We start from the raw sequence: 57671 nt of genomic DNA on the forward strand, positions 1-57671 counted from the left end.
CCCAATTTGCTCATCGGTTCGCTGAACATCATTTCTGAAAATGACGCCAGCCGGGAAGGGGCCCGCGTCGGAGATAAATCCAGTTGTGAACGGGAAATTGGGTGAAAAGCCAGTTTGTACACCATAGCCATCGACAAATTCAGAACCGCGATAGGTGAAATCGTTTCGTTCTTTAAGCTCTAAATCACTGTAAAACGCACCGACGGTCGCACGAACCGCGTGTTCTTCTGAGGTGCTGATTCGTAACTCATGGGTTTGCACGGTCGTTTCAGTAAGGCTGTCGACCAACATGTTCGGTGCCTGACAGGTGCCGCTCGGTGCGGCATCCCCTGGGTACGACACGGAGGAATCACAAATGTAGTAAGGTAGGTATTGACCAACGAACATGTAATCAGCGTAATCGACGACTTGATCTGTGGTTCGATCAGTGTAGGCGCCGGTATAAACAACCTCTAGCTCGGCGATGCGACCCTGCAGTGTCCAACTCGTATTGTCAAAACTGTCCTCAATGCGATCATCTTCGTAGCGTTGAATTTGCAGATCATCCAAATCCGGATCTGCGAAAAAGACACCATCTGAATCAAGGTCCTGTGTCGCATGTGAGACTAACAGACTCCATTCATCATTGAGATCGATCAGGCCACTGAGGCGCCCACCGGTGTAGGTGCTTTCATTGAAATTCTCTTCGACCAGCGCCGAATTATCCGCGTTGATAAAATTGACATTACTCAGGTCAGCGGTTGATTGAAAGCCAGCGCGGGCGCTATTAACGGGTACGCCATTGGCTCGGATCGTACCAACAGGTCTGAATCGCGCGCTTTCAGAAACATTGAGCAAGCCCGGAGTGTTATCGATGTAGCCACCTTGGGTGTCACGATATACCACGCCGCGCAGAGTAAAGTTTTCACTGACAGGGAAGTTCAACATTGCTTCAATGTTGTGGCTGTCATCACCTGACTTGGTGGTGGCATAGCCGGCTTTAATACTCCCATACTGTCCAGTCGGATCCGGCTTGTTGGTGATCAAGCGTACTGTTCCAGCCTGTGAGCTGGCACCAAACAGCGTGCCTTGAGGACCGCTGAGCACTTCCACGCGGCGCATGTCTGCAGTGTAGACATCCAAATTACGGCCCGGTTGCGCAAGTGGTTGTTCATCAAGGTAAAGCGCTACATTCGGAGCCAATCCAGCAACGCCCGCAGTCGTCAGATTGGGCGTGGTCGAGGCGACCCCGCGAATGTAAATCGTGTTTTGACCGGGGCCGCTGCCACCTGCCGTCACGCCGGGCAGTTGCACCAAGTAATCGGAAAAGTTGCTGATGCCTAGCTGCTCTAAAGATTCCTCGCTAACCGCAGACACCGCGATCGGAATATCTTGTGTGCTTGCTGTACGTTTGGTCGCAGTGACCACAACTTCTTCGATAACTTTGCCATTTTGTGCGTTTGCCGTTGCGGCACTCGCCATGGCCACAGCAAGTGCAATTTTCTTTTTATTGAGCATGTAGCGTAAAAACTCCCGGTCTTTTTTAATTCAGCGTCAATTCAATAATATTTTGAATTGAAACTATTATCTAATTGATGTTATGAAACGTAATTTGGCGCGAATGCTAACATTTATTGCGGTTGATCACAAAAAGACACATGGCTTTCCATCATTTTTTGTTGGTTTAGTGCTTTTAATTGAAAGTATCTCGCCGTAGGGGTCTCGCACTTAGGCATTGATCGGTAAATGGGCGTGTTTATCCGCTTTACCCGGAGATACTTTTGAACGTATTCTCCAACTTGGATTCATTGAGATTTTTTGAGAATAGATTGCCGTGAATAAAGCTGAAGAGGTTCTTATTGCTCTGCGCCGCGTGATTAGAGCAACTGACATCCACTCAAGATACCTTGCAAAAACCATAGGTTTGACATCCCCCCAAATACTGCTGCTGCAAACCATTGAAGCGAACAAGGATAAGAAGATCAGCGAGTTGGCACAACAAATGAGCGTAAGTCAGTCGACGGCAACCAATATCTTGGCGCGCTTAGAAAGCCGCGGATTGGTGCGCCGACAACGCTCGACTGACGACAAACGAAAAGTACACGTAAGCCTCACGGAACAGGGGCGACAAATTCTTGCGAGTGCGCCCATTCCGCTACAAGACAAATTCACTGTGCAGTTCGAACAGCTGCAGGAATGGGAGCAATCAATGATAATCTCCGCAATTCAACGCGTGGCCAGCATGATGGATGCGACTGAGATTGACGCGTCGCCATTATTGCATCTGGGGAATATCGAGGACTCCGCGAGCAAAGAAAGTGATAAAAGTGCTTAACGGTCTGAATATTAGTTCGGCAGATACTCTTCAGAATGTAGTTCCACGATTTGCAGTTTGCCATTTTCAATCGCCCAGATCGCGCGGTCTCGGGTATGCATTTTTATCGGGCGTTTGGAACCCGGTTCGATATATTCCGTTACCGAGTTGTAGCTGAGTTCGCCACGCCCGTCGTCCAATAACGCGAAGCCGTCTACTGTTTGATTCACGCGATACTTAGACCTCTCGTTTAAAACCGCAGCCAACCCCATTTTATACAGCCCATATTTAACGGGGATAGGTTTAGGGAAGTCGTCATCTAAAACTGACGTTTGGCCGCACAAGTTCTTAGAGAAATGCTTGAGTGAGCCATCTAAATCAAAGTTTCGCTCACAGACCGAGATATCGTCGAATGCGGCCAATACGTCGTCTTCGTTGATAGATTCTGCTTTGAAGGCCTCTTTTTGGGGATCTTGTGACGCCTTGGAGGATGCCTTGAACATCGAAAATAGTTCGGTGATTGCACTGACCATCTCTTTGACATCTTCTTTGCCTAAGGCCGGTTCAACGCCTTGAGATACCGGATCATCATCGTAGGCTCGGTCGTGCAGCGCATCAACCCAGTCATCATAATCGTCGTCGGATAGTTCGGCTGGTTCCACCTCGCGCGATTCATTTAAAAATCCCACTCTGATCTTGGTCGGCATGTCCTCGTGCCACCAACGATAGACGGTCGCCAATAGACGGGCGTCTTCGTCGTCGTCCTCCCAAGGTTGGTCGTCATACCGAACCACACGACCGTCAAAGATCTTAAACCAGAATTCCCAGGGGTCATCATCGCCCGCGCCCCAACCTTGAACATGGACTTCCGGACACAAATCGTTTACCAACTTGACTGTCAGGCCAGTGATGTAATCGCCGCTACCGCCGTTAATAAAATACACCACACCATAACCGCTGTGTTTGGTAATCGATTCCGGACACAGGTCTGCACCATGATCTTGTGCCAATTTATCAACGAACGAAGCCAGAATGTCGCGACCACCGTCCGGGTTCAGCTTGTTGGCCAATGCGTAGGCATCTTCTAACTCCGCATCAATTAACTTAAACAGTTTGAGTAGTTGTCCTTGTTTACGACTGCTTGGGTGTTTGAAATAAATCGTGGATTGAATTTCCGCCATGCCATGACCTCCTTGTGATAACACATTGATAGAGTAGGTGAGTATTGTGCCATAAGTGGCTGGAAAAGAAGCGTATTTTTTTTCTGGTTATGGACTCTTTTTCGGCTCGATGAATCCGAGATTGCAAGCGGATGACACTATGAGAGTGATTGTCATATAACCATCATCGACACGTCACATCATCGTAATCAGGCAGCCTGAGACTCGGTTTTCCCCCATAACAATCCCCTAATTTATCGACTCATGTTATTCCGAACTAAAGCACTGATGTTGGCGGTCTTAACCGCGACTGCAAGCTCTGCTGCGCAGGCTGATACCAACGAAATTGAAGAAATTGTCGTTGTTACTAAGAAAAAAATATTCGCCAACCAATCAACCACCGGCGTGATGCAGGAACAGCAAAATCCCATCACATCGGTTCTTGCCACGATTGACAATTTACCCGGCGTGAACATCACAGAGGGCGATGCCTTTGGTTTCGATGACTGGTCGACAACCATTAATCTTCGCGGTTTTCAGAACAGCTTGTCAGAGCAACAGGTTGGTATCACTATTGATGGCTTGCCAAATGGAGAGTCGAATTATGGCGGTGGCTCAAAGGCCAATCGATTCATTGACTCCTCGAATCTGCAAGGGGTCAATGTCTCTCAAGGCACGGCGGATATTGGTTCTCGCTCACTCGAGGCATTGGGCGGCACACTGGATTTTCGTACCCGTGACCCGCGCGATCAGGCGACGCCGAGTGTACAGGTGTCGGCTGGGAGTCATGACGCGCTGCGGTATGCGGTAAGTTACGACACCGGTGCGATCTTCAACGACAGCACACATGCCTATATTTCAGCGTCGCATCAGGAGGCTACCGATTGGATTTCTCAGGCGGCTGAAAATGAGCGCGACCATTTAGCGCTAAAATTTGTTTCCCAGTTCGACCGCACGAGTTTAACGGGCTATCTGAGTTACGATGATACGCAGGAAGATAATTATCAGCGAATCACGCTTGGGGAATTCGAAGCCGACCCAAGCACCGACCGATTGATAGCGGACTGGACTGGCATCCCCTATGTTGATCAAGTACATCGCCGAGGCTGGTCGACGTTACGCGAGAATATCTTTGGTTATCTCAAACTTGAAACCACGTTTGACAGCGGCCTTGATGTCACAGCCAGCCTCTATACGCACAAGAACGAAGGCCGAGGCGACTGGGTACCTCCGCAAATTGTGGACGTCATCGATGACCAAGGTGGTCCACAATCTGAAATTACCGGCGGAGTGACCGCATTTGGCGACCCCATTGTTGGTGCTATTTACTTTGTTGACGCACAGGGTAATGCCCTGACAGCTCGTGCGGGTTGTGAATCCAGTATCACGTTTCCGTATGGTGGTGCTGGGGCTGAGTTTGATCCAGCCTGTTATCCCGCTGATGCCATTGCCGTACAATCGTACCGTCATACGCACTATGAGAAAGATCGGCTTGGCCTCACCGCAGACTTTACTTACGCCCTAGATTTGGGCGGCGTTGCCAATGAGCTACGCGGGGGTTTTTGGTATGAAGATCAAGCCCGAAAAGAATGGCGTGACTGGCACAAAATCACAGACACTCGTGTTGGCCCTGAGTTCAATGCTCAACCATATTATGTTCAGTACGATCGCGAGTATCCGCGTGAGGTTCTAAATTACTTTTTGGAAGACAGCATTAACCTTGATTCGGTCACGATCACGCTGGGTGTACGCCAATTCTTCGTGGATGTCGAGCGCCAAGACAATTTCAATGCAGCCAACGAAAGTCGCTTGAATTCAGATTCCGATGTTTTGTTTTCCGGTGGCTTCCGCTGGGATCTGCCAATCGCAGGTGCAGAGCTGTTTGCTGGGTATTCGGAGAACTTCAAAGCACTTAATGACCTGGTGTTGGAGCGTGATGCAGTCGACAGTTCAAACATCGAGCCCGAAACTTCTGAAAATCTTGAGATTGGGGTTCGCTACGACGGCGACGTGTTGCGTGGCAGTTTCGCTTACTTCAACACCACGTTTGATAATCGGCTGGAGTTTTTTGGTGCGCAGGAAGCCGGTAATATTCCTAATTACACGATCGGCACCGATGGTCGCTATGACAACGTAGGTGGCATTGAGACTGACGGCTTTGAGATTTCTGGTACCTATTTAGCCAGTGACACATTGTCGTTGTACAGTGCTTTCACGTACATTGATGCGTCGTATGTCGGCACCGGATTAGGCGCAGCAGCCGATGCCGCGCTAGGGGTATTTCCTGACAATCAAGTCGTCAATACACCCGAGACTTCATGGGTATTCTCCGCGGATTGGGCTAACGAGGATTATCGTGCTGGCATCAGTGCAAAGCGTGTTGATGATCGTTTTATTGATCGCGCCAATACTCAGGTGGCAGAGGCCTACACCACAGCAGATTTATACCTAGGTGCCAAGGGCAGCGCCATCAGTGATGAGTTAAGCGGTTTGGATTTCGGTTTGGTGGTAAACAATCTGTTTGATGAGTCGTATCTTGGCGGTATTTCTGGGTTTGGTGCCTGGTTAGGGGCCGCTCGTACGACAGTCGTCACAGTTTCCGCCGACTTCTGAGCTGTTGGCTGTATGATGAAATTAGACCGCGGGCACAGAAGGCGCGCGGTCAAATAATGCCAGCAATGCACACACTACCAAACACTGACTTATGCATCGACGAACCGTATTAACCGCGATCGCCAGCGCTGTATTGGCAGCTTGCGGACACCGCACACCACATTTGCCTGCCACGAACACAGAGCTAGACGGTATTTCAAACTCAACGATCTTCCAGCACGGCGTTGCCAGTGGCGACCCGGATCAAACCAGTGTGGTTATTTGGACTCGAGTCAAGGTGAATGCGCCCGCATCGGTGCGTTGGGAAGTCTCGTTATCACCAACGTTTGCGCAACTCGTTGCCAGCGGGTCGACTGTCGCCAGTGTGGACACGGACTACACCGTGAAGGCGGTCCCAAAGAAGTTACAACCGGGCCAACGCTATTACTACCGGTTTATGGTGAAGGGTGTAACATCGCCGATCGGACGCACTCGGACGCTGCCGACTGGCAATGTTGAGCAGTATGGCATTGCGCTGGTGTCATGCTCTAACTTTGCCTTTGGCTATTTCAATGCGTACGATGCTATTGCCAATGACGCAAATGTCGATCTGGTTCTCCATACTGGGGATTATATTTACGAATACGGTGCCGATGGCTGGGGCGCTGACATTGCACGTAAACTCGACCGAGTACACAGCCCAGCACATGAAACGGTGTCGTTGAGTGATTACCGTACGCGGCATGCGCAATACAAAACGGATCATGGCAGCCAAGCAATGCATGCTGCACACCCGATGATCTGCTGTTGGGATGACCATGAAAGCGCCAATAACCCCTGGTTAAACGGTGCGCAGAACCACCAAGCAGACAGCGAAGGCGATTGGTCTGATCGTCGCGCCGCAGCGGTGCAGGCATATTATGAATGGATGCCAGTGCGTGACCCAATCGATGCACAGAAACGTCTCGCTTTCTCTCGTCGCTACAATATTGGAAACCTCGCGACCATTGTCACCTTGGAGTCACGTCACACCGCACGCACGCAACAAATTGACTACCTTGACTATGTGAATGACATCCAGTCACAAGCCGATGCGGACGTGTTTAAAGCCAACGTAGTTGCTGATCCTCAACGGGAAATGGTATCGCCAGCAACACAGAAACTGTTAGTCGATGCCTTCGCGCAGTCCCGGCAGCAACACCAGCCATGGCGACTGATTGGCAATGCCAGTCCGATTGCGCGTATGCTGGTTCCGGATGTCGCGGCGAGCGGGATTACCGATAATGAGCCAGCCGCGCAGCTCGAAAGCAACGCCGCCAAAGCGCTATTTTGGAAGGGGAAATATCACCTGCCGTTTTACACTGATACCTGGGACGGGTACCCCGCAGCGCGTGAACGCTTGTACGCGCAATGTCGAGCGCATGGGATCCAAGATATGGTGTTCTTAACCGGAGACAGTCACAGTTTTTGGCTAAACCAACTGGCCGACGAGCGGGGCAATGCGATGGGAATCGAAATTGGTACTGCAGGTGTTTCCTCACCCGGTGATTTTGTCGAAAGTGGTTGGAGTTTGCCGGTAGCGGCGCAACTCGACAGACTGTTTGAGTCTGAATTAGACGAAGTGATCTGGACTGACAATCTGCACCAAGGCTATGTGCGCGTCGACCTGACATCGGAAAAGCTAATTAATCACTACATTGCGGTAAACACGGTATTGTCTGAAACCTACACCGCGAAGACCATTAAACAAGCCACTATTACCACCACGCAAGGGCAGCTTACGGTGGCACACTAATTGAATGTCGGCGTACTGTCGGTCAGGTGTACATTATCTAAGCAAATGGGCTAGACTCCCTAGACCGAAAAACAGTCTACGTGGACCCGAATTTATGATGCTTAAAAAGTTGTTTGTTGCCTTGGTCATCTGCAGTGTGCCAGTCAACGCCGTAATGGCGAAATCCCAGCCGTCAGAGCCTGAGCCCGCTGACCCGCGTAAGTTTACCTCCGATCGTGTGTTTGATTTGGAGTATACGGATTCGCCACGCGTGTCACCGGACGGTCGTACCGTGCTTTACCTACGTAAATCCATGGACAAATTTCAAGACAAAGTGGTCGGCCGCTTGTGGTCGTATGACGTGCGTAGCAAACGACACCGTCCAATGTTCGACGGCGACAGTTCAATATCGTCGGTGCAATGGTCGCCGTCAGGTGATCGCATACTGTATGTCACCAGCTATGAGGGTAAACCCAGCCTGCGAGTTCGCTACATGGATTCGGGCGACAGTTTTCAGATCGCGCAATTTGAGCATGGTCCTCGCAATCCTGTTTGGTCACCCAACGGCAAATTGATTGCGTTTTCCATGTTCGTGCCGAGCGATAAAGCCTCTTTTGCCACGGCACCCAAGGCGCCCAAAGACGCTGAATGGTCTGAACCAGCCAAAGTCATCGACGATCTGGTATTTCGTTTTGACGGCGCAGGAGAGCTTGAGAAGGGCGTCTCGCAGGTTTTTGTGATCAGCGCTGATGGTGGTACCGCACGTCAAATCACCGAGAGCAAAAATGGCTTGTCATCTCCTGCCTGGCTGAGCAATGATGCGCTCGTGGTTGATGGCAATGAGTCGGCTTTCCCAGAATTAGACCCGGTCGAATCGGAGGTCTACCGCGTTAACCTTGATGACCAAAGTATCACTGCATTGACTGAACGCGATGGGCCTGATTATGCGCCAGCCGTCTCACCTAATGGCCGATTAATTGCTTATCGCGGCTACGACGACCAGCTCAAGGCTTATCAACAGACAGATCTTTACGTGATGGATGCCGACGGTAGCAATAAACGCAACCTGACAGCAGATTACGACCGAACCATTGGTGGTGTGCAATGGACGAGTGACAACACACTGTTGGCACAAGTGAACGTCGACGGAGAAACGCACCTGCTGTCAATCAACTTGTCTAGCAAAGTGTCAACCATCGCAACCGATGTCGGTGGCACGTCCATTGGGCGCCCCTACGCCTCCGGCAGCTTTGACTCTGCTAAGGGCCTGATCGCATACACACAAGCAAGTGCGACGCGACCAGCAGAGCTGGCCCTGCATTCAGGTGGTAAATCGAACACCGTGACCGACCTCAACAGCGACGCGCTCGCTCATTTGGATATTGCGCCGATAGAAGAGTTCAAAGTTAAATCCAGTCACGATGAGCGCGAAATTGAAGCTTGGGTAGCACTGCCAAAAGGTTTCAAAGCAGACGGCAGCTTTCCACTGATTCTCGAAATTCACGGTGGCCCATTTGCGATGTACGGTCCATTTTTCGCTGCCGAGATTCAACGGTATGCCGCTGAAGGTTACGTCACAGTGTACGTCAACCCGCGTGGTTCAACGAGCTACGGCGAAGAATTCGCGCAGCTTATCGATAAAGCGTATCCGAGCTTTGATCACGATGATTTGATGTCGGTAGTGGATGACCTAGTAGCGCGCAAATACGCCGACCCTGAGCGTTTGTTTATCACTGGCGGGTCCGGTGGTGGTGTTTTGACCGCCTGGGCAGTGGGCAAAACCGATCGTTTTGCAGCAGCAGCAACCATCAAGCCGGTTATTAACTGGGCAACGATGGCATTGGCGGCAGACATCTCAGCCTATGTTGCACGCCACTGGATGGGCATGATGCCCTGGGAGAATCCTGAATTTTACTGGAAGCAATCACCGATCTCTCTGGTTGGTAATGTCACTACGCCAACCATGGTGATGGTGGGCGAACAGGACTGGCGTACTCCAACTTGGGAAGCAGAACAGTTCTACACCGCACTCAAACTACAAAAAGTCGATAGCGTACTGGTCCGCATACCTGGCGCATCGCACTCCATTGCGTCCCGTCCAAGCCGCTTAATCGCCAAAGTGGACAACATTCTGGGTTGGTTCGCTAAGTATGATCCGGCGAATAAACAAAGCGCTGAATTAGAAGCAAAAGACGAATAGACGTCACGCTATGTTAAGGCACCCAGAGCAGCACAATTTGAGTAGCCGGTGGTTACTGGTGCTCACTTTGTTGACTGCTCTGGTGTACTCGACGAGCGCCACCGCTCGGATGGAGCCCATCTGCTGGTATCAACTCATTGATAAGAGCCAACTGATTGTCAAAGGTCAGGTAACTGCATTAAAACTGGTTAAATCGCGGAGTGGAAGCGCCTTTGTAAAGCACACTGTCTCAGTTTCAGATTTCATTAAACTGACAGCAACGCCAGCCTCAGACATCGAAATAGAATCGGAACTGGCTATTTATAGTGGACGACCAACCAGCGAACTGCGTATTGGTGACACCGCCTACTTTTTTATTAACTCTAATTTCGGTAAATGGTTTCTATCAGATCCCGACGTCGCTGCCTGGCGTTTAACGCATGAAATCAAAATGTGGGCAGACGCTTGGGTGATCTTTGATTTAGGTTCAACCTATGTGCTAACGCCAGAGCGCCCAGATGTATTGCTGGACGTACCTGAAGAGTTAAAAAGGAACAATAACTACATCTTAAGGTCTGAGATCCTTAAAATCGCTGCGCCACACACTGGGGCGTTTTACACGGAAGACGCACTTTTAGCGTATTTCAAGGCAGAAAAATGTGACCTGAGTTTGGCACAGCAGAGACGCGCTAACTCGTTGATCAGTGACTCTATGCAACATAATGATCGGTGCTTTAGCCCGCCTAACAATTTGACCTTCAAGCCAACTCGGCAACTCGGCCAAATGTGTGAATTTGAAGCCGTTTATGAGTACAAAATCGCCGATCATTCCTCGGTTCAAAAGGTGGTCGCTGTAGCAGATATGGACGCTCAGCGTATCGACGGTGCTTTTTGCTTTATACCATACGAAATTATACGGACTCGAGGCCAAGACCACCCAATGTACGTACGCTATGCGCAGGACATGTGGTCACTGGAATAGGGTGTTCACGGGTTACGGAGTGTTTGTGTCAACCCGGTTCGATAGGGCGTGATTTCAAACTCAGGGAAGCGTTGTTTGAATTTGTCAGACACAAAGATATTGTCGTGAGCATAACGCGGTAACAATTCGAGCGTGCCGCGTACCGACTTATTAAACAGACCCATGACGTGTAGTTGCCATGCTTTAAGCACTTTGTGGTCGCAGGGGCGTTGCAGTATGTCAGATGCTAACGCAATGAATTGTTGATACGTCAGCCGTTGATCATCACAAGGAAGATGCCAAGTCTGATTAAAGGCGTGATCTGTATTGCCGAGTAGCGCCATCGCGCGACTCGCATCCGGTGTGTAGATCAAGGTCCGCAGCGTGTTGTCGGCAATAAAGACCCGCGCTGGCTTACCTGCGCGTAATGGCGACAATATGGTCGCGTTGGTGATGCTTTGGGTTTTACCGGGTCCGTAAAATTCTGGCGCGCGACAGATCAGCGCCTCGATATGTCCCGCTTGCATTGCCGCAAGGAGCTGGTTCGCAATCTGCGCCCTAACTCGACCCTTGGCACCGTTGGGCTTAAACCGCGTCTGTTCTGTCTGTGGTTCACTGGTCTGCGCATACATATAGGTATTGTCAAAGAACACCAGTTTCGCACGATGCTCGCGACAGCCTTCAATCACGTGCTGCATGATCAGCGGCCATTGTTTTACCCAACGCGCGGTATCCATTGGCAGTCCTGCCGTGAGGTAGACGACCGTTGAACCTGCAATCGCTGCCGAAGTCTGCGATGGATCCAGTAGGTCTGCACTCATAACTGAGTCAGATTCGTTAATCTTTTGCGGATAACGACTGACCACGCGAATTGCATCAGTGTGATGCGCATTGAGAGCAAGTGCTAGTTCAGTGCCGATCTGGCCGCTTGCACCGAGGATGGTCTGCATAATGTTTGGCTTGTGTATTGTGAGTGCGTCGTTGGATGAAGGCTAATATATTGATCTGAGTCAATTTTTCCGCCGCGGCGGCTGCTATGGTTAATGTGAGCTGACTTCCAACTATGAGGTATATCCTATGTTCACTGCAAATATTAACTCTACTGATCGAATCATCCGTTTGATTCTTGGTCTGGTCCTGATTAGTCTGGCGTTCTTTGGTCCACAAACGCCGTGGGGCTATCTGGGCATTATCTTGGTGGTGACGGCATTTATCAATTTCTGCCCGCTGTATGCCGTATTTGGGTTCAGCACCAAAAAGAAATAACTTTTAACTGAGGAAGTACACCGTGATCAACCTGCATAACGCCCGCGCCTTGTCCGTTGCATTCGCAACTATACTAACGGTATTAACTGGCTGTACCAATCACCAAACCACCACACACGAGTCGCACCCCTCTGAAATCGCGTATCCGGCCTCGATTAAGCACGTTGAAAATGGCATGTACTCGGCATCTCAACCCTCGCAAAGCGACCTGCGTGCGCTCAAAGCGCTAGGGGTTAAAACGGTAATTAGTCTGCGTAACCCAGCGGAAATTGATTGGGATGAGGCAGCGTTGGTGTCTGAACTCGGCATGCAGTTTATAAATCTTCCGGTTGCCGGCGCTGCTGGCGTCAACGAAGAGAATGCGCGTGAGCTTGCTCGCCTCATTGGTCAGCATGATGATGAGCCATTACTTGTTCATTGTGGCAGTGGCAATCGCGTCGGTGCATTGATGGCCACCGCCGCTAACAAGGTTGACCAGCAAGATGCAGAGACGTCAATCGCGATCGGAAAAAAGTGGGGAATGACAACCTTAGAGCCCAAAGTTCGTTGGCTTATCGAGTCTGAGTAATCAGGCTCGAGTTTTGCCGCTATTCGGTTTATTATTGTTGCCTATTGTGTACTCGTAAATAGTCTCGAACCCAACCGCTTCGCATGTTAGCTCACATCACAGATCGAACTCGCAAATCACAGCGCAATAGTCGCTGGATCGCGCAGTGGCTTGTGTTGTTGATGTTGGTCAACACGCTCGCAGCAGCCACACAATCAAGCACACCAACGCAAGTGCTGTTGTGCACCAGTCAGGGTTATCAATGGGTTTCAATTGAAGAGCAGGGCAGCTCTGAATCCAAGCAGAGCGTTTACCATTGTGCATTCTGCTTGTTCAACACGGATGTCGATCTGCCAATCGTCAATAGTGTATCCGACTGGTCTGGCCCGATTCTGGCGCACCAGTTTTTGCGCCAACCGAACGCGCACCATCTACTCTCGACCGATCGCGTCTATCGTCACCCGAACCGCGCACCACCTTATACCTGTTAATTTTTCAGACCTAATTCGTCGCTGTCATGGTTGCTCACACGCAGAATGCGGGTAAGCCTGATCTCGACAACAAAACTGATCGAACACCGTGCTGACAAAACCATGGTGGACAAATTAAGAGGAATCACATTATGCGTCATACTACTGCGCTGATCGGGTTGGCTTGCTTGGGCATGCCACATACATGCTTACACGCTGACGAATCACCGATTGAGGAAGTAATCGTCATTGAAAAATACGCCAAACGCGCGATTTACTTGGAAGACGCGTTGTCAGTCTCACCGGATACCGCGCAATTATTGAAAGAGGTACCGGGTGGCAACGTGAATGGCAACGGCCCACTCACAGGAATACCTCAGTATCGCGGAATGTACGGCCCGCGAATTGGTATAACCGTGAACGGTGCAACGATCGCGCCGGCAGGCCCAAACTGGATGGATCCACCACTATCCTACGCGGCACCATCGCAACTGGTTTCACTTGAGGTGTATCGTGGAATTGCACCGGTCAGTGTGATGCCGGAGTCGATTGGTGGTGCCATCGTGAGCAATACTAAGCTCGGCGATTTCACTCACACGCTTGACTGGCAGAGCACCGGTCGTGTGTCATTTTCGGGCCAAACGGTTAACGACGCATCGCTATTAGGTGGCATGGCAGCATTCGCAAATCAGTCACACCATGTCGCGGTGGCGGCCATGTCTGAGCAGGGGGATGATCAGTCGTTTCCTGGTGGCAAGATTCTACCCAGCGAATTTGATCGTCAGCGCGGCGAAGTCGCTTATGGTTATCGATATGGCGCACACACACTGGAGTTCGGTTACACACGCAATGAGACTGGCAATGCCGGCACGCCGGCTTTACCGATGGATATCGACTATTTTGACGGCGACCTTTACCGCGCAAAATATCAGTACGACGGTGAACGCTGGCAAATCGATGCCCAGCTCAACGCGAGCGAACTCGTACATGGCATGACCAACTACCATCTTCGTCCGGTACCGCAGAATCTTGCCTTGTGGCGACAAAACACCACCGATGTTGATAATTTTGGTTTCGGCCTAAATGCGCGTCGCATGGATTCTCAAGGTCATTGGTTACTTGGTTTGGACTACTTTGACGAACAGCACAATGGGTTGATTGACAACCCCAATAATTCCATGTTCTTTGTCGAGGGTTTCAATAATGCCAGCCGTGAGGTGTTAGGGGCCTTCGTAGAACGGGAACAGCGGTTTACTGACACGCTCGTTGCTGAAATCGGTGTGCGTGTAAATCAGGTTACCGCCGATGCGGATGCGGTAGATGCGACACCGGCACGCATGATGCCGCCAGCCATGATGTTGCGTAACACATTCAATGCTGCTGACCGTAATGCTGACGACACCAATGTCGATGCGGTGGCAAAGTTGTGGTGGTCGCGTAGCGATCAATTGGTGTTGTACGCCGGTTTGGCGCGTAAAACGCGCTCGGCCTCGTTCGTGGAACGTTATTTGTGGTTGCCGTTGCAAGCCACTGGTGGATTAGCGGATGGCTTTACCTACACTGGAAACCTGGATCTCCAACCAGAGCAATCAACTGAAATAGAATTCGGTACCGACTTGACGTTAGGTCGGTTCAGCTTGTCGCCGCGCATATTTGTTCGAGACGTGGATGATTTTATTCAAGGCACACCAAGCACAGACGCCAGCGCGGTAATGATGGTGAGGATGATGAATATGGCTAACGGCACGCAAGTCCCAGACCCGTTGCAGTTCAATAACGTCGATGCGCGTTTCTATGGCTTTGATATGGATTGGCGTGTCAGCATCAACGATGAGTGGTCGGTGACAGGTCTTCTCAATTATGTTCGTGGGGAGCGTCGCGACATCGACGACGATTTATATCGTATCGCGCCGCCTAACGCATCATTCCAACTTAATTATGCAGCACACAAGATTGATGCCAGCCTTGAACTGGTAGCCTATGACGATCAAGCACACGTCAGCCTAACCAATCGTGAAGTGAGGACCGACGGCTACGAGTTACTCAACTTGACGGCGGCTTACCAGTTCAACGACACCTTACGACTCGCAGTTGGCGCAGAAAACCTGCTGGATGAAACCTATCTTGACCACTTGGCAGGCTATAATCGCGTGCAAAACCAAGACATTATGCTGGGGAGCCGTTTACCGGGAACTGGTCGCAATGTCTTTCTGCGTGCCGATATCGCATGGTAATTCGCGAGCGAAGTTAACTTTATCCTGTAGGCCACGATGGTCGATGACCGACAACAACACACCATCGTGGCGCTGCTGCTAATGTGCCGCTGTGTGAATCCGATAGAAATCAGATTTCTCTTGGATATGGATTGGCATTTGTAGCTTAGCTGAAATATCGACCGCGGAGAAAATACCACGGATGAGGTGGTCTTCGCGGTCAATCACCAAACAATGCGGTTTGCCGCTCTGCTTAAGGGTCTCAATCACTTCAGCGATTGTGGCTTTGCAGATCTCATCATAGCCAATAGTGCGCAGTGCGCGTTTTGGAATCATGAAGTCGGTGGCGAGGATTTCACTTCGGCGATGTCCCTCAGAGACTTTCTTGGTGATCTTTCGTTCAATAATATCGTCGGCACTGATAATGCCCAAGAATCGACCAGCATCGTCAAGAATGACTTCAGTGCTAACGTCTGCTGCTTGCATAAGACGTCGTGCTTCCACAGCAGACAAATTAGCTTTGAGTGTTTGCGGTCGTGTTTTTTTGAAATCGACTAGAAAGTGAACTGCCGGTGACGATGTGGTCAAATCGAGTTCTTCATTCGGCCAAGCTAGCTCATCAATATCGATTGTTGGCGTGAGTTTAAGCGTATTCATGGTGTTTACCTTAGAGTTAAAAATACTGTGCGCATCATGTTGCGCAAGGCTAAAAAGTGAACTCTAGGTAAGTGGTGGGGCACGAATCGGGTGTGTGTTGGGGAATGCAACCTGGACAAGGGCCGCGAATTCACCAACGGGTAAATGATAGTTAGGAGCGACAAATCCTAATACGTGATTGCGAGTGTCACCGTCGGCATCATCTGAATCTCGTTCCAGCTCAATTGCTTGATCACACTGCTCACAGATGGGGATACTGACTGTGGTTTTTTCATCCAGCAACAACGTCTCAACGCCACCGGGTAGGCCGGAGGTCAGTAGGAAGACGATGTAGAGAAATAAATTGATCACAGTCAAATCAACAATACGCGATATTTAGCGAATATAGAGCTCGCTGCGGAGAAATCAAATTAATTTGTAATTAATCTTCAGTTTCAGCTGTTGCCTCCAGCATGATCAAACTCAAATTCGAACAGACTCATCTCAGAACACAGTTTACACTCCGGGTGTCAATAACCACATGACTTCAATAATCACCGTGGATTTTTACCAAGAACACCCTGTAAGCGAGACCAGTCAACGATTTGTTAACAAAGTGTGGTCGCTGAATAACCGTGAGGCAGCAGATCCGGTTGGCCCCAAGTACCTCTTGCCCAATGGCTGTTTCAACTTCGCCGTGTTGCAGGGCGGCGACGCTAAGGTAAGTACTGTACATGGATATTATGAGCTTAAACCCGGTCTTTATCTCTGTAGTCAAATGACAGGCAAAGTCGAGCTAACACTGGGCGCGTTTTCACATGCCACGTTAGTTCAGTTGCACGCGTGGTCATTGGCGAGCTTTTTATCTATCGATCTAGGGCAATTCACGGATCAGGTCACGTCCGTCAAGCAAGTCCCAAATCAGCTGGGAGTATCCCCGGACTTAAATAGCGGAATCTCCGCATCCAACTTGGTGCTGGAAGTGAATCAATTTTTTGATGATCTTGGCTCGACACCGCGCGTTGGATTAATAGAGTCTGTCTGCCGGCAGGTGCTCGATTGTGTAGGCGAAGGCAGCGTCAAAAGCTTGGCAGATGAGCACCAAGTCTCCGTTAGAAAGCTGCAGATGGACTTTAAGCAGGCGATAGGGCTGACGTTAAAGCAATACATGAACATCGTTCGTTTACGTGCCGCGGTGGATAGTTTGACCGACGAATCAAAGTCAGAGCGCAATATCAGCAGGGTAGCGATGCAGCACAATTACTTCGATCAAACGCACTTTAATAAATCGTTTAAGAAGGTCGTGCAAATGACGCCGCTGGCATTTGATGAGAGCGGGTTTTTATTGTCGGAAAAATCAGATTGATGCGTATTTTTACTATCCAGTACTCATGAATGAACCCTATGCTGATGTGCTGTTAAATCAGCCACGCCGTGACCAAACACTGACATCGCATGAAATCTACCAAAATCTCCGCACTCGCTCTGAATTTGCTTCTCTGTACACTGCTAGGCTGCACGACTACAAGCATTGAATCGACAGCACCATCGGCAGATAAGCCATTAACTTCGCCAATCTATGTCATTGAGAACGTCAATGTAATTCCAATGACTGAAACCAATTTAGTCATCAGGAATGCGGATGTTGTGGTAAGCAATAAACGCATTGCCAGCATTAACGGCCTGGTACCCAGCTCAGCGACGCGCATCGACGGCGCTAATCAGTGGCTGATACCTGGCCTAATTGATATGCATGTGCATACCAATGCTGACATCAATCTGCGAGGAAATAAGCCAACTGCTGGCCCAACGATTAAATTCAATATGCAAGATGTGATGACTACGCATATTGCGAATGGCGTAACCACCATTTTCGAACTCACTGGCCGGGTTCAACACTTCGCGCAAAGGAATGCCATTGTTCGAGGTGACATTATCGGTCCTCGCATGGCGATTGCTCGCCTGCTGGATGGTGGCGATGTGGGTGATCCACACAGTATTAACTCTGCTAGTGATGCGCGACAAGCGGTGCGGAGTGCAAAAGCTGAAGGCTACAATTTTATAAAACTCTATTCACGATTAAGCAAAGACGCATTCTTCGCCGCGCTGGATGAAGCAAATAGCCATGGAATGAAGGTCGTCGGTCACATTCCTGACGCATTCAAGGGTCAGACGGAAGAAGCGTTTGTTCCCCATTTTGACCTTGTTGCGCATGCGGAGGAATACTCAAAACAGATACGCGAGCTGCCTAAGACGGAGGAGGAGGCGGACACTTTCGCAAAAATATCCAAGGCAAACAACACCTGGGTCATCCCAAACCTGATCGCCATCACTACGATTCGCGACCAGGTCGCGTCCATAGACGCAATTCGCATCATGGACAGGTTGAAATACGTGCACCCGTTAATTCGTGACAAATGGCTGAATGCTAATAATTATCAGGCCAACGCGAGCCCTGAATTTTTAGCGTATTTGAATGAACTAGTCGAATTCCATAAAAAGCTGGTAGTCGCCTTGCATAAAGCTGAGGTGCCCATGGTGGTTGGAACCGACGCTGGTGTATCGGGTGTGATGACCGGGTTCGCAATGCATGACGAACTCGCGCTCTTGGTCGAGGCAGGTTTAAGTGCCGAAGAAGTTTTGATCGCCGCCACACGCAAAGGCGCCGAATGGCTGTCAATTGATGAACTCGTTGGAACAGTCGAGGAAGGTAAATATGCTGATTTACTACTCTTGGATGCAAATCCGCTAGACGATATCAGCAATACTCGACGGATTAACGGCGTATTTGTTGATGGTCGCTGGCTAGATAAATCCAAATTGAGTGGCATGCTGACAGAGCTCGCTGAGTGGAATCAAAGAACGAGAGACCGATACCAATGGCGGAATAGACGCGAATATTGACGCAGTCTAAGGTAATACGATTAAGATTAATACTGCTCGAGAAGGTAAACGCGCACGCCAACGTGCCGTGCGAAAAATTACATTCGGCTATGCCGTATACCCCTCGAGTATGAATAAAAATGACACTAATCAGTTTTGAGACGACTGTAAAGTAATGTTGAAAAACGTGTGACACCAAGGCGAATGACTTTTTCATCAACATTAAAATTCGGCATATGTGGGAAAGAGACGATACCTTTGCCGGCATTGGACGCGCCAATGAAAAAATACACACCGGGAACGCGCGTTTGAAAATGCCCAAAGTCTTCACTCGCGAAGGGGACTTGTCCGTAGTAAGTCTCCAATACCTGATCACCGAAACGTGCAAGCAACAACTGCTTGGCCTGGTCTACCAAGCGCGCATCGTTATCGACGCCTTGTCGAACGTGTGATACCCGCACAGCGTGGACTCGATCTCGGTATTCGCGCCGGTCTAACTGTTTTTTAAGTCCGCTCACAGTCGCGTCGATGTCACCTTTATTCGCGGTATACAGTTCGGCGAAGAGTACTGTGCGACTATTGTTGGTCGATACTTGCGGCGGGCCAGCAAAAAAGACGTAGTCCTGATAAATCGTGTTCGGATTTGCTAGGCCATGCGTCAGGCTCATCGCATTGTTTAGATCGAAAAATAGCTTGGGTGAAGATACTCGCGTCAAGCCATTCATGATTTTGTGAACATCTGATGCTATGGATTCAGCAGCGTCAGTCCCGTTTAATTCAATTTCAAGATAACGCGAGTGCGAAAATAGGTTACCAGTCTTGGTGCTGATCACACCGGTGGCAGAAGGGCCGATATGCGACGCATAAACCTCGTCGACCGCCAACATCTCGAACAACCCGTCAGCAATCATGGCCTTGGCACCTTGCTGGCTTTCTTCTGCTGGTTGAAATAGAAAAACGACGGTTCCTGCTAAATTATCGACGTCTTGTGACAGGGTGTTAGCAATCCCGAGCGCAATCGTGGTGTTGAAGTCATGGCCGCAAATGTGTGACAAGCCCTGATGCCCATGCGCCCCCATTCGAAACGTTGCTGCGTCCATATCTGCTCGCCACATAACGGTTTTGCCTGGTTTTGCGCCTTTTAATACGCCAACAACACCATGCCCGCCGATATTAGTTTTTACTTCCAAACCAAGTTTCTTTAAGTAGTTCGCGACAACGCGCGCGGTGCGCTCTTCTTTGCCGGAACTTTCAGGGTTGTCAAACAAGTCGTGTCGAACCTCGAGCAACTCGGGGTAGATAGCCATGGCGTGCGAGTCAAACGTATCGCTGTGCATAGACTCGGCGTTAGCAGATGAAATACCGAGTAAAATGTGAAGAGTAACCAAAAGGGAGAGATTAAAAGGCGTTGAATACATGATAGCCACACTGGGGTTGATTAAAGTCTGGCTATTTCAACAGGCAGGGCGCGGTTTTTCGCACGGTTTTATAATATTGAACGCCCCGTTTTATAATTCTGAACGCGGTGAACGGCCGACTTTACTGCGTTGTGAAATTCCTCTATCACTGATCGTTACGCTGTAATCGGTACTGGGTCGGCGTCATACCAACCAGCTTTTTGAATATCGTATTAAAGGTGCTTTTTGACGCAAAGCCAGCCTTAAGCGCAAGATCCAGCACCGGAGTCGTATTTGAGGCATTCAGCTGCTCACAAACCTCCTTAACGCGATACTCATTCACAAATTGATTGAAGTTTTTACCCGCGTATTGATTCAATACTTCAGATAAATGGTGCGGCGATAAACCTGTCAACTGGGCTAATTTTGTGAGGCTGAGTTCTCGGTCTCGATAGCTCTGCTCACGTTGCATATGGTCGATCAGGGTCTCATACATGATGGATCGAACCTCGCTATCGATTGCACCGACGTCAGAGGATTGGTTTGATGCAAGGCTGTGCGGGTTGCCCGAAGTTTGCTCGGTTTGGGCCACCTCAAAAAATCGTGGATATCGCCACTGGGTTAGAGCGATCAACAGAATAATCAGAACGATAAGCGCATCGGATACAACCAGCATTGTCATGGTGGCAATGTTACTAAACGCCATGACGCCCTTGAGTACAAAAATACCGATAAACGAACCGATCAGAAGCCCCAGCCATTTAAAAACAGCCGGGTCGAAGTTTGACAGGGTGTTTTCCGCTCGCCGAAAATATCGAACAATTAATACGGCAGTCGCAAGCAAATACGCAGCGGGTACGACAAATAGAATAAACTCACTGAGCCAGAGTCTTTGTGTCGGTGCCGCGGCACCGTTAATCCAAAGCCTCAGCCCCTCGTGCCAAAAGAGCAACGAATCATAGTTCAACGCATAACAAACTATGAGCGGTGTTAAATGGACTAGATCACTGGTGGTTAGCGGCGCGTTAAAGACAACCTTCTTACAATATAAATAGAGCAGGGGACCATACATAACCGGCACAAAAAACAACCAGGCTGCGAGCGGATGGAACACCGACGGTGTAACCCCAAAGCTAATAAATGGCAAGAAGAATGCTAAGCCCATTGTTAGGCAGTACAGCCCTAGTACTTTACTGGCGGCGCTGGTGTTTTTGTCGCATACCAATAGAAAGAAAAGCAGGACGCCTTGAAAGCTGCCGACCGCGGAAATGTACTGGTGTAGTGCTGTCATTAAGAGATCGTTTGCGGGACTTTTAAGTTCTAAACGTTATTGGTGTCAAGTTCCCGGTGTCGAGTTAGAACAGGAGGTTGGGCCGGATGTCGGTTGGGGTCACCGTTTTATCAATTGAACTACGGTTTTGATCTAATTCTTCATTCTATGCTGCTTGCTAGGTAAATGCCAAGGCTTCGCCTAAAACCTGCGACCCTCGTAGCGACAGGATGACGACGCAGCTTATTGGTCAGTTATCCTCTTAAACTGGACCTCATCGGTCTTTCAATGCATGAATACCGGCGCGGATTACTGTGGCTTATTTGCCTCAGTGGCGGCTTGAACGCCTCAGTTGTTTACCGCCTTACCGTACGCGCATTTAAAGCTGAATGGCGGTGAATCGGGTGAGGTGAATTTGCCTCACGATATGGTTCAGGATGAAACTATATGCCATTGAAATATAAGGATATTTATAGTTGGCATGAAAGATGCTTTGTACGTTAGCACAACGAAATGTACATCCATTTAAAAACGTGTTTGGTTCTTAGTATGAAGAAAAACGATCGTCAATTACGCATCCAGTCTGTAGCTCAGGAGATCTCACGATACATCGATAAACGCCCCAATGCGGCTGAGACTGTCGAAGGTGTGACGAGCTGGTGGATATCACGTCAACGGATAGAAGAGTCGGTTGAGGTTGTCGAGAACGCGCTGGAATATTTGGTGGCGCAGAAGACGCTCGTCAAGCGTAGTCTCGGGCGACGCACGCTTTATATGAAAGCAAAATAAATTTTCAAGTATGTCCATTCATTAATCGAGGTAAGCAACAGTGAAAGGTAGTCTACAAGAAACACTTGGTCGCGTTAGGCCCCCAAGAGTACAAATCACCTACGATGTCGAAACAGGGGACGCAATCGAGCTCAAAGAATTGCCATTCATCGTCGGTATTATGGCGGACTTATCTGGCGATATTGTCGATGAGTTACCACCGATGAAAGAACGTCAATTTATCGAAATAGATCGGGATAACATCGACTTGGTGATGAAGAAAATAAAGCCCCGGCTTATGCTTAGCTGGTCCGACTCGACATCAACAAGCTCAACTGAAGAAAACGACGAGACAGAAGCCGCCAAGCCTAGAGCGCCGGTTGAACTGTTTTTCGAGTCGATGGATGACTTCTACCCGACCAAGATTATCACCCGAATAGCGTCATTGAATGACAACTACCAGCAACGTAGAAACTTGCGTGACTTGATCGCAAAACTTGATGGCAACGACAAGCTCATCAATATGTTGAATGAAACGGTCGCGGATAAAGATCAGCAGAAGCAGCTAAAGGCGACCTTCGACGGCAAAACCGTTGATGAGTTTAGTACCTTGGACGCCAATGAAGTCACTCAAAAGATCATCGATGATGGCGGCATGGTTTTGCACGATAGCCAGAAACCCTATGCGATGGAGCAACTCGGTTCGTTCACTGTGGGCGTAATCGGCAAGGGTATTGAGGTTGAGGACGCTACGCAAGTCGATTGTATCGGATTAATTAACAAGCGGATTGACGACATCGACCATGTGCTGGCCGCGGCTTTAGATGACATCCTTCACCATAAAGCATTTCAAAAACTCGAAGGCTCGTGGCGCGGGTTGCATTATTTGGTGAAACATACAGAGACCAGTAAACACCTCAAGCTTAGACTGCTCAATGCCTCGCGAGATGACTTGTTTAAAGATCTCACCAAAGCGGTCGAGTTTGATCAGTCAGGTCTGTTTAAGATGATCTATGAGAAGGAGTATGGAACCTTCGGTGGCGAACCTTATAGCGTGTTAATTGGTGACTATGAAATAGGTCGCTTGCCGAATGATATTAAATTCCTAGAGTTGATGAGTCAGGTTGCTGCAGCTGCGCACGCACCATTTATCACGAACGCCTATTCGAGCTTGTTTGACTTGGCAGACTTTTCAAGTTTGCACAAGCCTAGAGATCTGGCCAAGATCTTTGAGAGCCAAGAATTAGCAAAGTGGCGCAGTTTTCGTGAAACCGAGGACTCACGCTACATTAGCTTGACATTGCCACGGGTACTGATGCGTTTACCATATGACCCTAAAAAGAATCCAGTAGAAGGAATTAATTACAAGGAAACTGTCAACGGCACGGATGCGAGTAGTTTTCTCTGGAGCGGTTCGACCTTTGCGCTGGCGCAGCGTATCACCAATGCCTTTGCGTTATACGGTTGGACCGCAGCGATTCGCGGTGTTGAAGGTGGTGGCCTAATTGAAGGGTTGCCTACCTACACATTTCCCACTGCACAAGGGGATACCGCCTTGACCTGTCCTACTGAGGTGGCGATTACGGATCGGCGTGAAAAGGAGTTGAATGATCTGGGCTTTATGGCGATTTGCCATTGTAAAGGCACTGATAAGGCAGCGTTCTTTGGCGGGCAAAGTACCAATCAGCCACGCAAATACAACACCAACGAGGCGAATGCGAATGCCGCTATTTCGTCGATGCTGCCTTATATTCTGTCCGCCTCGCGTTTCGCGCACTACATCAAGGTGATCATGCGTGAAAAGATTGGCTCCTTTATGACTCGTAGCAATGTTGAGGATTACCTCAACACCTGGATCGCGCAGTACGTGTTGCTCGACGATGCACCACCACAGGAAGTCAAAGCACGTTATCCGTTACGCCAAGCTCGCATCGCGGTGTCTGACGTGCCCGGCAAGCCGGGTGCTTACAGAGCAACCGTGTTCCTAAAACCGCATTTTCAACTAGAAGAATTGACCACATCAATCCGTCTAGTTGCCGATCTTCCATCTTAATACATGCTGACAACCAGCACTTTAGACAGGTGACTAACTATGGATCTCGTACTTCTCCAACCAGGCAACACCGATATTGTTACCAACCCAGGTGAGGGCGGCAGCTTGATTGCCGGTAACGTGAACGGTTTGCCGGACGACATCAAGCTCGATGGTTGCATCGAACTGCTTTCTTATCATTATGGTATGAAACAGCAGATGACAACGGATGTGAGCAACTCAGCCAGAACCTCCGGGCGGCCGTCGTTAACCGATATCACGTGCGTCAAATACTATGACAAAACATCAACCGCTTTTTACCAACAATGTTTGATTGGCAAGCCGATTGACAGCGGCGATCCTAAGGCGCCAACTAAACTGTTTCTATTACGTAACGCGCCAGGCAAGGATGATACCAATACGATTGCCAACATCATGACAATTGAAATGCAGAACGCCATGATCAGTTCTATTGAATGCCAATCCCATCCCAATGATATGGCGACTGAGCAGTTCACATTAAACTTCACGGATATCCAATGGACTTACTCAGCGCAACTGGCGGATGCAACCATAAAAGGCCAAAAGATCGCGAATTGGAGCGTGGCCCGCAATCGCCCATCGGCGTTTACCACTTACTCTTAGTTTGGCGGCATAGGCCAGGAGTTGTCGAATGCGATCATTGTTTGACCGAATAGCGAAACCCGCGGCTCAGAGTCTCCCACTGCCTGACCAGGTTCTCTGTGACGAGTTAGCCTCGGTAGAGGCAGAGTTGAATCGACTGCTCAATACACGCTCTTACATAGCAGGCACAACGCGACGCCGCTCGCGAACCGTCGTCGACTATGGCCTCGACAGCATAGTCAATGCAGGTTCAACGCTGAACAGTCGAGTCAGCGAAGTGGTCGAAGGCGTTAAATCCGCAATCGACACTTATGAGCCTAGATTAGAAAATATTCTGGTTCGAGGTGTACTCCAAGATGGCGACCCCACCAAGCTGCTCGTCAACGTCAAGGCACGGTTACGCCAGAGTCAAACACCCATACATTTTCAAATACCGATCGCCATGCCAACGAAGCATGCAATGACATGATTTCGAACGGAAATGAAAAGGTCATTGACTACTTTTTGTCAGAGTTACAATCTCTGCGTAAACGTGCCGTACAGTTTTCACAAGACTACTCTGAAGTCGCAGATGAATTGCGTCTGGGCGGCGGGCGCTCAGACGATCCGCATGTTGAAATGCTACTACAATCGTTTGCGTATCTCACCGCGCGCTTGCGCTATAACTTGGATTCCGACCTTCCGGAAATCCCCACAAATTTGCTTCGGCATTTATATCCACACCTTGAAACACCACTGCCATCAATGGCTGTGGTGCAACTTGATCCATTCCCTGAGTCCGTGGATTTTAAGGATGGTTACCCGTTAAAACGGGGCAGACAATTCAAACGGCAGGTAACCGGCAGAGACAATATAGCCTACGATTGCTATTTACGAACGGCACAGGATACTGAGCTCTGGCCGATTAAGATCGTCCAAGCACAACTGCAACCAACCAATCGATTTGAACAAATCGAATTGTTAAACAAAGATGTTCGTTCTGTGCTTCACCTCCGGTTACAAACAACCAGCGATATTGAATTCAGTGAGCTGAATCTGGAACGTTTACGCTTGTTTATTAACTCAGCGTTGGGGCGAAGCTGTTTCAGGCTGTACGATCGGCTCCATCGTAATTTGAACTCGGTCATCTATCGCGGATCAGAAAACAACGACTTTAAAACTGCGGATATCTCCTGGCTAGGGTTCGAACCAGGCCACGCTATTTTACCGTACAGTAAGCGATCTCACCCGGGCTATCGCCTGTTACAGGAATACTTTGCTTTTCCCGAAAAATTTATGTTTTTTGAGATCAACAACATACAGAGCACGGATGTTGGGAATCAGCTTGACCTTTATTTCTTATTTGATGTTGACCTGTCAAATGAAAACATCCTCTCTGATGACAGTTTGTTGTTGAACTGTGTACCGACCATTAATCTGTTTCATACCGTCACTGAGCCTGTGCGGCTAAACCAACGCGAATTTGAATACCTGCTTATCCCCGATGTGCGTCAGTATCGCGCCTGTGAGATTCACTCGATCAATAAGGTGGTCGGCACGGATGTGCAGGGTCGATCAACGGAAATACAGGCCTTTTTACCGGAGCGTGATATTTACCGAATGGAACAGGGGTCTGATTATTGGTCATCTCGTCGTGACTACCCTGAACTGAAACGGTTTCCCGGCACCGAAACCTTCATCTCGTTTCACGATCAGCGCTTCAATGTATCGCTACCCGCCACCGAATCTATCTATGCGGAAGTGACGTGCACCAATCGCGATGTGGTTCGAAATATGCGCCCCGGTACCAGTTTGCGTCTTGTTGGCGAAGGGCCGGCCAATGAAGCGCTGCTGGTCACTAAACCGACCCGGTATCAAGAACCAGCCGTCAGGGGAAAACAACCCTGGGAGTTGGTATCTCAGCTCACACTCAACTTTGCGTCGCTGAGCGGCTCACTCAACCGGCCTGACAGCGAACATGGGTCTGCTCGGGAGAATGCGGGTCAAACATCGCAACAGGAAAACGTCCTGATGGTACAAAACCTGCTGCGAATGTACAGCGATGCCGATAACTTAAACCACCAATCATTGGTCGATTCCATCATCAATATTCAGGCCGAACCCAGTGTTGCGCATACCGGGCTCGACGCTTGGCGTGGATTCACACAAGGCATGGCGATCACACTGCTGGTCGACGAATCGAGACTCGACCATACCAGCGTGTACTTGATGAGCGAGATATTGCACCGTTTTTTTGCGCTTTACACCACCGTCAACTCTTTTGTAAGTCTAACCCTATTTAGTATTCAACGTGACGAGGCAATCAAAACATGGCCACCATTGATGGGCGAGAGAGCTCTTCTGTAAGGCGTGGCCTTCAAGGTCATCCTTCGTACTACAATTTCTACCAAGCGGTTAGCCTGCTGGCTGCACAACCCAACGTCGACGACGGTGGGCTGGAACAGCTTGACCGGCATATTCGATTTAAAACCGAAATCGGTGGTCAGTTTCCACCCAACGATATCGCGAACATTCGCGTAACAGGACCGATGAGCGAAATTACCGTTGCGACATTCGGCCTGACTGGACCGCTTGGACCACTTCCACAGCAGCACAGCGAATGGATCGACCAGGAAAGCCGACACGGCAGAACCGCGCTCAAGGACTTTATGAACCTGTTTGAGCATCGCTTTATTGGTTTGCTCTATCTCATCAAAAAACAAACTCATCAAGGACTGCATAAGGGCATGCGGTCGACCTCGCCGATTTTTCGATACCTAATGAATTTATGTGGCTGGCGCGACCAGGATCGGGCAGCTTGTCTAAGCCAGGACACGATCGCTAGGACTTTATTGCCCTTTGCCGGGTTAATTGCCGGCGGCAAAACATCAGCGGCTGCCGTAGCCAATATTCTGTCTGTTACATTGGGGACGAGTGTGCGCTTTGGCACGACACTCGGCGGGTTTATGCCCCTAGATCGTCGATATCGCGCTGTACTTGCAACTCACAAGAAGGGCAATCAACCAGCCACAACGCCTCGTCTAGGCGACGCTATCGCGATAGGGCGCCGGTCTTGGAATACACATCAGGTTGTCAATCTTTCAATCGGACCGCTGGACTATCAGCAAGCCGAAACATGGTTGCCAGGCACCGACACCTACTCATTATTTGAAACGCTCATACGTTTTTCCACCAATGGGCAATGGGCCGTTCGTGCTGAACTGCAGGTAAACGAAAATTCGATACCCGCTACACGGTTTAAAAACAACCTTAGGCTGGGGTTTAACAGCTGGCTAAAGTCTAAGCCAAATCAGTCGCAGTCTGATCAACAGCCACTTAGAGTAACGGCGCGCATCATTCATCCCACGGTGAGTTGATAAGGAGTCCTAATTATGTCGAGCATTGAATTCCTCTCACCAACTACGCCGGTCGAAAACGTTTACCCAAATAACGACTTAAAGCCGCCCAGAACGTCACTGGATTTTGTGATTCGTCAATCTGGCATCGAGCTCGACGACCAGTATGTTCGAATTCAATCACTGTCAGCGCGCGACAGTGTAGGCGAGTTATTTGAGTACCAAGTTGAGTTTCGAGCGAACGATGCGTTGGAGAGCGGCCAAAACTCGGCACCACTTGACTTCGCTCAGGTGATTGGCAGTAACGCGACAATTCGCATTGGTCTGGCAGAGGATGCTTCAGTTGGCACGTATCCAGACCCGGCGTTTGTCAGCTTTTTCAATGGCATTATCAGTGATCTCAGTTTACAAGAGTCGGGTGTGTACACCTGTACGATAAGGCCCGCTTTGTGGCGACTGACGTTGGTCAATGATTATCGAAGGTATTCCCAGATGACCATTAAGGAGGTGATCGAGACCGTCGTAAAAGAGAAATGGGGATTGGAGTGTGACACGAGCGGCTTGGGTTCGCTGGCGACCTATCGCACGCAAGACTGGATGCAACTTGGTGAATCAGATTGGGAGTTTATTCACAGCTTGTTACACAAGGTCGGCGGCTTTTTCTACTTCATTCATGATGACACCAGCCACACGGTGGTGTTCGCAAATAATCCCTCTCGAAATACATACTACCAAAACATTCCGCCTGCGGGTTCAACCGATTCCAGTCAGGTAATGCCCGTGTTCTACACTTTTAGCACCCAAGTTTCATACGACGAAGAGGACTATCTTAAGTCATTTCGTTATGAACAAAAGCTGGTTTCACCGTCGGTACGTAATGTGCTTGCAGAGCCGCAGGCGGCCTGGGAACAGAATGCGGTTGCGGATCTACATACTTACACCAATGGACCAGAAGACACCAATGGGTTCCAGCGGTATCGCGCCTTTCAGTTTGGTGCCACACAAACGCTGGCAACCACGTTAAACAAAGAAGACGCCTGGACCATTGAATCTTCGGGATTCCGACTATCTGGCGAATGTACCAGTCCGAGATTTAAACCAGGCTACGTATTTGAAACCCGTTTAGCCAAGGCTGACGGTGAACGGACCGATGTTTGTCTGATGCGCCCCGAACTCGATAAACAACGATTCGTGATTTTATCCGTCCAGCATCGTGCCAATGTCGATGGCAGTTACTCGAATCAATTCACGGCCGCCCCAGCGCTTGGCAATGCCACGGAGCTGAGCCTCGGAGCAACGCGTATTGGGTCTGTTTTAGGGCAAGTGGTTAGCAAGTCCGACCAACGCGCGAAGTATAAAAACCACTGGCAACTTGAAAAAGGACTGCCAAATTTCGACCCGGAGGTAAAAACCTTTTATTCGGCTGACGGTACACCCTATAAGGCCTTAGGTGTCTATGTTGACTTTCCAGGTTTGGCCATGGACGAAGGTCCTGTTTGGGTCAAACTATCCGAAACCATGACCACGATCCCTGAATCTGGCGTCACGGTGTTGGTTGATCGCTCGCGCGATGATACCGATGTACCGCAAATTTCTATGATATACGAGCAAAAAGGCAGTAAAACAATTATGCCCAATGGGACGCTCGAGAATACCCGTATTGGCGATGATTACGCTACGTCGTACGGTGATAGCCGCAACATCAGCTATGGAGCCAAATCTGCGGTCAATCTGCCCGCCGCTATTGCCAAGATCGATGGCGAGTACGCCAGTGGCAACTTTAAATCCGCACAGTATTCTATTGGGGGAAATTACAGCTACTCATCATCTGATAAAGGCAAATCCGGTATCTTATCCAAGAGTTATGCCGAAGGGATTACGTATCAAGAGAGTCACGGCGATAGCCATAACAAAGTCTATGCAGACTCCACCACCAATCACAGCGAGATTGGCTCGTCACAGGATTCGTCAAAGATTGGTAGCAGTGCGCGCACAACCACTATTGGTACCACAACGGAATCCTCTGCAATTGGCGCGTCAAACTCCAACACGGTGACCGGCGCAAGCAATGTCAACAGTCTGACTGTCGCTTCGAATACAAATCAAGCAGTCGGTGTAGGTTTAAACATTAACGCCACCGGCTTTGAAACCAATGTGTCATTTGTGGGAATGCGTATTTCAGCCGGCGTACAGAACGAGTTGGCACTACGTGTACGCGGTGGCCTAAGGTTGGTCGATACCGGGGCTGAAATGGAAGCACGGCTCGACGGCTTGCAAGCACAAATCAAAGAGTTACAACTCAAGATGTAAGCACATGCAAATTATTAAGCCACTTAAACTCGGACTAATTCATCGCGCACTGTATTTAGATGGGCGTCACCAGCTATGTGTTTCACCGTTGTTGTGGTTTTCCTTGTCTGACGGCACCGTCGTTCCGGAACAGCTTGCGTGGAACAAGATGATGGCCTGTTTGGACGAGGGCACTGTATTGGATACCGGCGCGCCTAAACAGTTCCCTGAAGTATTGCTCTCTGGCAAGGCGTATGCTCGTAATCCCAAAAAAGCTGTCTCAATGGAGGTGGGAGTCAGGCTAGGGGATAAATTCGAAAAACGCGTGCAGGTCGTTGGTGAGCAGTCTTGGTTATTTACTGATCAAGGCTGGACCCTCACACAAGAAGCACCTTTTGACGAGATGGATTTGACCTGGAAAAACGCCTTCGGTGGCAATGGTTTTGCTGAAAACACCGTAGGGCAGGGTTTCATTAGCCCCGACGAAATGCGCAATCTTGCTGTCGGCGCAAGCGTGTCTAGACCAAGCCTACGTGCCATAAACGAAACGCAGCGTAGACCGGAAGACCGAATGACGGCTTCGTGTTTTGGCCCCGTTGCCATTACTGCACCAAGTCGCGTTACACGCGCTGGCACATATGACGATGACTGGCTGGCGAATCACTATCCTGGACTTCCTCCGGATCATGACCCAGCCGTATTTAACACCGCGATGGCGGACCAATGGATTCATGGCAAGGTACAAGGCAACGAGTCATTCGAACTGTGGGGTGTTAGTCCGACCTCGCCTACGATCCAGGGTACGCTGCCCAATGTTCATGTACGTGCATTTGTAAGGAAGCATGCCCAGACCAGCCTCGAAGAAGTCTCAACGCGGATCGATACCGTATGGTTTTTCCCTGACCAAGACGTTGGTTTGATGGTGTATCGTGGCTTATCGGATATTGACGACAGTGATGCTTTGGATATTGCATCACTGATGCTCGCATATGAGAGTCAAAAGGATGCACCTCGGTCTCAAGCTGAGTACCAGAAAATTTACGCAGCCAGAACAGACCATCAGACCGCGATAGCTCATGTGCTCAATGAAAGTCAGCTTTCCCCACGTAAATCCAAGGAAGAGCAGGCTCGACTAGACGCAGAAAAACTCGATTCCCAAAGTCAGTTGCACGCTCAAGTAGCGCAATCCAAACAGGCGATTCTTGACAGAGTTGATCCCGATGCAAGTATTGCCGAAGCCGTGCAGCAAACGCCAACCAAAATATTAGTGCCCCCGGTTCCCAAGCAAGCGATTCAACGCGGCGATGTCGATTTAACCGACACCTTGCAAGCTTTAACACGGCTAGCCGAGCAGGCAAAGTCCGACAGCGAGTCTAAACTTGAATCTTTGGATCTAACGCCCAGCGAGTCGCCAACCGAACAACCACTCACAACAAGCGACTTAGGACGACGATTCGACGCAATACAAGCCGCACCAGATGTAGGTATTTCTTCTGAGAAACAACAACATCTGCATTCTTTAAGTATCACGGGCCGTCGCCTAAGTCCGACTGATACCACTGCTTCGGACCAACTTACTCAGACAGCTAGGCAACGACTGCGTGAGGCGGTACTGTCAGCAATGGCTCGAGGCCAATCGTTGGCTGGGTTGGATTTGAGCGGCGCGGATTTGCGGGACCTTGATTTCACAGGTGCGGACTTAGAAACAACGCAATTTGAAGGCGCTGACTTAACGGGGTGCCTATTTACCGGCACCAACCTCAAGGATGCCGTGTTCACAGGGGCGAAGCTGGATCACGCTAACCTCAACCAGTGTCAATTGGGCGGTGCTAATTTTTCAAAAGTAACAGCCGCTAATTGCCAGTTTAAACATGCAAAAATTGGCGCCACGATGACACTCGAAGCGAATTTCACGCGGTGCGACTTCAGTGGTGCCAAACTTGACGGCGCGTCGTTTATCAATAGCCATTTCACTGATTGTTTATTGAATGGCTGCCTATTGAACAATGTCCGTTTCATGCAATCTGCATTTATCAAGACATCATTCATCGGCGCGACATTCTTTCAGGCGATGTTCCTTGATTCATCGCTTACGGCGAACTCGTTTCAACAGAGCATCATTACGCGCAGCATCTTTGCGCAGGTTAACGCCGCCGAAGTAGACTTCCAACATGCTGCGCTCGATCGTGTGCAGTTCGGCGGCGCATGCGCTTTGGTCGGAGCCAACTTTTCCAGCGCAACAGCAAACATTATTGGATTTCAGGGTGCCGACCTAACCGAGTCGAATTTTGCGAACGCCGCGATAAAGCAAGGCAACTTTACTGACTGCCCCTTGAATAGAGCCGACCTGCAAAGCGCGGCGTTTTACCAGTGCGTATTCTCAGGGGCGCGGTTCGATAATACTTATGCCCGGCAGGCAAACTTTGCCGAATCCCTCATGCGTAAAAGTCGCTGGCGTCAATCGGAACTAAATTGTGCGGAGTTTTTTGGGGTAAACGCCAAAGAGAGTTCGTTTGATCAGTGTAACCTGACCGATGCCAAGAACCTACCAAGCCACATCGAGGTTCGAATATGAATTTGCTCGAATTGAGTCGGCATGTTGAGGCTGGCCAGCCCCTAGTAAATGTTGATCTATCAAATCGTGACCTGAGTCAGGTCACGCTCAATGGCGGCGTTTTTCATAATGTAAACCTAGCCGGTTCACGTCTGAATGGGCAGACCATGAATAACTGCATCTTTGTCGAGTGTGATTTGTCTCGTTGTGAATTTCTGGGTTTGCATCTCGAAAAAACACGCTTTGTCAGCTGTCAACTCTCAGAACTTGCCTTTGCAGCTGGACATATGACTGAGTGCGCATTAATGAAATGTCAATTTACCGGTACACAGCTTGAGGAGATTCATATCTCGCGCTGTCAGATTGCCGAATGCGATCTCTCAAACTCGGTTTGGCGCGCTGTGACGATAGACACCTCTGCATTGCTGCAAAATACGGTTACCGATCTGCGCATCCTTGGCGGGAAACAAGTGAATGTAGCCTGGGCAAAGACAGATTTTAGCCGGATTGAATTTGATCCGTCGCACCTTGAGCAGGCGCTATTCGTGGGTAGCCGTCTTACTGCGTGGTCGTTTCAAGACCGTTATCTGCTTCGCTGCAACTTCTCAGAGTGCGAAATTGTGGAATCAGATTTTCGTGGTGCACAGATGGAGCAATGCATCTTCATTCAGGCAAAGCTGGAAGCGTGTGATTTCGGCGGGACTAATCTGACTCAGTCAATATTCAGCGAGGCCAATATTGAGCATTGCCAGTTTGGCGCAGCCAATTTATCCATGGCCTGTTTTCAGAATGCCAACATCAAACAATCCCGATTTAAGGGTTGTGATCTTCAATGTGCGAATTTTAGTTATGCATCAGTTGCTGACAGCGTGTTTTCCAATGCACGCCTAGATCGCAGCACATGGGCGCGTGCACAACTGTATCAGTGTGATTATCAAAACGCCGAGGCAAGCCACTTGAACGCCTTTGGCATGCTGGTCGAGCACGCCAGCGCCGAGGTATTCCTAACCGCCACTCCCACGCCGGAGCTGGCCGGTCGAGCCGAAGCAGAAAGGTTATTAGTACAACGAGGTCTCATCTAAATGAATGCACTACTCACGTTAGCAACAGCCGCGTCGACTGACCAATCAGCGACACTTTCTTTTGATTACATCAAGGCAGTCAACCAGGGCTCGGTGACCCTCGATGAACAACACGTTGCCAGAGTGGCGCATGGTCTCGGCATACGACTCGGAGTAGGGGATTATGTTGCAGTTCTAGACACACCTGAGGGTAAGTTTGTTGTCGCACTGCTCATAGCAGCACCTCGCGAGCAAGCCTACTTCGAGCTGCCATTCGCTGAACAGCTTCAGATTCGCGCTAGACACGTTGATGTTACCGGGGACGAGTCGGTGACAGTACGCAGCGCGTCGGACATCACCATGGAATGTGGCCAGCACATTCGACTTACTTGTACCAATTTGTTTTTGACCGCCCTAGATTCAATGGTCAACGTCATGCGCCATTGGGTGAGTAAGTTTGACACCGGCTTGATTCGAGCAGACCAAGTCCTTCATTCAGACGCGGAGAATCACATTATTACCGCAAACAAGGATCTGCGATTAGATGCTGATCGTATCAATATGGGGTAGTTATGTTTCAAAATACCTTCTTTCCAGCTATTCATTTTGCGTTCCCAGATGTGTGCAATACCCCGACGCCAGCGGGTCCGGTGCCGATTCCATACCCGAATATCGCACTGACATCGACGTCAATTCCGACCGTCTTCAATCAGTTCATTCAGGCCATGCCAATTCATAATTTAATGACAATGGCCTACATCAGTAACGGAGATAATCCGGGCGTTTTGGGTGGCGTTGCTTCGGGCATGGTGATGGGCCCTGAGCGCCACATTCTGGGAAGTTTCAAAGTGTTCGCCACGGCTTTTCCGGTGGTGAAGATGTTAATGCCAACCGAGCAGAATGGCCCGATGGGAAATATGGTTGGCGCCACCCTGTCACCCAGTCAACTCAAAGTGATGGTGTTGACATGAACAACGCAGTAACACAAAGCCTGTTGCTCTCGATGATGATGGTCAGTCTATCCAGTTGTACGCAACTTGAATTGGTATTGCCACGCTACAGTGACAACGCAATTCAAACCGTACATTTAGTCGCGACCGATGACGTGAATCAATCTACGGCAGTTGCAGTGGATCTTGTCTTTCTGTTTGAGGACACGCTGGTCACACAACTTAGCAAATACACCGCACGCCAGTGGTTTACCGAACGCCGACAATTTCAACTTCAATATCCCGGTAAATTTGTCGTTTTCTCATATGAGCTGGTGCCGGTGTCACAAGTCATTCTCAAACCAGACAAAGAGCACAGCAAATTCCCGATTCCCTACCAGAAGGCCTACAAGGTGTTGCTGTTTGCAAACTACCTGAAAGAGTCACCCGATTACACACTCGATATCTCACCGTTTAAGAAGCCGCGCATTACCTTAGACAAAGCCCAAATAGACATTGTTGAGACGAAATAGGATTCAACGCACTGAGGAATATACCGATGCAACTTGTAAAACAACGTCAATTTCCAGTCCAGTGGCACGAGGGTATGTTGTTATCGCCACAGCATTTCCAGCAAGACCAGGCGTATCATGAGAACGAACGCATGCACCAACTGTCGTTGCTCGCGCCTTATTTTTGGGGATTAGTGCAACTGCGCTACGATGGCACGTCATTACTCTCGGGAACGTTACGTATTCGCTCTTTGTACGGCATGATGCCAGACGGTTTGGTGGTCAATCATGATGACAAGCTGGACGCCGAATTAACAATTGATCTGACGTCTTCAGTAGCCTTCGAACGCGAGGGCGCTGAGGCATTGGTGCACCTTGTTGTACCCATCCGAGACAAAGGCGCGGCGCACCAGTTGTCTGAAATTCAACGCTTTGACTCAATGACGGACAACACACCAGTGGTTGATGAAAACACCGGAGAAAACGGGGTAGAGGTGTATCGGCTCAAGCCCCGATTGAGCCTATTCGTTGGTGATACGCCTCCGGGTAAATATGTCGCCATGCCCATTATGCGGATTAAACGCGAAAACGATGGGACATTTAAACATACCCGCTATGTACCGCCGGTCCGAAGTGCTGGTGCCAGAGACATAACCAGTGCCGCCGCATTGTTCACCAACCTTGAACGACTGGTGCAAGGTATTCGTCAAAAGGCGATACAACTTGCAGGGATTTCCGCATCCGAAGCCAGTGGGTTGACACGATCGGTGCGAATGCGAAAACGCGAGATGTCCGAAATATTAGGCGCAGTCTTGCCGCCATTGGAGCTAGCGCTTAATTCAGACATTCACCCATTCGATGTCTACCGCACTTTTTGCGATGCCATCGGAAAGCTGACACGGCTCACTGCCAATCCTGTTCCACCCGTGATGCCAATCTATGACCACAACGATCTTAATGTTGGCTTTAGTTCCGTTATTTCATGGTTGGCTAGTCTGATCAGCACCATCAAGTCCGAGTTTCATCTGCTCAAATTTGATCAGCAAGATACGCTTTTTAGCATCATGCTACTCAAACAAAACGACACAGATACGCTCACTATCGAATTACGCGGTGAGCGCGGGGTCACGGAGAAAGCGCTCATGGAATATGTGAAATCTGTGCGAATCGTCAGCGAATCTAAACTCGACACCGCTGATCAAAAACGTCTGCTAGGGGCCCAGCGACGTATTTTGGCAAAACCGATCTTCGAGTCGGAGTCGGACCAAGAGCGGGTAGTCATTGTGATCGACACCACGGACAGCTATATCCGCTTTGGCGAGCGACTGGTTATTCGCAGTGCCAGTCAGCGGGACGACGATATCCTCCCAGAGTCTATCTGGTTGTACACGAGCTAGGTGCGATTGAAAGGTATGCCATGAACGCCGCACTGGAATGGAAAGAACTGAATAATATCGCTCTGTTCAAAGAGTTCTATTGCCGTGTTCGCCATGTTAAATCCATGATCATGCAAGGCGCTATCGACTGGCCCTCGATCACGGACGAAGATATTCCAGCTAATTTGTCTGAGCGGGAATCTACACGCTTGCTTTCCTCTTATCTGCGCGCTGCGTTGGCTAGTCAAACCGAATACGTGGCAAGTCACACCAGCCAGCTTGAATTCGCGGCTTACCGCGACGCGAGCTATTTGATGTGCGCGCTGGCCGACGAGATATTCTTGATTCAGCTCAATTGGTTTGGGCGACGATATTGGCATGAGTTTTCACTGGAATCGGGGGCGTTTTCCACCGCGATAGCAGGTGACGAATACTTTCGACGTCTTCAGACCTTGCTCAAGAAAGACGTACTGAGCCATTTCGAAAAACAGTTGGCAGCGTTGTTCATTCTTACTTTGCAACTTGGTTTTAGAGGTCGCATACGCGGTAACGAAAAACTCGTGAAAACGTTGCTCGATAGATTGCTGCCTAAAACCGGTGTACCCAACCAGACACCACACTTGTTCCCGGCCGCTTACGGGTCAATCGTTAACCCAACCAGCGCCACACGACTTGAGCCTTTTTCGCGCTGGCATAAGATCATCTTCTGGTCGCTGATTTCGTATCTCATCCTCACCAGTAGTGTCTGGCTTTGGATTTCCACTTCGTTCTTCCTCGGGTTGAGTGAGTGATGGCGATGCTTCAGCAAATACTGCTCGAATTCCGCCAAGTGGTGGCCGCATACCCTGCATTGGTTATTGTGTGCATCGTGCTGCTCATTTTTGCCGCGTTTCTATGGATATGGTTCAAAGTTCCCGCACAGCAAGTGAGCACCGAAGAAAGTGGTTTGTCTCGCGTTCTAAAACATTTCAAAGCACGAATCTATGCATTAATTGAAGTGTTCAGGGAAATTGTTCGTCAGGGCTTTAATCGCTCGCAGGAAGTCTACGATATACCGTGGTATTTGGTACTTAACCTCGTCGCAGATAAACCGTTGTTACGAACCATCTCACCCAGCAGCATACGTCGTATGGCACCGCGTTTTATGAATGCTGTTTTACGACAAACCAAGCAAAACAGGTGGTATTTTTTAAAAAGTCTCACCGTTTACGACCTCATTGATACCGAATCTGGAAAACGGCTGGAGTCTGACATTCGGACCATTTGTGAGCGACGTCCTCAGAGGCCACTAGACGGCATCATCCTGTCGGTTCCGGGCCGATCACTTATCGATGCCGACACAGAGCAACTTGCCGCACTGATCGACAAGGCGCTCGTTGACCTCACCATCATTGACAGTAATGTGCCTTTTGAACTACCGATTTATTTCATTGTTAGTGAATGTGAGTCGATTAGAGGGTTCGACGCATTTCTGGCACAAAATTGGACGCAGCGTGATCAAATATTTGGCTGGTCTAGCGATCTCGATGTAAACGACCCATATCGCAGCCGATCTGTCTCAGACGCGTTCGCTTCGGTCATCAGAGACCTCAATCGCAATCAAGTTCTGATATCATCAAGCGTGCTGAAACTCGCAAAAGGCGACGATTTCGTCCTTCTTGATCAGGAGTTAAAACGCTTGCAAACCAAGCTGTCAACGCTCTGCGATGCCTTGTTCAAAGCGACCACCTACAACAATCGTTTCTTATTCAGAGGACTTTACTTCACCGGTCACAACAACAATCAAACGCGCGCCAGTGACGACGTGTTTGTGGTAGAGCTATTTGAGAAGAAGATCGTCGCTGAATCAAACCTCGCAACACCAACTAACCAAGGGCTTTTATCTCACCAACGAATGCTAGCCCGCTATAAAAGGGCGAGTACTGTTTCGTTAGTGGTGCTGTTTATCCTAGGGGCCTGGAGCTTGTGGAGTGTGAAATCACAGTTTGATACGGCAGGGAGTGCGTTAAACCAAGTTCGTCCATCAGCGTCCATCAATTCGACCGGGTATAACGATGTGTATCGTGTTCTGAATCAGTTAAGCACCGTGGATGCACGCTCTTTCTCTCGTGCAGCGCTACCGATCTCCTGGTTTTCCGGCGCTGATGACGAACTGATCAATAGCATCGCCGACAATCAGTTCGCAAAACAGGTCTTTCCGGCATTGGAGTGTCGGCTGTCACAGAACTTTAAGTCATTGATGGGATACCAGCCGCAACTAAACGAAGACGACATCAACCAACGGTTTCAGCAGTGGCCGTTTGTTAGCGTGTGGTTAGAGAAGCTCCACACGTTTCACCGGAGTAGACACGACTTTATTAGCTTATCGGAGCCTGCAAGGTATCAAAACCCGAACATTCTTACCGAGTTTTCCGAACTGATAAAAGCCCTCTACGGCATCAATCCTCCGCAAGGCTTCTTCCGTCGCAGCACGCTGTATGAAGCCGCGCTGAACCAATTGAACTATAACTACGAGAGACCGAATCCGCGCTGCCCAGATCTGCCCGGAAGTGTGGATGGCGACTCATCAGATCTATTCTGGCGGCGAGTCGGTCAGACCAGTAACACCATATACACACGGATTCAGGCGGACGCCGTCAGTCCGGTTAATGTGGTGAGTAGCGTGGGGGCAAGCGGGTCAACTTTGCTCAAGACCAGCATTGGCATGCTTGAGGGCAACGACTATGTACTTATGGATCGTTGGTTTGATTTCTTAGAACAAAACTGGATTGCACCACAAGAAAACTTAAATCCGTGTCAACGCATGTTTGAAAGCCTATCAAACATAAATGCTGTCTGGCTAAATCATTCAACGTCGAGCAGTCGAAACGCAAACAGCACCATAGGATTGTTTGAGTCTCGTCACTGTGAAGAAAACTTTGTTATCCAGTTGCTAAAGAATCAAAGCAACAATGGTTCCGCGTTGTTTGTACAAACCGAATTGGGCGAAATTGATTTCAGCGACCAGGTTAAAGCGTTTCGTAATAGCCTCGGTAGCGTTCAAGGTCTGGCATTTATGAGCGTAAATACCAACAATGCGCCGGTTACTCCGAAACAAGTTTCCTACTGGGACACGAATCATTTAGCCAACGCGATTGGTTACTATAAAGAATACGAAGCCTACGCCACGAGTAATTTTGGGGCCATAGCACTCTCCGAGCAAACCCCAGAATCCAGAGCAACCTATTTGCTCCAGCAAGACATGTTAATTCAGCTCAGAAGCGCGCTAAAGCAGGAGATTTCACTCGCAACGCGCATGTCAATCAGCGAAGTTACCCGTAAACAGAGCGGTAAGGCAACACCTGAGCAACAGCTCATTGCGCAAGTACAGAACTTTAATGAAGCCACACAACAGTTCTATCAACTAGGAAATATATTTAACCAGCTTGGCGTGCAAACTGACGCCAAGCTCTGGTCTAAACTGTCGCGGCAATCCGCTCTCATGATTCTTCGATCTGCAGATGAGCTAGTAGCGAGCAGTGGCTTGTACCAACCTAAGAATACATTTGACGCAACCCAACCTACGGCACTCGCTCGCCTGTACGGGTTGACGGACAAATCCAGTATGGACGATTACTTACTGGCTCAACGCCAACGAGCACAGTTTATCGCGCTCAATTACACGCAAGGTCCAGTCACCTACCTTTTGAATACGGATTCAGGGCAGGGCGGCGATCAGTCTGGGCTTGAAAAGCGCTGGAAATCAACCTTGGTTGTGCTCAGCAACTCAGCGTTAAAAAACCCCAGTAACGCCTTAGCGGTACTGGAAAAGCGCTTTGCCGAAACTCTGACTATGACCGTCGATCAATGTCCGCCTGCTTACACAGTCGATGCTGGCGACGATATCTTTACGGCTTTCCAAACAAGCTTTCTCACCGCCGTAATGGGGTTTTGCAGTGACTCAAGACAGGACATCACCCAGAAAAACTATGCCTGGGTCGTCGAGCAATTCAATGCGACATTGAGTGGCAAATATCCGTTTGTTGGGACCATGCCTTCTATCAAGCAGGATGCAAGCCTAGCCGCAGTTAAACAATTCTTCACACAATTCAACACGGTCCGTGCCGAGTTACTTGCCGACCTCACATTAAAAGCCAAGACTGACGCGCGCTATTCAGAGGCACAAACATTCATTGCGCAGTTGAGTAAGGTATCCGATTTTTTTGCCGACAACTTAGTGACTTCGTCGGGTGATGACAACCCAATTGCCAGCTTAACCGTTGAACCTAAATTTAAGGTACTGCTCACACCGTCTGTCGGTGAAGCGCAGGTCATCAGCCAGTACTTAGTCAGCAATGGCTTGGGAATTGGCATCCCGGGCAGTGCAACCCAGTTGGTATGGAATTACGGGGCCGATGCCGAGTTTGTCGCTCGTCTCGCTGCATCCTCAGCGTATCAGCTCGCGCCTTCCAATACGGCGGCTACGAGCGTATCTGAAGGCGTTATTCGATTTACCGAAACAGGCGCTTGGTCTTTGTTCCGTCTTATTCAGCGGTATAAGACAGCGCTTGAGACACAGGCAACTAAACCGGATTCAGGTTCACTGTTGTTGCAGTTTGGGGTTTCAGCAACACGCCCCTCTACCACTCCGGGCAGTACGCCAGATACCGTGTCGACGACGATTGACCTCGTCGTTGGTCTGGACATTTACAGCCTTAATTCAACCACCAAGCAGTTAGAAAAGCGCGAGTTTCCGCCTGTCTTTCCTGCTAGGGCACCCAACCTGTGAGGTAACTAATGGACGCAGTCATATCCGAACTAGAACGTGTTTTTAAACAACACATGTCAGCACCGCTCTCTGAGTATGTTTCGCCAATCTCTGCCGAAAATCCAACTGGTCCATACCTTGCAGATGAGGAGGTCTACCAACGTATTCAGGCCGCACGTGTTCAAGATGATAATTCAACCCCGCGGGGCGTATGGGATATTGAATTGCGCAGTGCTGATTGGGAGGCCGTATCCAAGGGATGCCTGACGACGTTGGCGCATCAGAGCAAGGACCTACAGCTCGCCATTTGGCTATTGGAGGCACGTCTGCATACCGACGGATTCGGCGCGCTGGCCCCATGCCTGCATTTAATTACAGAGTTAAGTCACCAGTTCTGGCCTGACATGCATCCTTGTTCGAAAGAAGCTGACCTAGAACACCGGATTAATCTGTTTGCCTGGATCAACACCAAACTGATACTCGCTCTTAAACAGGTCCCGATATCAGCGCGCGTTGACACAGAGGTCAACTACAGTTGGACTGACTGGGAGCTCGCCTTGCGGAACACCCAGTTGAAACAAGCGCACCCTGAGACAAAATTTGACCCCAAAGACCTTGACGTAGAGAGGGTGTCAATGAATATCAATCAAACGCCAGTGACGTTCTATCAAACACTTTACGCCGACCTTGAACTCGCGCTACTTGCAGCGGACAGGCTGGTATACCTGTTGGATGCGAAGCTGGCTGGCGAGTCACCAAGTATGGCGGATTTTATCGGCACACTAGAGGAAATCGCCGGACTCGCGTATCAACAACTTGAGCAGCGTGGCAGTCACCTACGGCCAATTGAAGACACATCAGCCGACGGAGTGCAAAACGAGGACTCGATGCAGATTCACAGCTCGGTCACCGAAGCAACGCAGTCACTGCAGAATCGCCAGGATGCGTATCACGCGCTGCGCAGTATTGCTGATTATCTCGTCCAGGACGACCCTCACAGTCCTGCACCATACCTCATCTACAAAGCCATTGACTGGGGGCAAATGAACACCAGCCAACTGTATCAGGAACTGTTTGTACAACAACAAGGGCATATCAATATTTTTGACATGTTAGGGATTCAACAAAAAGACGCGTCACCCGATGCGCTGCACTCCTGAGCGCATACCAATGGAGAACAAGATCATGAGCAACGACAAAGTGACCACCTCTTCGAAAGCATCATCCGGCCACGACGCAGAATGCCTGGTGGAATTTAGCGAAAGTCGTGTCTGGCAACGTGTCGATGATCAACCAACATATGCAGAATTCCAGGATGCTGCCCCACTGCAGAGTCGCGGCATGGCGACCGATTACGCCGATGCCATCGTGCGGGTTTGGCGACAGGCACTTAACGCCGGACATTTCGATACCGAGCAGCCTGGCTATATATTGCAGCTCGAAGCTGGGGATGGCCAGTTTGCGCACTGGTGTTTGGATGCGCTCAAATCCACCTTAAATGACGATGAGTGGAGCCGGTTTAATCCGACCTACCTACTTGCAGACAGCCGAACGGAACGTGTTTCCGAGTGCTGGTCGCACCCTGTGTTGTCTTCTTGGATCAAAACTGGACACCTTGAACCGGTTCATTTTAACGCACTCACTCATTCGTATATCGAACTTTCCAGCACACAGCTCACGCTTGGACACCGAAGCATTGAAAACCCGCTGTTCGTTATCGCTAATGGCGTATTTAGTGGTCTGCCTCATTCGTTTATCAACATCCACTACGGTCATTGCAACACAGCCTACGTATCCAAACAAACCAGCGCGAGTGAACCGATTCAGTTTCATTGGTACCAGAAAACTGACTTGAGTCCTTTAGAGCAACGGTACCTCGCTCGATTTGACAGCGCTTACACGCTCATCCCAGATGGTGCATTTGATTGCATACAGCATATTCGTCAGATTGCTAACCACGAGTGTCTATGGCTAACCTCTCATCGTGGTTTCCACCTTGAGTCAGACCTACGACAGCAAGGTCTGCCTCAGTTGGTCGACTCACCCAGATTATTCTTACCCGTCAATGGCCATGCATTGACCTGGTATGCGTCGGAGCAGGGCGGGCAAGCCCTACACGCTCAGCGCTCCAGCCAATCGCCATTGACATCACTCATTTACTTCGGTAGCCCGCGACGTGCTTCGTTCTGCGACGCCGCGCAATTGAGCACCGTTCTTACGACCGTTCGTCATGAGTCTGCTCATTACGCAAATCATGTTGCCGGCGTCGCCAATCCGGCTAACGGCGGCGCCGATTTTATATACTGGCTGGTATCAGAAGTGGCAGATGACGCCAGGCTGCTATTTCGCTATTTAGATGAGTTAAGCGCGGCGTTAGCCGGATTGACGGTGCAGCAACTGTCAGATTGGCGCGCACTGTTTAACAAGATGTGGGACGCAGTCTACACCTTTCGTGAAGAACATGAGGATTACGTTCACTTAGCCATGATTGCTCAGCAGTTTAACGCGCATCAGCTGGCATGCCGAATACTGATGGCTGTGCTGGAAAGTAACCCAGATAATCATGAGGCCAGATTTGCCTATGCTCTGTCCTGTCTCAGTCGCGGCAACATTGACCAGACAATTACCAGTCTGCGCCGCATTACTCAATGCGACGACTTAGAAAACTCGAATTTGTACGAAGAAGCTAAAGGACTGTTGAACTACGTGGTCACCATACCATCTCAAATGCCATTCGAACTCAACTCAACGACTGCTCGACTTGACTCTGGAACGCTTCGGTTAATGCCGCTATCGCCGCATCATGCGCAGGACTTTTGGCTCCAATATCGTGATCCTTCCATTGCGGTGATGACCGCATTGCCGGCGTTTGAAGCCATGGAGGATCTCTTGGCTTGGATTGAACAACACACCCAGCAAGATAACAAATTTGTTTATGCCGTGATCGATAACGAAGTCGGCTTCGTTGGCGTAGTGTCCGCGTCGTGCTTTAAGCACAGCGCATTCTTTTACTTTTGGATTGGCGCGGACTATCAAGGTCAAGGCTTCGGACAACGCGCGGCCGTTACTCTGTTTAAACACCTAAGCGCTATCCACCGGATCAATGCAGTGTACACCTGTGCATTTGCTGACAATTCTCGCTCGATTTCTGCCCTGAGCGAACTTGGTTTTTGTGCGCTTCCAGACCAAGCTATCCCGCCAGATGAAGCATACCAATTCTACGTTAAGGCGCTGACAGATTCAGTAAGCCCACATTCGGATCAGCCGCACCACTCACACGCACTGCAAACCCTGTTGAACGGCATCAACTCCCCAATTGAGCTCGCTGAACCAATGTCGACCTCGATTAGTCAACCAGGACTGGAAACAAAATCCGTGCGCAAGTCGACAATAAAGGAAGCTACTAATGCCCGCTAGGTCATCCAATCGTATCGCAGGTCAAGAATTAAAGCGACAGCAGACCGCAGGCCACCGCTCACGGATTGTCGGACAGCATCTTGCGCCCAGCAATATCATTAGCGGGCAACGCCGCCGCGCGCGGCCACATCGATTTGTGGCCGGAACACACCCATACGCTCGGATCGTCCATTTTACCGATCCCGGTGGAACACGGCGACGCGGACTTGAGCCGGGCGGCACGGCCAGAGCATCTTTCGAAATCCGCCTCGGTGCGGATCGCAGCACAGATTTTGCGCGGGCTGATGCCAGCGCCCGACGCGCCCACATTCCTGCGCGGCGTGCCACCGAAGTCTGGCATCACCATCATGCTGTTCGCATTGGGCATGGTGGGCGCATGTACGGCCGCTTGTTTCTGATGGATCGGGCTGTTCACGAGGCGGCACCACATTTTGGTAGCCGTCATGTCGGAGGGCAACACGTCACATTCGGCGCGGGAATTTGGAGTTGACTTTGACACTGCTCATTATCAATTGCTGGTTTAACACAGAGAACTCAAATGGCTAATATCACTGATCCTTTGTTAGGTAACGCTCATCCTAGTGAGTCTCAACGGGCGCGCTCGAATAGTGCGCCGCTGGCGCCGAATCAAGGGCGAGGGCAATACGGACCCCCAGTCATCGGTGCTTCCGCAGCGGTTACCTCCGCGCTCGCTACTGGTAGCGCATCTCTCCCGAGCGGTGCAAACGTTGCCTCCGCAGCTTTGGGCGTCACCAGTGGCGCGTTATGGAGTGGTGGTGCAGTAATGGATCAACGCTCCAATCCACGTAGTAGCTATGATGATGGCGCACGGACGGTCGGAAATCTGGCCAGTATTGGTGCGGGCTTGAGCAGTTCGGTCGCCAGCGTCACATCCGAATCCGCGTCATTCTGGAGTGCGACTACCTCATCTGCGTTATGGGGAGTGAGTAGTGGGGTATCGATGTTGCGTGGCGCTGCGGCGACCGTTTCCGGTCTTCGAAGCCGCGATGTTTGGCAGTCCGTAAGTGGCGCCGCGCAAACATTAAGTGGTGTTGCGAATGCTGGCGCCGCCTATATGAGTTACGAGGCGGCCCGACATACGGCGAACCATGATACCACCACGGCCAGCAGTTATGCCTATGGATCAGCAGGTGCCTGGCTTGCCGGCGAAGCCTTGGGGGCTTTGTCGACTTGGGCAGCTACACCTCCTCGGCAGGCAAACGTACCGGACATAGAGTCTGGTTTGGGTTCACATAGTCCCGCGTTACAGCGGTCCCATAGCCATTCGTCCTTGCCGATAAACGTTGAGTCACCATCAGCCTCGCCGGTTAACGCGCGTCACAGCCCGAGGGCAAGTTCAGTGCGATCCGATTCCAGTAACTCGTCTAATCACGCCGCCAGCGCGCCCATACCGCCAGTTCAACTCGCGCCGCCACCCGTTTTGTCAGGAGCCAGTTCGCAGCCAAGGCGAGCCCGACGCCACAGCATGACAGCGTTGCCGAAACAAAGTTCAGCCGCGCCTTCGCCGCCTAGAGCGCGCAGCAACTCACTAGGGCAATAGAAATGAATCCAAATCGATTCCAGGGCTTTCCGGCAACCACATCGTGGAAAAGTCATCAATCCGACGTAAACAGCGGGGCCGACGTTGTGGGTTTTCGGTTTATTGAAGATGTGGAGCAACAGAAGATTACCAGCACCGCACCGGCTAAGTTTCCAGTGCGCCAGTTACCATTCCCGCCCTTACATAACCACCCATTCGGCGAGGACATTGCACCGGACCTGGCTCATTTTGAAAAGCACACCGCGAAAAATACGCGTAAGTACTTGCTCGCAAAAAGATCAGGCGATCTGCGGCGTATGCGAATTGCACGCACGCGGCAAACGGAGATTATCGGTGAGTTTACAACTATGCGACGCATGACCAAGATGCGTGATGCGAAGCCGCTGATGCCTATTCGACCTGGACACGGTACCGGAATCGATCAGATGTGGGAGAGTAAGAGGCGTAGGCAAGCCTGGGTGGTTGAAGCGAAAGGCCCGATGGCAAAACTACAGCCTGGTCAAATGACGGATAAATGGATTACCTCGCGTATTAAGTCTCAAGCAAATTCCCGTGATGCTCGTCGAGCAAAATCCGCGAAACGCATACAGCATCTATGGAACAAAGGGCGCGTCTACAAGACAACGCAAACATCGATTGAATACCCGGGACATTTTTCATCGTCCGGTGGTTTTAAAAAAATCACGTAACGCGGTGATCTCAGCATACGGAGTACAGCATGAACCCAAGAACCGTTAAAACACACGTCTACTTACCCGGCTTATCGGCACATGACAGCTCGCACGGGAGGGCCGCATTTGAGGAGTTAAACAAAGCAAACGTCACCAGTGGCAATATCTTTGTCGACACTCAGGCAGCGCAAGCTGTTATGCGCGCTCGTTATAGATCGCTCATCAACGATCGGTTAACCAACAATGTCAATCTGTCCGTTAGAGATCGAATCAACCTGCGTGAGCAGCAAGCGAACGTGAATGCACGGGTCCAGATTATCAACCCTCAGGTTGCGCCTGTCCCAGGGGTCAATCAACCCAACAATGGCCCCGCCGACATTCTTTGGGTTAAAGGGCACGGAAATGCCCAGAATACCAATTCCATTTCGACCCGAGTTGAGTATCAAAAGGATCAGGGTTTCTTGCCAACAGGCGGAAGATTAACGGTTCGACGAGGCTACCGTCAGAGCCACACTGCGACTGATATAGCGACCAGTGTCCGACGAATTTCGGCCATGATCACACCACAAACTCAGTCGGACGGCCTGGATGTTCGAATTTCATCTTGCGGCTCAGCGGGGACATTTCGACGAGATCCGCTGGGCGGGGTCGTGCCGGTTCAGCCCAGTTTTGTCGGCAGTGTGTCGGCCGCATTGGATACCCAGGGCGCAAATCCGAGGATTCAGGTCAGCGGGTTTCGAGGTGATTCGAATTCGTCACATCCGACTGGTGGCCAGTTCGTAACCAAGATCAAACAGAAAGCAAAATCCGCTAATCCGACCCAGGGATTCACCAATGCATTCACCCGTATGCAGGTTGCCACACAAACGGTCCCGCAGGTGGGATTGGTCCCTGTGATTGACAAAATTGGCCCCAATCACCCAAGGCGTGCGCGACTCGACAATGACGTCATTAATCATCTGGCACCGCGTTTACCGGCTCGATTGTCGATCTCACCGCAACTGCGAGCAACGATTCAGCCTTACACCAAAGTAGAGGTGCGCAACGGGCTATCGAAACCACAAGCCAGTGTCCCGCGCTCGAGTGCGCGTGTGCCAGTTCCACGCAACATCTAGCGCTCGTGCACACGATCATCAGTCACCGCATTAATCAACAGGAGGTTCACCATGTCGAGTTCATCGGGTAACAGCAATAGAATGCGTGGTCGTAATAAGAAACCGTCGCCGAAAATTTCGATTAGCTCAGGGTTACAGAAACCACGACGCAGCCGACGGGACATGCGCATCGAACGTGGTAAACAAAATCTGCAAAAAATGCAGGCCCGTGCGGGTTCCTATGATCACGGGCCAGTAGTTGGTATTAGTCACCGGCCCGGTCACGGCTATGATCTGCATGCAGTTCAAAGCACGATGCCAAATGTGATCGCAACGTCGTCCCCACCTGATTTACAAGCACCAGACAGGAAAGCCAGTAAAGACAAAAAACTAACGAACGAGATAGTTGCAACGAAGATCAAGCGGGAAATGATCGCCAAAAAACATATTGCACAGCACTTAAAAAAATTAGATGGAATATACATTCCTGGCGGCCAGGACATACCGAACGACGTTCATCAATCACGTGAGGTGCGCTTGCAATATGAGGCGGAACTGGTTCGGGGCGCTCGAGAGCGTGGCATACCGGTGCTCGCCATCTGTGGTGGTTCTCGGCGTTTAGCGCAAGGCTATGGCGTTAACGAGGTGGATCTGTCCAGTCCAAGACTGGATATGCATAACCGTAGTGGAACACAAACAATGGCGCATGGTCTCAGCATGCCGGACCCCAACACAATCTTGGGTGGAAATCGGATAACGGGAAAACGACAGAGCCAAGTTGATACCATCAACTCAACACACAGCAAAGTAGTGGAAACGGAGCCCGAGCCCGTTCGGTTTCCCTGGAGCGTACCTAAGCTCAAGGGCGTTGATACTGTGAGCTCGCCGGATCGCGTGCGGTTTCAGTTTGGCTCATTTGTCCCCGAGCCAAGCTACTCGCCGCTATTGTCAGTAACGGCCATCGAGCCCAAGCACCGAACCGTCGAGGGCTTTGAATCGACGTTTGGCGCGCCTCATATTGGCGTCACATCGCATCCCGAGGCCATCGCTGGAGGCAGTAGCAAAGCAGTAAAAAGCGCCAGCAAGGACGGAACGCAGTGGTCAAAGCATGTGATGCGTGCCTTCGAACAATCAACCCAGACATATCAGCGCCGTCGTCTGGTAAACGCTCAAATTATGGGACAGTTACCTAAATTCTATAAGCAAGATCAACAAGATTTGCGTGCGCTTAAGTTGATACGTCGAAAAACCAAGGCGTAATTTAAAATGACTCAAACGGCAGAAAAAAGCGTCGCCAATAACTCGAGATTGAGAAGATGTACTACTTGCTAATCTCAACACGCGTTAACCAAGAGGCTGAAATGTGAATTACTTAAGGGGGCTAAGCTCTACAATCAACGCCGGGGCGTCTGCCGTATGGCACGGCTCCGGTGCGTCCAGTGTATATCAGGGCGGTCAGGAAGTAATTCGTCATTCACAAACCGGCGGTACCTGGTCGGGTTTAGGGCAGGGCGTCGCAAGAATGGTGGTCGGCAGTGCAGCACTGTACAGCTTGCCAAGCGCGCCACTGCGCGCGCTAGGCTTCAGCGCGTTGAGTCATGTGCTTGCCCCAGGCGTAAATACTGAGTCGGTCCGAGAAACGGCAGGTCCAGTCATTAAGCACATGGGGAAGAAGATTGGGAATCAGCGACTTATTGACGCAGGGCGCAGGCTTCACTACGGACACCTATCTGCGGATCAGTTGTTTCAGCGGCACCCATCGGCTTTTTTAAGGCACTATGCGATTCAATCGGTCATTCAGCCAGCTGATGAACCTGGTGGCCGGACGAACTATAACGACCAGTTTCAAATTCGAACAATTACAACAAGGTCGTCGGCATTTCCGCAGATGAATCGCATTACCGATTCATCTGATGTGACTCGAGTGCCGACTCAGCATGTACAACTCGTGCGTGCAACCGAAGGAGAGAGCCATCAAGCAAGGAATCACAGTGTCCAGCTTGGCAGTAATTTCTCCGCCGCGTTTTTGCCGATGTTGCAGGCGAAAAACGATCATTTAACCTTCCGCGGTAGTCGAGGTCCCAGACTGTCGCCCCTGACCGTCCACGGGTATTCAGAGGGTCGAGTACGTGACAAGCACATGCGTCATCACCAACAATCGCTCACGGTGACAACGCAACTGACGGGCTGTTCAGTGACTCGGCAGGGCGCTTCATTGATGCATATTCGACCACAGCAAAGCGGTGAGGCCTTACAAAGGGCACTGCCAGGGCGCGGCACAAACACATTTGGACGCCAGTCGTATGGCAATAATAACAAGGCCTTCGTGATGCTTCGACGTAAAGCCAATGGGCGCACTAAGCTCTACTTTCAAGTCCACAATGAGCGAACCAATCGGATACATTCAGGGAGTCGGTATGTCTAAACATTCAACGCCGACAAACCAACGCGTAGTTTTGGGAGACGCTTTAGCGCTCTTGGCGTCGTTCACTTTGATACAGGTAGGAGAGAAACGTGGTGCTGTACCAAGTTTGCATGCGGACATGTTGCGCCCGAAATCGTGGATGCTCACAACATGCAGTGTGACGTCTCTCATCGGGGTAAACCGCATGGTGCTGTTGAAAATGATAAGCAGCGGGGCCAACACCTTGCAGTCCACGCACCGATACTGTGCCACGATAGGGGCGCTCCGTCGTAGTGTGTGCCAAACCTCTGAACGGACCAGGCTGCGCCATAAAACCGGCACTGTGAACCCGGGCAACTGGCGTATTAACGCGCGCAGCGTGCCAAGAATTGAAGTGTTTCGATGTCATCGTCATTGCCTCCCTGAGTCACTCCCTACGCCGAAGGGTGGTCTGCGAGACCACGATTCGATGCTTAACATTCCGATCTACTATACGACCTCTGCCACCAACTTACCAGAAAAATGCGGGATGCGCGCGTCACGAAGCGTTATTGGTCTCGCGTATCTATTCCGATGGTGGCGTAACCACTCGCTTAGTGGTTATGTTCGCCTTGTTCATCAATTCATATTGCGCAAGTTGCAAATTGGCTTCGTTTTTGAACGGATTGAGGATAACCACATACACACGCTGACTGCTCGGGCCAGCAAACGGTCGTACCGTCGCGGGGTAACCCAATTCAGAGACTCGAATGGCCATTTGATCGGCGGTTGCCACGTCATAGAACACGCCGGCCTGCAGATTCAGCGGCAAGGGGTTGGTATCCGGAGTCAGCAACAAGCTATCGAAGGAAGGCAATGTTTCAGCATCTTCGGCCGCACTGTCTCCATCTTTCGTATTCGAGTCTTGCTTAGTGTTGGTTTTGGACGCGGTGGAGAACGGCTGCTGGCCGAGAATATACCCAGTCAATCCCCCCAACAAAACGGCGCAGGCCACAATAAATATCAGCGTTTTCTTCATATGCCAGGGATGAAATCGTTGGTTTGTACTACAGTTAGTAGATCGGATGGTATACGCAGGCTCGTGTCCTTAATCAAGGTTCATGTTACGCGTAATCTGTGCAGTTGGGAATTATTTTACATTCGGAGGTTTCTATGCGGTTTCCAATCGTATTCGCGCTGTCAGTAGTATTTGTGGTGTCTGTCGGCAGTGTTTTTAAGTATGGTCATTGTCTGGATTGCCCATCAGACTCGCCCGCTGCGCATTATGAAGCTACGGCAACTGCACTAGCACAAGCTGTAACAAACACCATTGTCTTTACCGACAGCGGTTTTCCAGTCCGGCTAATCGAGGCCAGTCAAGTGAAAACGACCGATACTCGGATCCATGATGCGGTCTTGTTCGATGCCATTGGTTCACCCGTCGATCAAGGTTCACTAGTCGCAATTTCTGTGTATCAGAGTCAACCAGCCCCACCACTTGACAAGCCTGAACCACCGTATGCGTTAGCTTCGTTGGATGGTGGTGACATGAGTCGTAAGACCGCAGTCAATGATGAGCCGATAATCGGTTTTGATCGACCCAAGGTAACGGCAACGACAATTCGTTACACCGATGCGCACGTGCATAATCATACCCGCGAACCCGACTCCAGCCTCGTCCGTGACAAATCCGCCATTCCTGATCAGGCCTTCGGACAGGCATGGTCTGACACAACCGTAACGAGAACGCCTGAACATCACGACCGGCGAGCGCAAGCCAAGCCGCATAAATCGATAACGTCAAGGCGTACGCCAACACTATACAGCCCACCCGATGATTATTGGGGGCCGAGATCGCTGGGACGTGAAGCCCGCATAGCGCAGTTCACAGCATCCAGTTCGCCGATTTCGTCTGACCATTCAGCACGCCTCAGCGCGCCAGAATCTGCCAATCAGGGCATCGCAGGAAAAATGGTGGCGCATGCGGATGACGGCAGCGATGACTCCGGCTCCTCCAGTAACTCGGACGATATAGAAGACTCTGTTGATGACATAAGTGATGATCTGGACGATCTCTCCGACACCGTTGATGATTTAAGCGCCACGGTGGATGACGTCAAGGATTCGCTTAGTACGGTTGAAGATCAAGTGGGGACGTTGCAAGGGCAAGTGGGGGACGTCGATGTGACCTCACTGTCGTCCAATTTTGACGACTTGAGTTCGCAGGTCACTTCGTTGGAGAAAAAAACCTATGCGGGTATCGCCGCAACGGCGTCCCTGGTCACGGCCATTCCAAGTGATCCTGGAAAAACAATTTTGAATGTGGGTTATGGTTATTACCAAGGTCAACAAGCAATGGGGATTTCACTAAGCCGACGCATGTCGACGATCAACGGGTATTACTATAGCGGATTGGCCACAGGGCTGTCAGACACCAAAATCCCACTGGTGCGAGTTGGTGTGGGGATCGAGTTCTAGAGTGCGCGTTGTATTAACGCTCAGCATTATGACCAGCCTCGAAATCTCGACGATCCAGCTGATACTTCTGCATCAGACGCATGAACGATCGTCGTTCTTTTCGGGCTATTTTCGCGGCTCTCGAGACATTGCCTGCACTCAAGGCAAGCACACGCTTTAAGTAGGAGGACTCAAACGCTTCGACGACTTGGCGCTTTTCCTGTTGCATACCGAGCGGTACAGATAAGTGCGTTTCTTTCACCAGATAGGCTGACCAGTCGACGCCAGCCAGGGTACTAGCTGGCGACAGGCGTATAACGAATTGCTCTGATAGCAAACATAGACGAGTCACAATATTCTGCAGTTGGCGAATATTACCCGGCCACTGGTAGGCAGACATAGCTCGGATCATATTTGGTGAGAACACCTTTGCTTGCAAATTATACTCTTTTGCGGCTTTGCGCATAAAAAACTGTGATAAGAGATGAATGTCGCTGTCTCGTTCACGCAGCGGCGGCAAATCAATATGCAAGACATCCAACCGAAACAACAAGTCGTCTCTGAATTGGTTACGCTCAACCAAATCTTGAAGCGACTTATTGCTCGCCGCTACCACTCGAATGTTGGTTTTCTTAAGTGTGTTACCGCCTTGTGGCCGAATTTCTCGGTCCTGTAAATATCGAAGAAGTGCAACCTGGGCTTTACTCGATAAGCTATCGATCTCGTCCAAGAATAATGTGCCATTCTCCGCCTGCTCGATCAGACCAACCCGATTTGAAACCGCGCCGGTATAGGCACCTTTAGTGTGTCCGAACAGTTCACTCAACAATAGTTCGTCGCTAAATGCGCCGCAATTTATCGGCACAAAGGGATGATCACGCCGTTCACTTTCATAATGAATAAGCCTGGCAATCAGCTCTTTACCGGTTCCGGTTTCGCCTTGAATGAGCACGTCGCAGTCAATTTTGGCGATCTTCATTGCCAGTTTCATAGTGCCATTGAAAGCCATTGAGTTGCCAATAATGCTGTTCAACCACAGATTATGCGACGTAGAGAATTGCACTGACTCGCGCCGGATATGGGATTGGATAAGCGCTGACACACAGTCATCGAGCGACAACGAAGTTTTCTGTGGAGCGATGTGTGAAGCAAAAGAAATCAGGTGTCCTCGCTGTGGCGCGCTAGCTTGCCACAGCATGTAAGTTACTTCACGCTCATTCAATGTGTGAAGAAGGTCCGCGTGGCGCTCACCGTCGTGAATACACACAATGAGTGGCGCTAGATCCATCTCATCGTATTTCGAATACGGAATTAAACGTACTTCAACGCCTAATTGTTGCAGGTTGTGATGCAACTGAGTGACGTCGAATGGCAGGTTTGGGACAGCCACGACAACAGGTCCTATAAAACTCAGCACTGGTTCCCTCCCATGGAGGCTTGTTGGTTACTCCCAAAATCCGATTTACTGCCAGTGAATAAGAACACAATATGGCGCTGCCTTTCCAACACAGCATAGGCGCAGACAAACTCAACCTGTGTTGGCAAGTCAGTCGTTAACGCCGCCAGATCACGTAGGAGACGTACTGCGATAAAAGCAGGCTTTGACATCCATGCGTCGGGCAAAACCTTTCCACCAGTACCATCGTAGGCGTTCACTGCTCAGAAGCACATTCTTCCTGCATTGCAGTCACGAAACAATTGGACGAAAGTCCAATAAGCAAGCGCACCGCTCTGGAAGTCGCCCGCGAGCCGGGTTCACGCAGGTGCTAGGACTGAAATTCCGTACAGTCGCATTCAGCTGATTCCTTCCAGCAACTGGCTACGAACAGGGGAAATGGCCGAAATTGGTACGCGATATTCAGCAACATCGGTACTATAGAACAAACGATGCAGTAATGCCCTCGGTGAGTGTTCGCGGAGAAACCAGATCCAAGACAAGATGATCTATCGCTCAATCTCGTCGGCGCTGCAGCATAGATTTTGGCATCGCGCATAATCGCGGTAATTTGGCGTTTGACGTCGACTGAAGTACTACGATGGCGATGGGGCCAACTAAACAATCAATCCGATTAGAGGTAAGTACGATGAACTACATAGATGGGTTCGTGGCCGCTGTGCCCGTGAAAAACAAAGATGCGTATTTGGCGCACGCCAAGAAAGCCGCCGATGTCTTTATGGAACACGGTGCATTAAACCTGGTCGAAACCTGGGGCGATGACGTTCCCGACGGTAAGGTCACGTCTTTTCCCATGGCGGTCCAATGCAAAGAAGACGAAGCGGTGGTGTTCTCTTGGATTACCTGGCCGTCCAAAGAAGCGCGTGACCTCGGTATGCAAAAGGTGATGCAGGACGAGCGCATGACCAACCAGAGTAACCCCATGCCATTTGATGGAAAACGACTTATCTATGGTGGTTTTCAGGTGGTTTTAGTCGTTTGATGAGAAAAACGGATGAAGAAGTTGCGACCTGAAACCAGTGATTGTCGAAGCGAACTGCGTTCGAGGTTTCCTCTCACTAAGCTAGTAGTCTACCGTCCCTAAAACGCGTCACAATTCGGTGGAGTCGAGATCGCGTGCCCCGGTTTTTAGCTGCCTCGAATTAATGAGCTTGGGTGTGAGAATTGCTAGGCGATCTACCAGAACGCGACCACGGTTGTTGGACGCGCTAAGCCTCAACAACAAAACTTGCGCAGGTGGTGGTGCTGCCGCCAACATTAAATGTCATCATTGTTTTGGCGTTGTCGATTTGGGTGTCGCCTGCGGTGCCGGTGACTTGTTTATAACAGTCCAGCACCATGCGAATGCCGGTAGCACCGACCGGGTGCCCCAGCCCTATTAAGCCACCGCTGGCGTTGACGGGCAGCACGCCGGTTTTCTCGAAGTAACCGGATTCGATTGCCTGCCAAATCTCGCCATTGGGCCTAAGCCCCATGTGATCCAGAATTAGGTACTCAGTGATATTGAAGCAATCATGCAGCTCAATACCATCGATGTGTTTGATCTGGAGTCCGGCGCGCGTTAGTGCCTGTATCACCGTTTGTTGTACGTGAGGGAAGGGCATGCTCTTGCTTTGGTGTGCGAGTCTTAGTTTTTCCGCAAATCGCATAGGGGCGTTCACGTGTCCCCAACCGGTGATTTTAGGCAATCTCTGTACTGAGATTCGGTGGCTGTTGGCATACGCTTCGGCACCGCGCTGATTAGCTAGAATCAAAGCGGCTGCGCCATCAGTCACCTGCCCACAATCGAGTTTTCGAATGTGGCTATGAATGGTTGGATTAATCGACTCAATCTCGCTGGCATACGCACTTGGCTGAATATCCCAATTCCGGGATTGTGCATTCGGGTTAGACCTCGCGTTAGCGAAATTCTTTTTGCTGATTGCCGCTAGATGTGCTCGCTCAAGTCCGTAACGATCTTGATAAAATTCGATCAGGTCTGAAAACGCAGCTGGCCACATGTAATCGGCATCTTGCCATTCCTCACCAACCCAGCCCGCGCCTTTCAAACGATCTTTCTGGTCTGAATTGCACCGCATGACTTCCAACCCGACCACGCACGCTGTGTCGTAGTTCTCGCTTTTCAGGTCGGCCATCGCCGCTAACAATGCCATCGAACCAGACGCACAGGCAGCCTCATGCCGCGAGGCGGGCAGGTAGGTGAGGGCGGGGTCAACATGGCCGAAAAAGCCACCTAAGTGCGACTGCTCGGTGTAGAGTGCGCTCTCAAAATTCGCCACGTGCCCGACACCAATGTGATCAGGATTGATGTTGGCATTATCGATAGCTTGGCGCGTGACCTCGGCAAACAAGTCAAAGATACTGGCGCCTTCACGTGCAATATTTCTGGAAAGATCGGTCTGGTGACCACCCAAAATATAGATTGGTTCGCTCTTCATCTGCTTCGTGTCTCAGTCGCTTTAGCCGCTCTGACCGCAGGCCCGTCAGCCCAAGTCGCATGGGTGCCGCTGCAAATTCGATGTGGTAAGAAAATCTCGCAGACTGGGCCTGCTTCAATGTTCTTGGCGTCGACCACGATACAGCTGGAGCGCCGCCAGCGCATGTCCGTGATAAAGCTCACCAGGTAGCCATCGTCTTCACTTTTGGCATCTTTACGCGGAATAAACGGCGCTTCACTGCCAAAACGTTTTTTACCAAACGGCAAGCTCCAGGACTCACCCGTTTCCAAATCGTGCTTGACGATGCCAGAGAACAAAAACCAACC

Annotated in this window: 49 protein-coding genes (2 of these 49 cut by a window edge); 36 read left to right on the top strand and 13 right to left on the bottom strand. The window is 50.2% G+C overall.

Going from position 1 to position 57671, the window contains the following annotated elements:
• Window positions 1-1497 carry the 5' portion of a TonB-dependent receptor gene (locus IE055_RS16835; RefSeq protein ID WP_189402859.1) on the bottom strand. Its footprint begins 1089 nt before the window's first position, so only the first 1497 of its 2586 coding nucleotides appear in the window; its start codon is at window positions 1495-1497; the stop codon falls past the left edge of the window.
• A gap of 316 nt (window positions 1498-1813) precedes the next feature.
• Here IE055_RS16835 and IE055_RS16840 point away from each other — a divergent pair, with 316 nt between their 5' ends.
• Window positions 1814-2314 (top strand): MarR family winged helix-turn-helix transcriptional regulator, encoded by a 501-nt coding sequence (locus tag IE055_RS16840; RefSeq protein WP_189402860.1) that lies wholly within the window; start codon window positions 1814-1816, stop codon window positions 2312-2314.
• A gap of 11 nt (window positions 2315-2325) precedes the next feature.
• On the opposite strand, the gene IE055_RS16845 is transcribed toward IE055_RS16840, so the two are convergent.
• Complete coding sequence (locus tag IE055_RS16845; protein WP_189402861.1) at window positions 2326-3474, bottom strand: hypothetical protein; 1149 nt, start codon at window positions 3472-3474, stop codon at window positions 2326-2328.
• A gap of 243 nt (window positions 3475-3717) precedes the next feature.
• On the opposite strand from IE055_RS16845, the gene IE055_RS16850 reads away from it, so the two are divergent.
• The 4 genes from IE055_RS16850 (at window position 3718) to IE055_RS16865 (ending at window position 10980) form a co-directional block, all read left to right on the top strand.
• Window positions 3718-6066 carry a TonB-dependent receptor gene (locus IE055_RS16850; RefSeq protein WP_189402862.1) on the top strand — a complete coding sequence of 783 codons (2349 nt, stop codon included), beginning with the start codon at window positions 3718-3720 and terminating at the stop codon, window positions 6064-6066.
• Window positions 6067-6157: 91 nt separating this feature from the next.
• Window positions 6158-7840, top strand: coding sequence for an alkaline phosphatase D family protein (locus tag IE055_RS16855; RefSeq protein WP_189402863.1), 1683 nt, complete (start codon window positions 6158-6160; stop codon window positions 7838-7840).
• 94 nt (window positions 7841-7934) lie between these two features.
• A complete protein-coding gene (locus IE055_RS16860) occupies window positions 7935-10019 on the top strand; it encodes a S9 family peptidase (protein WP_229794344.1) in 2085 nt (694 codons plus the stop codon).
• Between the two features lie 10 nt (window positions 10020-10029).
• Window positions 10030-10980: a hypothetical protein gene (locus IE055_RS16865; RefSeq protein ID WP_189402864.1), complete on the top strand. Its 951-nt coding sequence runs from the start codon at window positions 10030-10032 to the stop codon at window positions 10978-10980.
• A gap of 5 nt (window positions 10981-10985) precedes the next feature.
• Here the strand turns inward: IE055_RS16865 and IE055_RS16870 are convergent, their stop codons facing one another.
• A complete protein-coding gene (locus tag IE055_RS16870; RefSeq protein ID WP_189402865.1) occupies window positions 10986-11909 on the bottom strand; it encodes an NAD-dependent epimerase/dehydratase family protein in 924 nt (307 codons plus the stop codon).
• A 127-nt stretch (window positions 11910-12036) separates the two neighbouring features.
• On the opposite strand from IE055_RS16870, the gene IE055_RS16875 reads away from it, so the two are divergent.
• The 4 genes from IE055_RS16875 to IE055_RS16890 all read left to right on the top strand — a co-directional run bounded on the left by IE055_RS16875 (window position 12037) and on the right by IE055_RS16890 (window position 15476).
• On the top strand, window positions 12037-12225 hold the full coding sequence (locus IE055_RS16875; protein WP_189402866.1) for a YgaP family membrane protein: 189 nt from the start codon (window positions 12037-12039) through the stop codon (window positions 12223-12225).
• A gap of 22 nt (window positions 12226-12247) precedes the next feature.
• Window positions 12248-12793, top strand: coding sequence for a protein tyrosine phosphatase family protein (locus tag IE055_RS16880; RefSeq protein ID WP_189402867.1), 546 nt, complete (start codon window positions 12248-12250; stop codon window positions 12791-12793).
• Between the two features lie 83 nt (window positions 12794-12876).
• Window positions 12877-13263, top strand: coding sequence for a DUF2946 family protein (locus IE055_RS16885; RefSeq protein WP_189402868.1), 387 nt, complete (start codon window positions 12877-12879; stop codon window positions 13261-13263).
• Window positions 13264-13394: 131 nt separating this feature from the next.
• Window positions 13395-15476, top strand: a complete 2082-nt coding sequence (locus IE055_RS16890; RefSeq protein WP_189402869.1) for a TonB-dependent receptor plug domain-containing protein — start codon at window positions 13395-13397, stop codon at window positions 15474-15476.
• A 78-nt stretch (window positions 15477-15554) separates the two neighbouring features.
• On the opposite strand, the gene IE055_RS16895 is transcribed toward IE055_RS16890, so the two are convergent.
• Entirely contained in the window at window positions 15555-16112 is a 558-nt protein-coding gene (locus IE055_RS16895) for a CBS domain-containing protein (protein WP_189402870.1), read from the bottom strand.
• 63 nt (window positions 16113-16175) lie between these two features.
• Window positions 16176-16463 carry a hypothetical protein gene (locus tag IE055_RS16900; protein WP_189402871.1) on the bottom strand — a complete coding sequence of 96 codons (288 nt, stop codon included), beginning with the start codon at window positions 16461-16463 and terminating at the stop codon, window positions 16176-16178.
• Window positions 16464-16632: 169 nt separating this feature from the next.
• Here IE055_RS16900 and IE055_RS16905 point away from each other — a divergent pair, with 169 nt between their 5' ends.
• Entirely contained in the window at window positions 16633-17457 is an 825-nt protein-coding gene (locus tag IE055_RS16905; RefSeq protein WP_189402872.1) for a helix-turn-helix transcriptional regulator, read from the top strand.
• A gap of 242 nt (window positions 17458-17699) precedes the next feature.
• Entirely contained in the window at window positions 17700-18995 is a 1296-nt protein-coding gene (locus tag IE055_RS16910; RefSeq protein WP_229794345.1) for an amidohydrolase family protein, read from the top strand.
• Window positions 18996-19120: 125 nt separating this feature from the next.
• On the opposite strand, the gene IE055_RS16915 is transcribed toward IE055_RS16910, so the two are convergent.
• Window positions 19121-20311 (bottom strand): M20 metallopeptidase family protein, encoded by a 1191-nt coding sequence (locus tag IE055_RS16915; RefSeq protein ID WP_229794346.1) that lies wholly within the window; start codon window positions 20309-20311, stop codon window positions 19121-19123.
• 226 nt (window positions 20312-20537) lie between these two features.
• Entirely contained in the window at window positions 20538-21662 is a 1125-nt protein-coding gene (locus IE055_RS16920; RefSeq protein ID WP_189402875.1) for a helix-turn-helix domain-containing protein, read from the bottom strand.
• Window positions 21663-22190: 528 nt separating this feature from the next.
• Between IE055_RS16920 and IE055_RS16925 the strand changes: the two genes are divergently transcribed.
• The 23 genes from IE055_RS16925 (at window position 22191) to IE055_RS17035 (ending at window position 51036) form a co-directional block, all read left to right on the top strand.
• A complete protein-coding gene (locus IE055_RS16925; RefSeq protein ID WP_189402876.1) occupies window positions 22191-22430 on the top strand; it encodes a hypothetical protein in 240 nt (79 codons plus the stop codon).
• A gap of 40 nt (window positions 22431-22470) precedes the next feature.
• Complete coding sequence (gene tssC, locus IE055_RS16930; protein ID WP_189402877.1) at window positions 22471-24462, top strand: type VI secretion system contractile sheath large subunit; 1992 nt, start codon at window positions 22471-22473, stop codon at window positions 24460-24462.
• A gap of 39 nt (window positions 24463-24501) precedes the next feature.
• Window positions 24502-25086: an Hcp family type VI secretion system effector gene (locus IE055_RS16935; RefSeq protein ID WP_189402878.1), complete on the top strand. Its 585-nt coding sequence runs from the start codon at window positions 24502-24504 to the stop codon at window positions 25084-25086.
• Between the two features lie 28 nt (window positions 25087-25114).
• Window positions 25115-25534, top strand: a complete 420-nt coding sequence (tssE, locus tag IE055_RS16940) for a type VI secretion system baseplate subunit TssE (RefSeq protein WP_189402879.1) — start codon at window positions 25115-25117, stop codon at window positions 25532-25534.
• Window positions 25531-27411, top strand: coding sequence for a type VI secretion system baseplate subunit TssF (gene tssF / locus IE055_RS16945; protein ID WP_189402880.1), 1881 nt, complete (start codon window positions 25531-25533; stop codon window positions 27409-27411). Before tssE ends, tssF begins: the two co-directional genes overlap by 4 nt.
• Entirely contained in the window at window positions 27375-28421 is a 1047-nt protein-coding gene (gene tssG, locus IE055_RS16950) for a type VI secretion system baseplate subunit TssG (RefSeq protein ID WP_189402881.1), read from the top strand. The genes tssF and tssG overlap by 37 nt, the downstream gene beginning before the upstream one ends.
• Before the next feature lie 15 nt (window positions 28422-28436).
• A complete protein-coding gene (locus IE055_RS16955; RefSeq protein ID WP_189402882.1) occupies window positions 28437-30710 on the top strand; it encodes a contractile injection system protein, VgrG/Pvc8 family in 2274 nt (757 codons plus the stop codon).
• Between the two features lie 4 nt (window positions 30711-30714).
• Window positions 30715-33264: a DUF2169 family type VI secretion system accessory protein gene (locus tag IE055_RS16960; protein WP_189402883.1), complete on the top strand. Its 2550-nt coding sequence runs from the start codon at window positions 30715-30717 to the stop codon at window positions 33262-33264.
• Complete coding sequence (locus IE055_RS16965) at window positions 33261-34325, top strand: pentapeptide repeat-containing protein (RefSeq protein WP_189402884.1); 1065 nt, start codon at window positions 33261-33263, stop codon at window positions 34323-34325. The genes IE055_RS16960 and IE055_RS16965 overlap by 4 nt, the downstream gene beginning before the upstream one ends.
• Entirely contained in the window at window positions 34326-34874 is a 549-nt protein-coding gene (locus IE055_RS16970; protein ID WP_189402885.1) for a hypothetical protein, read from the top strand.
• A 2-nt stretch (window positions 34875-34876) separates the two neighbouring features.
• Window positions 34877-35275 (top strand): DUF4150 domain-containing protein, encoded by a 399-nt coding sequence (locus tag IE055_RS16975; protein WP_189402886.1) that lies wholly within the window; start codon window positions 34877-34879, stop codon window positions 35273-35275.
• A complete protein-coding gene (locus IE055_RS16980; RefSeq protein WP_189402887.1) occupies window positions 35272-35766 on the top strand; it encodes a hypothetical protein in 495 nt (164 codons plus the stop codon). Before IE055_RS16975 ends, IE055_RS16980 begins: the two co-directional genes overlap by 4 nt.
• 26 nt (window positions 35767-35792) lie before the next feature.
• Window positions 35793-37142 carry a type VI secretion system baseplate subunit TssK gene (tssK, locus tag IE055_RS16985; RefSeq protein ID WP_189402888.1) on the top strand — a complete coding sequence of 450 codons (1350 nt, stop codon included), beginning with the start codon at window positions 35793-35795 and terminating at the stop codon, window positions 37140-37142.
• A 20-nt stretch (window positions 37143-37162) separates the two neighbouring features.
• Entirely contained in the window at window positions 37163-37912 is a 750-nt protein-coding gene (locus IE055_RS16990; protein ID WP_189402889.1) for a DotU family type IV/VI secretion system protein, read from the top strand.
• 5 nt (window positions 37913-37917) lie between these two features.
• On the top strand, window positions 37918-41889 hold the full coding sequence (locus tag IE055_RS16995; protein WP_189402890.1) for a type VI secretion protein IcmF/TssM N-terminal domain-containing protein: 3972 nt from the start codon (window positions 37918-37920) through the stop codon (window positions 41887-41889).
• Window positions 41890-41897: 8 nt separating this feature from the next.
• On the top strand, window positions 41898-43028 hold the full coding sequence (gene tssA / locus IE055_RS17000) for a type VI secretion system protein TssA (protein ID WP_189402891.1): 1131 nt from the start codon (window positions 41898-41900) through the stop codon (window positions 43026-43028).
• 25 nt (window positions 43029-43053) lie between these two features.
• Window positions 43054-45285, top strand: coding sequence for a GNAT family N-acetyltransferase (locus tag IE055_RS17005; RefSeq protein ID WP_189402892.1), 2232 nt, complete (start codon window positions 43054-43056; stop codon window positions 45283-45285).
• Window positions 45275-45775, top strand: a complete 501-nt coding sequence (locus IE055_RS17010) for a hypothetical protein (protein WP_189402893.1) — start codon at window positions 45275-45277, stop codon at window positions 45773-45775. The genes IE055_RS17005 and IE055_RS17010 overlap by 11 nt, the downstream gene beginning before the upstream one ends.
• A 48-nt stretch (window positions 45776-45823) precedes the next feature.
• A complete protein-coding gene (locus tag IE055_RS17015) occupies window positions 45824-46846 on the top strand; it encodes a hypothetical protein (RefSeq protein WP_189402894.1) in 1023 nt (340 codons plus the stop codon).
• 2 nt (window positions 46847-46848) lie between these two features.
• Complete coding sequence (locus tag IE055_RS17020; protein ID WP_189402895.1) at window positions 46849-47535, top strand: hypothetical protein; 687 nt, start codon at window positions 46849-46851, stop codon at window positions 47533-47535.
• A 29-nt stretch (window positions 47536-47564) separates the two neighbouring features.
• Complete coding sequence (locus tag IE055_RS17025; protein WP_189402896.1) at window positions 47565-48632, top strand: hypothetical protein; 1068 nt, start codon at window positions 47565-47567, stop codon at window positions 48630-48632.
• Between the two features lie 51 nt (window positions 48633-48683).
• Window positions 48684-49871, top strand: a complete 1188-nt coding sequence (locus IE055_RS17030; RefSeq protein WP_189402897.1) for a gamma-glutamyl-gamma-aminobutyrate hydrolase family protein — start codon at window positions 48684-48686, stop codon at window positions 49869-49871.
• A gap of 103 nt (window positions 49872-49974) precedes the next feature.
• Window positions 49975-51036 carry a hypothetical protein gene (locus tag IE055_RS17035; RefSeq protein ID WP_189402898.1) on the top strand — a complete coding sequence of 354 codons (1062 nt, stop codon included), beginning with the start codon at window positions 49975-49977 and terminating at the stop codon, window positions 51034-51036.
• Between the two features lie 43 nt (window positions 51037-51079).
• Here the strand turns inward: IE055_RS17035 and IE055_RS17040 are convergent, their stop codons facing one another.
• Window positions 51080-51424 carry a hypothetical protein gene (locus IE055_RS17040; RefSeq protein ID WP_189402899.1) on the bottom strand — a complete coding sequence of 115 codons (345 nt, stop codon included), beginning with the start codon at window positions 51422-51424 and terminating at the stop codon, window positions 51080-51082.
• Window positions 51425-51580: 156 nt separating this feature from the next.
• Entirely contained in the window at window positions 51581-52033 is a 453-nt protein-coding gene (locus IE055_RS17045) for an SPOR domain-containing protein (RefSeq protein ID WP_189402900.1), read from the bottom strand.
• A gap of 134 nt (window positions 52034-52167) precedes the next feature.
• On the opposite strand from IE055_RS17045, the gene IE055_RS17050 reads away from it, so the two are divergent.
• A complete protein-coding gene (locus IE055_RS17050; RefSeq protein ID WP_189402901.1) occupies window positions 52168-53472 on the top strand; it encodes a YadA C-terminal domain-containing protein in 1305 nt (434 codons plus the stop codon).
• Window positions 53473-53485: 13 nt separating this feature from the next.
• Here the strand turns inward: IE055_RS17050 and IE055_RS17055 are convergent, their stop codons facing one another.
• Together IE055_RS17055 and IE055_RS17060 are read right to left on the bottom strand one after the other, a co-directional pair.
• Window positions 53486-54868 (bottom strand): sigma-54 interaction domain-containing protein, encoded by a 1383-nt coding sequence (locus IE055_RS17055; protein ID WP_229794347.1) that lies wholly within the window; start codon window positions 54866-54868, stop codon window positions 53486-53488.
• Window positions 54862-55107 (bottom strand): hypothetical protein, encoded by a 246-nt coding sequence (locus tag IE055_RS17060; RefSeq protein WP_229794348.1) that lies wholly within the window; start codon window positions 55105-55107, stop codon window positions 54862-54864. Before IE055_RS17060 ends, IE055_RS17055 begins: the two co-directional genes overlap by 7 nt.
• Window positions 55108-55535: 428 nt before the next feature.
• Between IE055_RS17060 and IE055_RS17065 the strand changes: the two genes are divergently transcribed.
• On the top strand, window positions 55536-55889 hold the full coding sequence (locus IE055_RS17065; RefSeq protein ID WP_189402904.1) for a DUF1428 domain-containing protein: 354 nt from the start codon (window positions 55536-55538) through the stop codon (window positions 55887-55889).
• 226 nt (window positions 55890-56115) lie between these two features.
• Here IE055_RS17065 and IE055_RS17070 read toward each other — a convergent pair whose 3' ends face one another.
• Together IE055_RS17070 and IE055_RS17075 are read right to left on the bottom strand one after the other, a co-directional pair.
• Window positions 56116-57345 (bottom strand): acetyl-CoA acetyltransferase, encoded by a 1230-nt coding sequence (locus tag IE055_RS17070; RefSeq protein WP_189402905.1) that lies wholly within the window; start codon window positions 57343-57345, stop codon window positions 56116-56118.
• Window positions 57342-57671, bottom strand: partial view of a carotenoid oxygenase family protein gene (locus tag IE055_RS17075; RefSeq protein ID WP_189402906.1) — the final stretch only. Its footprint extends 1161 nt past the window's final position; only the last 330 of its 1491 coding nucleotides appear in the window; its start codon lies off the right edge, out of view; its stop codon occupies window positions 57342-57344. The genes IE055_RS17070 and IE055_RS17075 overlap by 4 nt, the downstream gene beginning before the upstream one ends.

The organism is Arenicella chitinivorans (genome assembly GCF_014651515.1).
GTDB classification, from domain to species: Bacteria; Pseudomonadota; Gammaproteobacteria; order Arenicellales; family Arenicellaceae; genus Arenicella; species Arenicella chitinivorans.

Coding starts and splice junctions, on each gene's coding strand:
- IE055_RS16845 (WP_189402861.1), bottom strand. CDS start 3,474: ATGGCGGAAATTCAATCCACGATTTATTTCAAACACCCAAGCAGTCGT.
- IE055_RS16850 (WP_189402862.1), top strand. CDS start 3,718: ATGTTATTCCGAACTAAAGCACTGATGTTGGCGGTCTTAACCGCGACT.
- IE055_RS16855 (WP_189402863.1), top strand. CDS start 6,158: ATGCATCGACGAACCGTATTAACCGCGATCGCCAGCGCTGTATTGGCA.
- IE055_RS16860 (WP_229794344.1), top strand. CDS start 7,935: ATGATGCTTAAAAAGTTGTTTGTTGCCTTGGTCATCTGCAGTGTGCCA.
- IE055_RS16865 (WP_189402864.1), top strand. CDS start 10,030: ATGTTAAGGCACCCAGAGCAGCACAATTTGAGTAGCCGGTGGTTACTG.
- IE055_RS16870 (WP_189402865.1), bottom strand. CDS start 11,909: ATGCAGACCATCCTCGGTGCAAGCGGCCAGATCGGCACTGAACTAGCA.
- IE055_RS16875 (WP_189402866.1), top strand. CDS start 12,037: ATGTTCACTGCAAATATTAACTCTACTGATCGAATCATCCGTTTGATT.
- IE055_RS16885 (WP_189402868.1), top strand. CDS start 12,877: ATGTTAGCTCACATCACAGATCGAACTCGCAAATCACAGCGCAATAGT.
- IE055_RS16890 (WP_189402869.1), top strand. CDS start 13,395: ATGCGTCATACTACTGCGCTGATCGGGTTGGCTTGCTTGGGCATGCCA.
- IE055_RS16895 (WP_189402870.1), bottom strand. CDS start 16,112: ATGAATACGCTTAAACTCACGCCAACAATCGATATTGATGAGCTAGCT.
- IE055_RS16905 (WP_189402872.1), top strand. CDS start 16,633: ATGACTTCAATAATCACCGTGGATTTTTACCAAGAACACCCTGTAAGC.
- IE055_RS16910 (WP_229794345.1), top strand. CDS start 17,700: ATGACTGAAACCAATTTAGTCATCAGGAATGCGGATGTTGTGGTAAGC.
- IE055_RS16915 (WP_229794346.1), bottom strand. CDS start 20,311: ATGCACAGCGATACGTTTGACTCGCACGCCATGGCTATCTACCCCGAG.
- IE055_RS16920 (WP_189402875.1), bottom strand. CDS start 21,662: ATGACAGCACTACACCAGTACATTTCCGCGGTCGGCAGCTTTCAAGGC.
- IE055_RS16925 (WP_189402876.1), top strand. CDS start 22,191: ATGAAGAAAAACGATCGTCAATTACGCATCCAGTCTGTAGCTCAGGAG.
- IE055_RS16935 (WP_189402878.1), top strand. CDS start 24,502: ATGGATCTCGTACTTCTCCAACCAGGCAACACCGATATTGTTACCAAC.
- tssE (WP_189402879.1), top strand. CDS start 25,115: ATGCGATCATTGTTTGACCGAATAGCGAAACCCGCGGCTCAGAGTCTC.
- tssF (WP_189402880.1), top strand. CDS start 25,531: ATGATTTCGAACGGAAATGAAAAGGTCATTGACTACTTTTTGTCAGAG.
- tssG (WP_189402881.1), top strand. CDS start 27,375: ATGGCCACCATTGATGGGCGAGAGAGCTCTTCTGTAAGGCGTGGCCTT.
- IE055_RS16955 (WP_189402882.1), top strand. CDS start 28,437: ATGTCGAGCATTGAATTCCTCTCACCAACTACGCCGGTCGAAAACGTT.
- IE055_RS16960 (WP_189402883.1), top strand. CDS start 30,715: ATGCAAATTATTAAGCCACTTAAACTCGGACTAATTCATCGCGCACTG.
- IE055_RS16965 (WP_189402884.1), top strand. CDS start 33,261: ATGAATTTGCTCGAATTGAGTCGGCATGTTGAGGCTGGCCAGCCCCTA.
- IE055_RS16970 (WP_189402885.1), top strand. CDS start 34,326: ATGAATGCACTACTCACGTTAGCAACAGCCGCGTCGACTGACCAATCA.
- IE055_RS16975 (WP_189402886.1), top strand. CDS start 34,877: ATGTTTCAAAATACCTTCTTTCCAGCTATTCATTTTGCGTTCCCAGAT.
- IE055_RS16980 (WP_189402887.1), top strand. CDS start 35,272: ATGAACAACGCAGTAACACAAAGCCTGTTGCTCTCGATGATGATGGTC.
- tssK (WP_189402888.1), top strand. CDS start 35,793: ATGCAACTTGTAAAACAACGTCAATTTCCAGTCCAGTGGCACGAGGGT.
- IE055_RS16990 (WP_189402889.1), top strand. CDS start 37,163: ATGAACGCCGCACTGGAATGGAAAGAACTGAATAATATCGCTCTGTTC.
- IE055_RS16995 (WP_189402890.1), top strand. CDS start 37,918: ATGCTTCAGCAAATACTGCTCGAATTCCGCCAAGTGGTGGCCGCATAC.
- tssA (WP_189402891.1), top strand. CDS start 41,898: ATGGACGCAGTCATATCCGAACTAGAACGTGTTTTTAAACAACACATG.
- IE055_RS17005 (WP_189402892.1), top strand. CDS start 43,054: ATGAGCAACGACAAAGTGACCACCTCTTCGAAAGCATCATCCGGCCAC.
- IE055_RS17010 (WP_189402893.1), top strand. CDS start 45,275: ATGCCCGCTAGGTCATCCAATCGTATCGCAGGTCAAGAATTAAAGCGA.
- IE055_RS17015 (WP_189402894.1), top strand. CDS start 45,824: ATGGCTAATATCACTGATCCTTTGTTAGGTAACGCTCATCCTAGTGAG.
- IE055_RS17020 (WP_189402895.1), top strand. CDS start 46,849: ATGAATCCAAATCGATTCCAGGGCTTTCCGGCAACCACATCGTGGAAA.
- IE055_RS17025 (WP_189402896.1), top strand. CDS start 47,565: ATGAACCCAAGAACCGTTAAAACACACGTCTACTTACCCGGCTTATCG.
- IE055_RS17030 (WP_189402897.1), top strand. CDS start 48,684: ATGTCGAGTTCATCGGGTAACAGCAATAGAATGCGTGGTCGTAATAAG.
- IE055_RS17040 (WP_189402899.1), bottom strand. CDS start 51,424: ATGACATCGAAACACTTCAATTCTTGGCACGCTGCGCGCGTTAATACG.
- IE055_RS17045 (WP_189402900.1), bottom strand. CDS start 52,033: ATGAAGAAAACGCTGATATTTATTGTGGCCTGCGCCGTTTTGTTGGGG.
- IE055_RS17050 (WP_189402901.1), top strand. CDS start 52,168: ATGCGGTTTCCAATCGTATTCGCGCTGTCAGTAGTATTTGTGGTGTCT.
- IE055_RS17065 (WP_189402904.1), top strand. CDS start 55,536: ATGAACTACATAGATGGGTTCGTGGCCGCTGTGCCCGTGAAAAACAAA.
- IE055_RS17070 (WP_189402905.1), bottom strand. CDS start 57,345: ATGAAGAGCGAACCAATCTATATTTTGGGTGGTCACCAGACCGATCTT.